At 67.0% G+C, this 56,396-nt stretch carries 54 protein-coding genes (2 of these 54 cut by a window edge); 22 read left to right on the forward strand and 32 right to left on the reverse strand.

Annotated features, from left to right (window positions below):
- Nucleotides 1-43, forward strand: the final stretch of a protein-coding gene (gene glpX, locus AC5Y39_RS12030; RefSeq protein WP_500018601.1) for a class II fructose-bisphosphatase. It extends 989 nt beyond the left edge of the window; only the last 43 of its 1,032 coding nucleotides appear in the window; its start codon lies beyond the left edge, outside the window; the stop codon is at nucleotides 41-43.
- A 22-nt stretch (nucleotides 44-65) separates the two neighbouring features.
- Nucleotides 66-1,487, forward strand: a complete 1,422-nt coding sequence (locus tag AC5Y39_RS12035) for a class II fumarate hydratase (RefSeq protein ID WP_500018599.1) — start codon at nucleotides 66-68, stop codon at nucleotides 1,485-1,487.
- Nucleotides 1,488-1,532: 45 nt separating this feature from the next.
- On the opposite strand, the gene AC5Y39_RS12040 is transcribed toward AC5Y39_RS12035, so the two are convergent.
- The 5 genes from AC5Y39_RS12040 to AC5Y39_RS12060 all read right to left on the reverse strand — a co-directional run bounded on the left by AC5Y39_RS12040 (nucleotide 1,533) and on the right by AC5Y39_RS12060 (nucleotide 7,517).
- Entirely contained in the window at nucleotides 1,533-2,369 is an 837-nt protein-coding gene (locus tag AC5Y39_RS12040; RefSeq protein WP_500018834.1) for a polysaccharide deacetylase family protein, read from the reverse strand.
- 74 nt (nucleotides 2,370-2,443) lie between these two features.
- A complete protein-coding gene (phoH2, locus tag AC5Y39_RS12045; protein WP_500018832.1) occupies nucleotides 2,444-3,742 on the reverse strand; it encodes an RNA 5'-3' helicase PhoH2 in 1,299 nt (432 codons plus the stop codon).
- A gap of 187 nt (nucleotides 3,743-3,929) precedes the next feature.
- On the reverse strand, nucleotides 3,930-4,754 hold the full coding sequence (locus AC5Y39_RS12050; RefSeq protein WP_500018597.1) for an acyl-ACP desaturase: 825 nt from the start codon (nucleotides 4,752-4,754) through the stop codon (nucleotides 3,930-3,932).
- Nucleotides 4,755-4,823: 69 nt separating this feature from the next.
- Nucleotides 4,824-6,272, reverse strand: coding sequence for a glycine hydroxymethyltransferase (locus AC5Y39_RS12055; protein WP_500018595.1), 1,449 nt, complete (start codon nucleotides 6,270-6,272; stop codon nucleotides 4,824-4,826).
- Nucleotides 6,273-6,320: 48 nt separating this feature from the next.
- Nucleotides 6,321-7,517: a DUF885 domain-containing protein gene (locus AC5Y39_RS12060; protein ID WP_500018593.1), complete on the reverse strand. Its 1,197-nt coding sequence runs from the start codon at nucleotides 7,515-7,517 to the stop codon at nucleotides 6,321-6,323.
- A gap of 58 nt (nucleotides 7,518-7,575) precedes the next feature.
- Here AC5Y39_RS12060 and coaA point away from each other — a divergent pair, with 58 nt between their 5' ends.
- Entirely contained in the window at nucleotides 7,576-8,511 is a 936-nt protein-coding gene (gene coaA, locus AC5Y39_RS12065) for a type I pantothenate kinase (RefSeq protein ID WP_500018591.1), read from the forward strand.
- A gap of 71 nt (nucleotides 8,512-8,582) precedes the next feature.
- Here the strand turns inward: coaA and AC5Y39_RS12070 are convergent, their stop codons facing one another.
- The 3 genes from AC5Y39_RS12070 to AC5Y39_RS12080 all read right to left on the reverse strand — a co-directional run bounded on the left by AC5Y39_RS12070 (nucleotide 8,583) and on the right by AC5Y39_RS12080 (nucleotide 10,954).
- On the reverse strand, nucleotides 8,583-8,993 hold the full coding sequence (locus tag AC5Y39_RS12070; RefSeq protein ID WP_500018589.1) for a hypothetical protein: 411 nt from the start codon (nucleotides 8,991-8,993) through the stop codon (nucleotides 8,583-8,585).
- A 97-nt stretch (nucleotides 8,994-9,090) separates the two neighbouring features.
- Nucleotides 9,091-9,909: an enoyl-CoA hydratase/isomerase family protein gene (locus AC5Y39_RS12075; protein WP_500018587.1), complete on the reverse strand. Its 819-nt coding sequence runs from the start codon at nucleotides 9,907-9,909 to the stop codon at nucleotides 9,091-9,093.
- Entirely contained in the window at nucleotides 9,902-10,954 is a 1,053-nt protein-coding gene (locus AC5Y39_RS12080) for an LLM class F420-dependent oxidoreductase (RefSeq protein ID WP_500018585.1), read from the reverse strand. The genes AC5Y39_RS12075 and AC5Y39_RS12080 overlap by 8 nt, the downstream gene beginning before the upstream one ends.
- A gap of 64 nt (nucleotides 10,955-11,018) precedes the next feature.
- Here AC5Y39_RS12080 and AC5Y39_RS12085 point away from each other — a divergent pair, with 64 nt between their 5' ends.
- The gene (locus AC5Y39_RS12085) at nucleotides 11,019-12,509 is read left to right on the forward strand and encodes an acyl-CoA carboxylase subunit beta (RefSeq protein WP_500018583.1); all 1,491 of its coding nucleotides are present in this window, start codon (nucleotides 11,019-11,021) and stop codon (nucleotides 12,507-12,509) included.
- Here AC5Y39_RS12085 and AC5Y39_RS12090 read toward each other — a convergent pair.
- Nucleotides 12,499-13,584 carry an alpha/beta hydrolase gene (locus tag AC5Y39_RS12090; RefSeq protein ID WP_500018581.1) on the reverse strand — a complete coding sequence of 362 codons (1,086 nt, stop codon included), beginning with the start codon at nucleotides 13,582-13,584 and terminating at the stop codon, nucleotides 12,499-12,501. The two genes, AC5Y39_RS12085 and AC5Y39_RS12090, sit on opposite strands and share 11 nt — an antisense overlap.
- 71 nt (nucleotides 13,585-13,655) lie before the next feature.
- On the opposite strand from AC5Y39_RS12090, the gene AC5Y39_RS12095 reads away from it, so the two are divergent.
- Entirely contained in the window at nucleotides 13,656-15,050 is a 1,395-nt protein-coding gene (locus tag AC5Y39_RS12095) for a WS/DGAT/MGAT family O-acyltransferase (RefSeq protein WP_500018579.1), read from the forward strand.
- On the opposite strand, the gene AC5Y39_RS12100 is transcribed toward AC5Y39_RS12095, so the two are convergent.
- Nucleotides 15,047-16,108: a TIGR03857 family LLM class F420-dependent oxidoreductase gene (locus tag AC5Y39_RS12100; RefSeq protein WP_500018578.1), complete on the reverse strand. Its 1,062-nt coding sequence runs from the start codon at nucleotides 16,106-16,108 to the stop codon at nucleotides 15,047-15,049. The genes AC5Y39_RS12095 and AC5Y39_RS12100 overlap by 4 nt on opposite strands.
- Nucleotides 16,109-16,184: 76 nt before the next feature.
- Here AC5Y39_RS12100 and AC5Y39_RS12105 point away from each other — a divergent pair, with 76 nt between their 5' ends.
- Together AC5Y39_RS12105 and AC5Y39_RS12110 are read left to right on the forward strand one after the other, a co-directional pair.
- Complete coding sequence (locus AC5Y39_RS12105) at nucleotides 16,185-17,039, forward strand: hypothetical protein (protein WP_500018576.1); 855 nt, start codon at nucleotides 16,185-16,187, stop codon at nucleotides 17,037-17,039.
- Between the two features lies 1 nt (nucleotide 17,040).
- Entirely contained in the window at nucleotides 17,041-17,457 is a 417-nt protein-coding gene (locus AC5Y39_RS12110) for a nuclear transport factor 2 family protein (RefSeq protein WP_500018574.1), read from the forward strand.
- Between the two features lie 4 nt (nucleotides 17,458-17,461).
- Here AC5Y39_RS12110 and AC5Y39_RS12115 read toward each other — a convergent pair whose 3' ends face one another.
- Nucleotides 17,462-18,478: an NAD-dependent epimerase/dehydratase family protein gene (locus AC5Y39_RS12115; protein WP_500018572.1), complete on the reverse strand. Its 1,017-nt coding sequence runs from the start codon at nucleotides 18,476-18,478 to the stop codon at nucleotides 17,462-17,464.
- Between the two features lie 88 nt (nucleotides 18,479-18,566).
- On the opposite strand from AC5Y39_RS12115, the gene AC5Y39_RS12120 reads away from it, so the two are divergent.
- The 3 genes from AC5Y39_RS12120 to AC5Y39_RS12130 are packed head-to-tail and all read left to right on the forward strand — an operon-like array spanning nucleotide 18,567 to nucleotide 21,813.
- Nucleotides 18,567-19,559 (forward strand): aromatic ring-hydroxylating oxygenase subunit alpha, encoded by a 993-nt coding sequence (locus tag AC5Y39_RS12120; protein ID WP_500018570.1) that lies wholly within the window; start codon nucleotides 18,567-18,569, stop codon nucleotides 19,557-19,559.
- Nucleotides 19,556-20,176, forward strand: a complete 621-nt coding sequence (locus AC5Y39_RS12125; protein ID WP_500018568.1) for a cysteine hydrolase family protein — start codon at nucleotides 19,556-19,558, stop codon at nucleotides 20,174-20,176. The genes AC5Y39_RS12120 and AC5Y39_RS12125 overlap by 4 nt, the downstream gene beginning before the upstream one ends.
- The gene (locus AC5Y39_RS12130) at nucleotides 20,161-21,813 is read left to right on the forward strand and encodes an acyl-CoA synthetase (RefSeq protein ID WP_500018567.1); all 1,653 of its coding nucleotides are present in this window, start codon (nucleotides 20,161-20,163) and stop codon (nucleotides 21,811-21,813) included. Before AC5Y39_RS12125 ends, AC5Y39_RS12130 begins: the two co-directional genes overlap by 16 nt.
- A gap of 31 nt (nucleotides 21,814-21,844) precedes the next feature.
- On the opposite strand, the gene AC5Y39_RS12135 is transcribed toward AC5Y39_RS12130, so the two are convergent.
- Entirely contained in the window at nucleotides 21,845-22,990 is a 1,146-nt protein-coding gene (locus AC5Y39_RS12135; protein WP_500018565.1) for a thiolase family protein, read from the reverse strand.
- A 102-nt stretch (nucleotides 22,991-23,092) separates the two neighbouring features.
- Here AC5Y39_RS12135 and AC5Y39_RS12140 point away from each other — a divergent pair, with 102 nt between their 5' ends.
- On the forward strand, nucleotides 23,093-24,304 hold the full coding sequence (locus AC5Y39_RS12140) for a cytochrome P450 (RefSeq protein ID WP_500018563.1): 1,212 nt from the start codon (nucleotides 23,093-23,095) through the stop codon (nucleotides 24,302-24,304).
- A gap of 35 nt (nucleotides 24,305-24,339) precedes the next feature.
- Nucleotides 24,340-25,554 (forward strand): CaiB/BaiF CoA transferase family protein, encoded by a 1,215-nt coding sequence (locus AC5Y39_RS12145; RefSeq protein WP_500018830.1) that lies wholly within the window; start codon nucleotides 24,340-24,342, stop codon nucleotides 25,552-25,554.
- Nucleotides 25,555-25,627: 73 nt separating this feature from the next.
- Here AC5Y39_RS12145 and AC5Y39_RS12150 read toward each other — a convergent pair whose 3' ends face one another.
- The 8 genes from AC5Y39_RS12150 to AC5Y39_RS12185 all read right to left on the reverse strand — a co-directional run bounded on the left by AC5Y39_RS12150 (nucleotide 25,628) and on the right by AC5Y39_RS12185 (nucleotide 34,229).
- Complete coding sequence (locus tag AC5Y39_RS12150; RefSeq protein ID WP_500018561.1) at nucleotides 25,628-26,815, reverse strand: acyl-CoA dehydrogenase family protein; 1,188 nt, start codon at nucleotides 26,813-26,815, stop codon at nucleotides 25,628-25,630.
- Complete coding sequence (locus AC5Y39_RS12155) at nucleotides 26,815-27,855, reverse strand: acyl-CoA dehydrogenase family protein (RefSeq protein WP_500018559.1); 1,041 nt, start codon at nucleotides 27,853-27,855, stop codon at nucleotides 26,815-26,817. Before AC5Y39_RS12155 ends, AC5Y39_RS12150 begins: the two co-directional genes overlap by 1 nt.
- Nucleotides 27,856-27,857: 2 nt before the next feature.
- Entirely contained in the window at nucleotides 27,858-28,694 is an 837-nt protein-coding gene (locus AC5Y39_RS12160; protein ID WP_500018557.1) for an amidohydrolase family protein, read from the reverse strand.
- Entirely contained in the window at nucleotides 28,691-30,304 is a 1,614-nt protein-coding gene (locus AC5Y39_RS12165) for an acyl-CoA synthetase (protein WP_500018555.1), read from the reverse strand. Before AC5Y39_RS12165 ends, AC5Y39_RS12160 begins: the two co-directional genes overlap by 4 nt.
- A 13-nt stretch (nucleotides 30,305-30,317) precedes the next feature.
- Nucleotides 30,318-31,517, reverse strand: a complete 1,200-nt coding sequence (locus AC5Y39_RS12170) for an amidohydrolase family protein (protein ID WP_500018553.1) — start codon at nucleotides 31,515-31,517, stop codon at nucleotides 30,318-30,320.
- Nucleotides 31,518-31,530: 13 nt separating this feature from the next.
- Nucleotides 31,531-32,337 (reverse strand): enoyl-CoA hydratase, encoded by an 807-nt coding sequence (locus AC5Y39_RS12175; RefSeq protein WP_500018551.1) that lies wholly within the window; start codon nucleotides 32,335-32,337, stop codon nucleotides 31,531-31,533.
- An 85-nt stretch (nucleotides 32,338-32,422) separates the two neighbouring features.
- Nucleotides 32,423-33,430 carry a dihydrodipicolinate synthase family protein gene (locus tag AC5Y39_RS12180; protein ID WP_500018549.1) on the reverse strand — a complete coding sequence of 336 codons (1,008 nt, stop codon included), beginning with the start codon at nucleotides 33,428-33,430 and terminating at the stop codon, nucleotides 32,423-32,425.
- 1 nt (nucleotide 33,431) lies between these two features.
- On the reverse strand, nucleotides 33,432-34,229 hold the full coding sequence (locus AC5Y39_RS12185; protein ID WP_500018547.1) for an SDR family NAD(P)-dependent oxidoreductase: 798 nt from the start codon (nucleotides 34,227-34,229) through the stop codon (nucleotides 33,432-33,434).
- A gap of 106 nt (nucleotides 34,230-34,335) precedes the next feature.
- Here AC5Y39_RS12185 and AC5Y39_RS12190 point away from each other — a divergent pair, with 106 nt between their 5' ends.
- Nucleotides 34,336-35,088, forward strand: coding sequence for a TetR/AcrR family transcriptional regulator (locus AC5Y39_RS12190; protein ID WP_500018545.1), 753 nt, complete (start codon nucleotides 34,336-34,338; stop codon nucleotides 35,086-35,088).
- Here the strand turns inward: AC5Y39_RS12190 and AC5Y39_RS12195 are convergent.
- From AC5Y39_RS12195 to AC5Y39_RS12210, 4 genes are all read right to left on the reverse strand, one after another.
- Nucleotides 35,085-36,260 carry a thiolase family protein gene (locus tag AC5Y39_RS12195; protein WP_500018543.1) on the reverse strand — a complete coding sequence of 392 codons (1,176 nt, stop codon included), beginning with the start codon at nucleotides 36,258-36,260 and terminating at the stop codon, nucleotides 35,085-35,087. The two genes, AC5Y39_RS12190 and AC5Y39_RS12195, sit on opposite strands and share 4 nt — an antisense overlap.
- Nucleotides 36,261-36,430: 170 nt before the next feature.
- Entirely contained in the window at nucleotides 36,431-37,300 is an 870-nt protein-coding gene (locus AC5Y39_RS12200; RefSeq protein WP_500018541.1) for an enoyl-CoA hydratase/isomerase family protein, read from the reverse strand.
- Nucleotides 37,301-37,328: 28 nt separating this feature from the next.
- Nucleotides 37,329-38,126, reverse strand: a complete 798-nt coding sequence (locus tag AC5Y39_RS12205) for a FadR/GntR family transcriptional regulator (RefSeq protein ID WP_500018539.1) — start codon at nucleotides 38,124-38,126, stop codon at nucleotides 37,329-37,331.
- Nucleotides 38,123-38,776, reverse strand: coding sequence for a hypothetical protein (locus AC5Y39_RS12210; protein WP_500018537.1), 654 nt, complete (start codon nucleotides 38,774-38,776; stop codon nucleotides 38,123-38,125). The genes AC5Y39_RS12205 and AC5Y39_RS12210 overlap by 4 nt, the downstream gene beginning before the upstream one ends.
- Nucleotides 38,777-38,852: 76 nt before the next feature.
- On the opposite strand from AC5Y39_RS12210, the gene AC5Y39_RS12215 reads away from it, so the two are divergent.
- From AC5Y39_RS12215 to AC5Y39_RS12240, 6 genes are read left to right on the forward strand one after another with little or no spacing between them, the layout of a single operon-like run.
- A complete protein-coding gene (locus tag AC5Y39_RS12215; protein ID WP_500018535.1) occupies nucleotides 38,853-39,689 on the forward strand; it encodes an enoyl-CoA hydratase/isomerase family protein in 837 nt (278 codons plus the stop codon).
- A 15-nt stretch (nucleotides 39,690-39,704) separates the two neighbouring features.
- Entirely contained in the window at nucleotides 39,705-40,511 is an 807-nt protein-coding gene (locus AC5Y39_RS12220) for an enoyl-CoA hydratase/isomerase family protein (RefSeq protein WP_500018533.1), read from the forward strand.
- Nucleotides 40,508-41,287, forward strand: a complete 780-nt coding sequence (locus tag AC5Y39_RS12225; protein ID WP_500018531.1) for an enoyl-CoA hydratase/isomerase family protein — start codon at nucleotides 40,508-40,510, stop codon at nucleotides 41,285-41,287. The genes AC5Y39_RS12220 and AC5Y39_RS12225 overlap by 4 nt, the downstream gene beginning before the upstream one ends.
- Nucleotides 41,284-42,729: a class I adenylate-forming enzyme family protein gene (locus AC5Y39_RS12230; protein WP_500018529.1), complete on the forward strand. Its 1,446-nt coding sequence runs from the start codon at nucleotides 41,284-41,286 to the stop codon at nucleotides 42,727-42,729. Before AC5Y39_RS12225 ends, AC5Y39_RS12230 begins: the two co-directional genes overlap by 4 nt.
- Entirely contained in the window at nucleotides 42,719-44,287 is a 1,569-nt protein-coding gene (locus tag AC5Y39_RS12235; protein WP_500018527.1) for a class I adenylate-forming enzyme family protein, read from the forward strand. Before AC5Y39_RS12230 ends, AC5Y39_RS12235 begins: the two co-directional genes overlap by 11 nt.
- Nucleotides 44,280-45,827 carry a class I adenylate-forming enzyme family protein gene (locus AC5Y39_RS12240; RefSeq protein WP_500018525.1) on the forward strand — a complete coding sequence of 516 codons (1,548 nt, stop codon included), beginning with the start codon at nucleotides 44,280-44,282 and terminating at the stop codon, nucleotides 45,825-45,827. The genes AC5Y39_RS12235 and AC5Y39_RS12240 overlap by 8 nt, the downstream gene beginning before the upstream one ends.
- Here the strand turns inward: AC5Y39_RS12240 and AC5Y39_RS12245 are convergent.
- The 5 genes from AC5Y39_RS12245 to fabG are packed head-to-tail and all read right to left on the reverse strand — an operon-like array spanning nucleotide 45,817 to nucleotide 50,825.
- The gene (locus tag AC5Y39_RS12245; RefSeq protein ID WP_500018523.1) at nucleotides 45,817-46,488 is read right to left on the reverse strand and encodes a GntR family transcriptional regulator; all 672 of its coding nucleotides are present in this window, start codon (nucleotides 46,486-46,488) and stop codon (nucleotides 45,817-45,819) included. The two genes, AC5Y39_RS12240 and AC5Y39_RS12245, sit on opposite strands and share 11 nt — an antisense overlap.
- On the reverse strand, nucleotides 46,485-47,678 hold the full coding sequence (locus AC5Y39_RS12250) for an acyl-CoA dehydrogenase family protein (protein ID WP_500018521.1): 1,194 nt from the start codon (nucleotides 47,676-47,678) through the stop codon (nucleotides 46,485-46,487). Before AC5Y39_RS12250 ends, AC5Y39_RS12245 begins: the two co-directional genes overlap by 4 nt.
- Nucleotides 47,675-48,865, reverse strand: coding sequence for a CoA transferase (locus tag AC5Y39_RS12255; RefSeq protein WP_500018519.1), 1,191 nt, complete (start codon nucleotides 48,863-48,865; stop codon nucleotides 47,675-47,677). Before AC5Y39_RS12255 ends, AC5Y39_RS12250 begins: the two co-directional genes overlap by 4 nt.
- Entirely contained in the window at nucleotides 48,862-50,076 is a 1,215-nt protein-coding gene (locus AC5Y39_RS12260; RefSeq protein ID WP_500018517.1) for an acetyl-CoA C-acetyltransferase, read from the reverse strand. The genes AC5Y39_RS12255 and AC5Y39_RS12260 overlap by 4 nt, the downstream gene beginning before the upstream one ends.
- Nucleotides 50,076-50,825 carry a 3-oxoacyl-ACP reductase FabG gene (gene fabG, locus AC5Y39_RS12265; protein WP_500048220.1) on the reverse strand — a complete coding sequence of 250 codons (750 nt, stop codon included), beginning with the start codon at nucleotides 50,823-50,825 and terminating at the stop codon, nucleotides 50,076-50,078. Before fabG ends, AC5Y39_RS12260 begins: the two co-directional genes overlap by 1 nt.
- A gap of 95 nt (nucleotides 50,826-50,920) precedes the next feature.
- On the opposite strand from fabG, the gene AC5Y39_RS12270 reads away from it, so the two are divergent.
- Nucleotides 50,921-52,090, forward strand: a complete 1,170-nt coding sequence (locus AC5Y39_RS12270) for an acyl-CoA dehydrogenase family protein (protein ID WP_500018514.1) — start codon at nucleotides 50,921-50,923, stop codon at nucleotides 52,088-52,090.
- Entirely contained in the window at nucleotides 52,087-53,562 is a 1,476-nt protein-coding gene (locus AC5Y39_RS12275; protein WP_500018512.1) for a class I adenylate-forming enzyme family protein, read from the forward strand. Before AC5Y39_RS12270 ends, AC5Y39_RS12275 begins: the two co-directional genes overlap by 4 nt.
- Here AC5Y39_RS12275 and AC5Y39_RS12280 read toward each other — a convergent pair.
- From AC5Y39_RS12280 to AC5Y39_RS12290, 3 genes are read right to left on the reverse strand one after another with little or no spacing between them, the layout of a single operon-like run.
- Nucleotides 53,547-54,644, reverse strand: a complete 1,098-nt coding sequence (locus AC5Y39_RS12280; protein ID WP_500018510.1) for a phosphotransferase family protein — start codon at nucleotides 54,642-54,644, stop codon at nucleotides 53,547-53,549. The genes AC5Y39_RS12275 and AC5Y39_RS12280 overlap by 16 nt on opposite strands.
- A complete protein-coding gene (locus tag AC5Y39_RS12285) occupies nucleotides 54,641-55,456 on the reverse strand; it encodes an SDR family NAD(P)-dependent oxidoreductase (protein WP_500018508.1) in 816 nt (271 codons plus the stop codon). The genes AC5Y39_RS12280 and AC5Y39_RS12285 overlap by 4 nt, the downstream gene beginning before the upstream one ends.
- A complete protein-coding gene (locus tag AC5Y39_RS12290; protein ID WP_500018506.1) occupies nucleotides 55,453-56,241 on the reverse strand; it encodes an SDR family NAD(P)-dependent oxidoreductase in 789 nt (262 codons plus the stop codon). Before AC5Y39_RS12290 ends, AC5Y39_RS12285 begins: the two co-directional genes overlap by 4 nt.
- Before the next feature lie 129 nt (nucleotides 56,242-56,370).
- Here AC5Y39_RS12290 and AC5Y39_RS12295 point away from each other — a divergent pair, with 129 nt between their 5' ends.
- Nucleotides 56,371-56,396, forward strand: partial view of a (2Fe-2S)-binding protein gene (locus tag AC5Y39_RS12295; RefSeq protein WP_499909511.1) — the 5' portion only. 187 nt of this gene lie beyond the right edge of the window; 26 of the gene's 213 nt are visible here — the first part of the coding sequence; it begins with the start codon at nucleotides 56,371-56,373; the stop codon falls past the right edge of the window.

Consider the following 56,396-nt stretch of genomic DNA (forward strand, 5'->3'; position numbering starts at 1 on the left):
CGACTTCACCGGCGACACCAACGCCATTCAGCCGCTGCCCTAACAACACACGAGTAAGGAACTTCATGACCGACGCTGCCGTCGAAAAGGCAACTGACGCGGACGAATACCGCATCGAGCACGACACCATGGGCGAAGTTCGGGTGCCCAAGGATGCGCTGTGGCGCGCGCAGACCCAGCGCGCGGTGGAGAACTTCCCGATCTCCGGCCGCGGCCTGGAGCGCGCCCAGATCCGCGCCCTCGGCCTGCTCAAAGGCGCATGCGCCCAGGTGAATAAGGACCTCGGGCTGCTCGCCGCGGAAAAGGCCGACGCGATCATCGCCGCGGCCGCAGAGATCGCCGACGGCCAGCACGACGACCAGTTCCCCATCGACGTCTTCCAGACCGGTTCGGGCACCAGCTCCAACATGAACACCAACGAGGTGATCGCAAGCATCGCCGCCCGCAACGGCGTCACCGTCCACCCCAACGACGACGTCAACATGTCGCAGTCGTCGAACGACACCTTCCCCACCGCCACGCACATCGCGGCCACGGAAGCCGCTGTGCGACAACTCATTCCAGCGCTCGAGGTGCTGCACGAGTCGCTGGCGAACAAGTCGCGCCAGTGGCGCACGGTGGTCAAGTCGGGACGCACGCACCTGATGGATGCGGTGCCGGTGACGCTTGGGCAGGAGTTCAGCGGATATGCCCGCCAGATCGAAGCCGGCATCGAGCGGGTGCGCGCCGCGCTGCCGCGGCTCGGTGAACTGGCGATCGGCGGCACCGCCGTCGGCACCGGACTGAACGCACCGGACGGCTTCGGCGAGAAGGTTGTCGAAGTGCTACGGGAGCAGACGGGTTTGGCCGAATTGCGCAGGGCGGTCAATCCTTTCGAGGCGCAGGCCGCACGCGACGGGCTCGTCGAAATCTCAGGTGCGCTGCGCACCATCGCAGTGTCGCTGACGAAGATCGCCAACGACATCCGATGGATGGGGTCGGGCCCGTTGACCGGCTTGGCCGAAATTCAGCTGCCCGATCTGCAGCCAGGCAGCTCGATCATGCCGGGCAAGGTGAATCCTGTTATCCCCGAGGCGGTTACGCAGGTGGCCGCGCAGGTGGTGGGCAACGACGCGGCAATCGCCTGGGGCGGCGCCAACGGCGCGTTCGAGCTGAACGTGTACATCCCGATGATGGCGCGCAATGTGCTGGAGTCGCTCAAGCTGCTGGCGAACGCATCGCGGCTGTTCGCAGCGCGTTGCATCGACGGGCTCGTCGCCAATGAGGAGCGGCTGCGCACGCTGGCCGAGTCGTCGCCGTCGATCGTGACGCCGCTGAACTCCGCGATCGGCTACGAAGAGGCGGCCGCCGTGGCGAAAGAAGCGCTCAAGGAGCACAAGACGATTCGCCAAGCGGTCATCGACCGTGGGTTGATCGGCGACAAGCTCTCCGAGGAAGAGCTGGACAGGCGGCTCGACGTCCTCGCAATGGCCAAGGTCAAGGAGTGATTTCGGTGCGCTAACGTGCGCTGCGCGCCGGAAAGCGCACCGAAATCACTGGGTTGGGCCGCCCGGGTTCTGGTCCGGCAGGTCGGTGATCGGGAAGTTCGGCATCGGCTTGGGCGACGGCGTATTCGGCAGCGCCGGGATCTCCGCGGCCGGGATGTCGTGAAGATCGTTGGCGGGCGGCCCGTTCTCCCGTCCGCCGTAGACGCTGCCCGGCGTTCTCGGGCCCAGCAGCTGGCTCACCGTGACCATGTGGTAGCCGTTGGCCTCCAGCACCGGAAGAAATTGGTACACCAAGTCGACTGTGCTCGAGTAGGTGTCGTGGAACAACACCACCGCACCTGGCCTGATCTGGGTCATCAGCATGTACCGCGTTGCCGCGGTGTTGGAGTCGTTCATCCAGTCGAACGGAATCACGTCCCACAGGATCGCCGCCAGCCCCTGCTGGGCGGCCACCTGGTTCACGGCGTCGTTGGTCAATCCGCCGGCGGGCCGCCAGAGCTTAGGCCGCTGACCGGTCGCCGCGGCGATCGCGTCGCTGGCCTTCGACAGTTGCGGGCCGATCGCGTCGGGCGGGATGGTCGTCATGTTGGGGTGTTCCCAGGTATGGCTGCCCACTTCCATGCCGGCGTCGACGATCCGCTTGACGCCCGCGGGGTTGGCCGCCACTTTGTTGCCGATCAGGAAGAACGTCGCCTTCGCGTCGTTGTCCTTCAGGATCTGCAGCAGCCGGTCGGTGTACGGGCTCGGTCCGTCGTCGAACGTCAGCGCCACGCACTTGACCTTCGAACAATCGACGTCGTCGGCGCTGGTCAGCCTCACGTGGCCGGTCACGCTGCCGATCACCAACACCGCCACTGCCCCAGCCGCTGCGCACAGCGTCAGCCAGTACGGCTTGACGCGGCTGGCGGGTCGTCTCGGCACGCGGGGCAGCTTACCGGCCGAAGCTAGCAGCGCCGCTACGGCAACGCGCCGGGGCTGATCTCCTCGAGCATTTCGGTGACCAGCGCCGCGATCGGCGACCGTTCGCTGCGCACCAGCGTGATGTGGGCAAACAGCGGATGGCCCTTGAGTTTTTCGATGACGGCCGCGACGCCGTCGTGGCGGCCCACCCGCAAGTTGTCGCGCTGGGCGACGTCGTGAGTGAGCACCACGCGCGAGCCCGCGCCCAGCCGTGACAGCACAGTCAGCAGCACGTTGCGTTCCAACGACTGTGCCTCGTCGACGATCACGAACGAGTCGTGCAGCGACCGGCCCCGAATGTGGGTCAGCGGCAGCACTTCGAGCATTCCCCGCGACAGCACCTCGTCGAGCACCGCGGGACTGGCCAGGCCCTCCAAAGTGTCGAAGACCGCCTGCGCCCAGGGGCCCATCTTGTCGCTCTCGCTGCCCGGCAGATAGCCCAGATCCTGGCCGCCGACCGCGTACAGCGGCCGGAACACCACGACCTTGCGATGCGTGCGCCGCTCGAGCACGGCCTCCAGGCCCGCACACAGTGCCAGCGCCGACTTCCCGGTGCCTGCCTTGCCGCCCAGCGACACGATGCCCACGGATTCGTCGAGCAGAAGATCCAGCGCCACCCGCTGCTCGGCGGAGCGGCCGCGCAACCCGAACACCTCACGGTCGCCGCGCACCAGCTGCACCCGCTTGCCGGCATTGACGCGCCCTAGTGCATGCGAGGCACCGCCGAGCAACCGAATCCCGGTGTGGCACGGCAGATCTCGGGCCGCCTGCAGGTCGATCTCGCCGTCGGCGAACAGCGCGTTGATGTCGGCCACGGACGCGTCGAGTTCGGCCATGCCGGTCCAGCCTGACACGATCACGTCCTGGGCGTGGTACTCGTCGGCGCGCAGGCCAACCGCGCCGGCCTTGACGCGAAGCGGAATGTCCTTGCTCACCAACGTGACTCGCTTGCCCTCGGCAGCAAGGTTGGCCGCACAGGTCAGGATGCGCGCGTCGTTGGTGTCGGTGCGAAAACCGGCGGGCAGCACTGCCGGGTCGCTGTGGTTGAGTTCGACGTGAAGCGTGCCGCCTTGTGTCCCAACGGGAATCGGCTGATCCAGCCGCCCGTACTCCAGTCGCAGATCGTCGAACAGCCGCAGCGCCTGCCGGGCGAACCAGCCCAGCTCGTGATGGTGGCGCTTGGCCTCGAGCTCACTGATCACCACCAACGGAACCACCACTTCGTGTTCGGCGAACCGGGTGGTCGCCCACGGGTCGGACAGCAGCACCGAGGTGTCGAGCACGTAGGTCCGCAGAGGCGATGGCGCTTCGGTCACGTAGAGCTCCTGGAGCCCGCGCGGCCCCGCGGGTCGGCATCGTAGGGCCGGGGGCCGCCCGGATAGCAGAGCGTGTCGCTAGCCATCAGAGGCGACGCTACCCCCGCCGCTGCGTCACCGCCTCGCAGGCGCGCCGGTGCGGCTCAGCCGCTGCCCGCCGTACCGCTCAGCGAACGAAATCGGCGAGCTCTGCCCGGTCGGTCAGACCCCACGACGCGATCGATTCGGCAATGCCTTGGCGCATCAGGTTCTCGTCGTAGATGCCGGCTTCGGCGACCGCGGCGACCTTGTCCTTGTAAGCATCGATGTCGGCGCCGACGACCTGTAGTTCGGCCGCCCGCGCGGCGACCGCGGCAACCGTCTCGTCGGGTTCCATCCGCAGGCATTCGCGCACCAGGTTCTCGAAGAACAGCAGGTGACGCTCCTCGTCGCCGGCGATCCGCTCGATCAGGCCGCGCAGCGTCGGGTCCTCGATACGCTCGGCCAGCCGCCGGCAGAACACCGCGTGCTGACGCTCACGCAGCGCCATGAAAACCAGCGTCTCGATACGGCTGAAGTGGTCGGCACGGTAGCCCTTCATCACGTGCTGCACACGCACCGCTTCGTTGGCCACCGGGTCGATCTCCCGCGTGACGATCAGGTACTCACGCAACGCGATCTGGTGCAAAGTCTCTTCGGCGGTCCACCGGCCGATCCACATGCCCCACCAGTCCTCGAGGATGAAGTGCTCGACGAACTCGCGGTGATAGCCGGACAGGTTGTCCTTGGTGACCAGGAAAATCTCCAGTGCATCGGTGATCGGCCTGGGCAGCGTCGCCTGCGACGGATCCCAGTCACGTCCGCCGAGGAACGCGAAGTTCTCGCCACGGTCGAACGGCACGAAATCATGTGCGTACCACGGCACGGCGGTGTCGATGTGCCGGCGATAGTTCTCTCCGACAACGGGTTCCAGCGCCGCCATGAATGGCGTCATGACAGGTTTCTGTGCCATGCGGTTACAGTAACCCAAGTCTGTGGGAATCGTAAAATTCCGGCGCCGCGCGCCGTATCACGAGTTGGTCTACAGCGTCAATCCCGGATAGAGCGGATTGGCGGCCAGCAACTCGGCCGCAGCGGCGTGCACGCGGGCGGCGGTGCCGTCGGCCAGCGTGTACTTCGCCTTCGACGACCCCTGCGCGGAGGTGTTGGTCAGCACGTCGACCACCAGCTCGGCGACCCGGTCGAACTCGTCGGCGCCGAAGCCGCGGGTGGTCAGGGCCGGGGTGCCGAAGCGAATGCCGCTGGTGTACCAGGCGCCGTTCGGGTCGGCGGGGATCGCATTGCGGTTGGTGACGACGCCGGAGTCCAGCAGCGCCGACTCAGCCTGCCGCCCGGTCAGCCCGAAGGAAGTGACGTCCAGCAGCACGATGTGGTTGTCGGTGCCCCCGGTGACCAGCCGGGCGCCACGCCGCAGGAAGCCGTCGGCCAGCGCCTTGGCGTTGTCGGCGACCCGCTGCGCGTAGTCGGCGAACGCGGGCTGGCGGGCTTCGGCCAGCGCAATCGCTTTGGCGGCCATGACATGTGACAGCGGCCCGCCCAGCACCATCGGGCAGCCCTTGTCCACCGCGTCGGAGTACTCAGGTGCGGCCAGCACCAGGCCGCCGCGCGGACCGCGCAGGGACTTGTGCGTGGTCGTCGTCGTCACGTGCGCGTGCGGCACCGGGTTCTCGTCGCCGGTGAACACCTTGCCCGCCACCAGCCCGGCGAAGTGCGCCATGTCGACCATCAGCGTCGCGCCGACCTCGTCGGCGATCTCGCGCATCTTGGCGAAGTCGATCCGGCGCGGATACGCCGAGTAACCGGCGACCAGGATCAGCGGCTTGAATTCGCGCGCGGCGGCTGCAACCGCGTCGTAGTCCAGCAGTCCCGTCTGCGGATCGGTGCCGTAGCTGCGCTGGTGAAACATCTTTCCGGAGATGTTGGGCCGGAAGCCGTGGGTCAGATGGCCGCCGGCATCCAGCGACATCCCGAGCAGTCGCTGATTGCCCAGCTTCGCACGCAGCTGCTCCCAATCCGCCTCCGACAGGTCGTTGACGTGCTTGGCGCCCAGGTCCGCCAGGCCCGGCGCCTCGACGCGGGTGGCCAGGATCGCCCAGTACGCCACCAGGTTCGCGTCGATGCCGGAGTGCGGCTGCACATAGGCGTAGGGCGCGCCGAACAGTTCGCGGGCGTGCTCGGCGGCCACCGACTCCACGGTGTCGACGTTCTGGCAGCCCGCATAGAACCGGTGCCCGATAGTGCCCTCGGCGTACTTGTCGGACAGCCAGTTGCCCATGGCCAGCAGCACCGCCGGGGAGGCGTAGTTCTCGCTGGCAATCAGCTTCAGCGAATCCCGTTGATCGGCAAGCTCTTTGCGGGTCGCGGCGGCGATGCGGGGTTCGACGGACTCCATCACCTCGAGAGCGGCTCGAAACGCCGCAGTCGCGGTCTCGACGTAGTCGGGGGCTGTGGTGGCGGAGTCAGCTGTCACGCCAGCCAGCCTATCGCCCGCTGCTGCCCAGCCTCGCGGGTCCGCAAGTCAGCGCAGCGCTGACGGAATCAGCGGCTCGTCGAGCAGCCGCGTGAACCGCTCGACGAGGCCCACGCCCGCCGGCCTGGCGTCCAGCCAGCCGCGCAGCAGTCGGTATCCCTCGACGTAGGTGCTGATGTAGGCCCGCCACAGTGGCGACGACAAGAACCGCAACATCTGGCGCGCTCGCACATCGTCCACCAGCAGCCACCGCTGCAGGTATGCGGCCACGTCGTCGGCGTCGCGGTGTTCGTCGTGCAGCATCAGCGCCGCATCCTGGCGCACCGAGATCAACTCGGCCGCCGCGTCGGAAATCGCCTCGGCGCGCGGCCCGTCGAACCGCAGGCCCAGGTCTGCGTAGATCTCAGCCGCCCAGGTGCCCCATCCGGGGCCGACGGCCGCGTACAGCGCCAGGTCGGCGAGGCCTTCGGCCATCAGGCACTGCGGGGTGTTGACCAGGAAGATCGTCTGCTCCTGCTGGCCGCGGCCCTTCACCAGCCCGGCCTCCTTGCGGCAGTGCTCGGTGTGGTGACCGGGATAGGACTCGTGGGCCACCAGCCGCGGCAGGTTTGCCATCTGCTGCTTGAGGTCGGCGTTGACCGCAACCCGCGAGCGGTAGTCACCCAGGTAGTAGTTGAAACCCGACCACGGCTTGTCGGTGACGACTTCGTACTCGACGACCTCGCCGGCCGGCAGCGGAAAGACCGCCCGGACCCGGTCGCGCAGCGCGCTGGAGAAGGCGTCGATGCACTCGCGCAGCCGCTGCGGCGGGATCTCGTCGGCGCTGCGGTAGGCCTGCATGCGGTCGGCGAGCGGACCACTGCCGCCCAGCGCTTCGTCCAGCCGCGCATGGGCCTCGCGGTACCGGTCGGGGTCGCCCTTAGCGATCGACACGTCGAAGTAGGCGCGCACTTCGTCGACGAAGCCGACGGGCTCGCCGGCGTACTTGCGGCCGGCGCAGGCCAGCGCACGCAGGTGGGCGGCCACGAAGTCGGCCCGCTCGGGTTCCAGAGTTGCGGGGATCAGGCCCAGCAGCTCGTCGGCGCGCCGCGCCAGCTGCGACGGCTCCGGGGGCGGCTCGTTGTCCACGATCCTGCGCAGTGCCGGGTCGCCGGTGAAGGCGTCGACGTAGCCGGTCTCTATCCGGTCGAACCGCAGGCCCAGCAAGAGGTATTCACGGATGAAGATGTCAGCGTCGAGGTCCACTGACCACAATCTAGAGGCCCCGGTGGAGCCGGCGACGGCCCCTTGCAAGGATGAGGCCATGGCGCGGCCAAGCGAGCCAAGCCCGTATGTCGAGTTCGACCGGGCTCAATGGCGCGAACTTCGCAAGTCGACGCCGCTGCCGCTCACCGAGGAGGAGCTGTTCCGGCTGCGCGGCCTGGGCGAGCAGCTCGACCTCAACGAGGTGGCCGAGGTGTACCTGCCGCTGGCCCGGTTGATCCACTTGCAGGTCGCCGCGCGGCAGGGGCTGTTCGCCGCGACCGCGGAGTTCCTCGGCGAGCAACGCCAGCGCGAGCGGCCGGTGCCGTTCGTGATCGGCGTGGCCGGCAGCGTGGCCGTCGGCAAGTCCACCACCGCGCGCGTGCTGCAGGCGCTGCTGGCCCGCTGGGAGCACCACCCGCGCGTCGACCTGGTGACCACAGACGGGTTCCTCTATCCCAACGCCGAACTGAATCGGCGAAACCTGATGCACCGCAAGGGTTTTCCGGAAAGCTACGACCGCAGGGCGCTGCTGCGGTTCGTCACGGCGGTCAAGTCGGGCGCCGACAAGGTGTGCGCACCGGTGTATTCGCACCTGCTCTATGACATCGTTCCCGGCCAGATGCACGCCGTGCGTCATCCGGACATCCTCATTCTCGAGGGCCTCAACGTGCTGCAGACGGGGCCCACGCTGATGGTGTCTGACCTGTTCGACTTCTCGATCTACGTCGACGCCCGGATCGAGGACATCGAACAGTGGTACATCTCGCGGTTCCTGACCATGCGCTCGACCGCGTTCGCCGACCCGGCGTCGCACTTTCACCACTACGCCGCGCTCAACGACCAGCAGGCCGTCGCAGCGGCTCGGGAGATCTGGCGATCGATCAACAGGCCGAACCTGATCGAGAACATCCTGCCCACCCGCCCACGCGCGACGCTGGTGCTGCGCAAGGACGCCGACCACTCGATCAACCGGCTGAGGCTGCGCAAGCTCTGACCGCGCAGGCGCCGGTGCGGGGCGGCTCGCTGACGTACCACCCGCGAGGCCCCGCACCGGCTATGGCGGAGTCACGCCCGAAGACGGCGCACCCCGAGGTACTGCAGGTAGGCGAAGAACGCGGTGTAGATGCTCGTCGCCAGGGCCAAGGCCATCCCGGCCTCGGTCAGCGGCGCGGCGTCGGTCAGCACGACCGCCAGGGTGGCCAGCGTGCACACGACGTTGGCGAGGCAGACGCCGATCCCCGCGCCGCGCAACGACGGCAGCGCGGCCAGGGAGTACACCGCGACGCCGTAGAACACGAATGCTGCGCCGAGCAGGTACTCGGTCGTGGGCGACAGGCCGCTGACCGCCGACAGCGGGTTGGCGAACGCCGCGACGGCCAGGCCGGCCAGCCCGGTGAGCGTCGCGTCGGCGCGCAGCGCGAACCGCAGCAGCGCGTCGGTGGAGGCGGACAGTGGGCGGGTGGTGATGGCGGTCATCGGTGCTCCTTGCAGCTGGTGGGTTCGAACACCTCCGATGCTGCTCAGCAGCCACTGCCAGGCCCACGCCCCGCACTGCCAAACACTGCCAGTCGGGTCAGAGACGCCCGCCGGTGCGCAGATCCGGGTGCACCCAGTCCGGTGAGCGACGCTCTTTGAACGCCCGAACCCCCTCCACCGCCTCCGGAGAGGACAGGCTGGTGGTCATCCCGATCCGGTCGTAGAGGCCGAGGTAGGAATCGAGGCTGGACTTGATCACCGCGCGGGCACCCGGTGCGGTGCGGCAGCACTGCGTCAGCACCTCGCGGGCCGTCGTCGACAAGTCGTCGTGCGCCACCACCCGGGCGACCATGCCCCAGTCCAACGCCTCCTGGGCGGTCAGCACCCGGCCGGTGAACATCAGATCCCGGGTGCGCACGGGACCGATCAGACGCGCCAGCATCTGGCTGTAGTAGGTGTCGGCGTAGCCACGGAACAACTCCGGCACGCGAAATGTCGCCCGCTCGCTGACCACCGCTACGTCGCTGCACAACGCGATCTGCAGTCCGCCGCCCTGACACAGGCCGTTGACCGCTGACACCACGGGCTTGACCGACGTGCGCAGCGAGTCGAACGGGGTGATGTCCATCTGCAGCGCCGCGCCGAACGTGATCCAGTCGTCGGCGCCGCCGCCGCCCATGTCGCCGCCCGGGGCGAACACGTCGCCGGTGCCGGTGATCAGCAGCCCGGCCAGTTCGGGGTCTGCGTTGACCCGCCCCACCGCATAACGGATGCCGAAGTACATCGCCGGGGTCAGCGCGTTGCGCGCCTCGGGGCGGTCGATCGTGACGACCGCGAACGGCCCCTCCCGCCGAAACGATAGGAACGGCGTTCCCAGCCAGTCGCCCTCGGGCGGCCGCGGAGTGCTGTCAGCCATGCAAACTCCTTGTCGGTGTGCGTACTTCGCTGAGGACCTCGACGGCTTTGGCCTCGGGGAGGGTCTTCGGCAGGCCGATCAGCACGCGGTCGATCACCCCGTCGCAGCGGCTGCGCAGTTGGGCCGCCAGCCCGTCGATCGGCGCGACGACGGCGAACGCGTCGAGGATGTCGTCGTCGATCAGCGATCCCATCGCGTCCCACTCGCCACGAAGCGACAGCCGGTGAAGCTCGTCGTGCAGCTCGCCCCAGCCGTGCAGGTCGAGCACTTTGCGGTAGGCCGGCGTGGACCCGTAGAACGCGATCTGCTTGCGCGTCGCGGCCGCAGCGGCGGCGATGTCGGCGTCTGATTCGCCGGTGACGACGAACACCGGGGACATCAATTCGACGTCTGTGCGGCTGCGTCCGGAGCGTTCGATGCCGCGCAGCAGCGTCGGGATCGTCACCTCGTCGAGGTAGCGCTTGGTGGTGAACGCGTGCCCGATCATGCCGTCGGCGACCTCCCCGCACATCTCGGTCATCGCCTCGCCGACCGCCGCAACGAACACCTTGGGGAACGCGTGCGCCATCGGCTCCGGCACGAACATCGGCGTCATCAGCTTGTGGGTGTAGAAGTCGCCGTCGAACCGCAGCGGTGTGCCGTCTCGCCAGCTCGACCAGATGGCCCGCAGGGCGACGATGAATTCCCGCATGCGCGCCACCGGCCGGCTCCACGGCATGCTGAAGCGTTTTTCGATGTGCGGCTTGATCTGTGAGCCCAGCCCGAGGATGAACCTGCCGTGCGAATAGGCCTGGAGATCCCAGCCGATGTTCGCGACGGTCATCGGGTTGCGTGCGAATGCCACTGCGATGCTGGTGCCCAGCTCTACGCGACAGGTGTGCTCGGCAGCCAGCGCCAGCGGCAGGAACGGGTCGTGGTTGATTTCCGCCGACCAGCACCCGTCGTAGCCGTGCCGTTCAGTCTCGGACGCCGCGGCGGCGACGCGGTCGAGTTGGCTCGGGAGACCCCGGTCGATCTTGAGGCGCGGCGCGGTCCCGGCAGTCATGCGAGATACAGTAAGCCATTCGGTACAACGCGGCGCCGGTGCCCGACGCGGGTGAAGGAGAGGCATGACGAACGCGCACGGCTGGCAGGAGACGCTCGACGACCTCGACCGCCGCCGTCGGCATGCGCGGGCGATGGGCGGTGAGGAGCGGCTGGCCAAGCACCGCGGCCAAGGCAAGCTCGACGCCCGGGCGAGGGTGGACCATCTCCTCGACGAGGGCAGTTTCGCCGAGTTCGGCACGCTCGTCGGCGGCGACGTCGCAGCCGACGGAATCGTCGCCGGTTCCGGCTGTGTCGACGGACGGCCGGTGATGATCGGCGCAGAGGACTTCACCACGTTGGCCGGCACCATCGCGCCGGGCAGCAATTCGAAGCGCTACCGGCTCGCAGAGTTGGCGCTGCGCAACAAGATTCCGCTCGTCATGCTGCTAGAAGGCGCGGGCTTTCGGCCCGGCGGCCACTACGGACGCTCACCTACCGACCTGCTGGCCCAGGCGAAGTGCTCGGGCAAGGTGCCGACGGTCGCGGCGGTGCTCGGCGCGTCGGCCGGGCACGGCGCGCTGGTGGCCCCGGTGTGCGACTTCACGATCATGAGCCGCCAGGGCGCGATCTTCACCGCCGGCCCGCCAGTGGTGAAAGAGTCCACCGGAGAGGACATTTCAAAAGAGGAACTGGGCGGCCCGAACGTCGCGCTGGCCAGTGGCGTCATCCACAATGTCGCCGACGACGACGCGGCGGTGCTCGACGACATCCGCCGCTACCTGTCGTACTTCCCGTCGAGCGCGTGGTCGTATCCACCGTCGCAAGCCTTTGACACCAGCGGGCCGCGGGAAACGCCAGAGCTGCTCGATATCGTGTCCCGCGACAACCGCCGGGTCTACGACATCCGTGACGTGCTCGACGTCGTGTTCGACCGCTCAGACTGGTTCGAGGTGCAACCGCTTTTCGGACGGGCGATCATCTGCGCGCTCGCGCATCTGGGCGGACACCCGGTTGCGGTGGTGGCCAATCAGCCCAAGGTGCTCGCCGGGTCGATCGACGCCGACGCCGCCGACAAGGCAGCGCATTTCATCACCGTAGCCGATTCGTTCCACCTGCCGATCGTCTTCCTCGCCGACAATCCGGGAATGCTGCCGGGCAGCCAATCCGAGCGCAGCGGCGTATTACGAAGCGGCGCAAGGATGTTCGCTGCGCAAACAGCAGCCACCACATTGAAGCTGCACGTAACGTTGCGTAAGGCGTACGGGTTCGGGTCGATGGTGATGTCGCTGCTCGGTTTCGACGACCAGCTGGCCACGTTCGCGTACCCGGGCGCCACGATGGGTGCGATGAGCGCCGCTGCGCTGAGCCGCGCGTCGCACGCCGAGCAAGACGTCGCGGCCGCGCTGCGGGAGGCCGAGCTGCAGGCGTCGTACCGGTCGGCAACACACATGGGTTTCGACGAGCTCATCGACCCGCGCGAGACTCGCAACGCGCTTCTCACCGCCCTGCAGCGGGGGATCTACAGCCGCCAGGCCGCCGCAGAACCGGTGAGCCGCACGGTGATTACGCCGTGAGCGCCTCGGCGAGAAACTTCTCGGTGACCGCCTGAATCCGGCGAGAGAAGATGTGTCCCACGTGGCTGCCGTCGTACCAGTACAGCCGTCCCCGCCACCGCTGATGTAATGCGATCGCTGGTTCGCGCAGCGCCATCTGGTCATTCCAGGCGCCGACGACGAGCCGCCGGTGCGGTGGCGGCGTGGGTTCGACGGCCAGAGGGTCGACCACGGACGCCAGCGCTCGAGCTTCGTCGGACTGCAGCAGCGGGCGGAAACGCTCGCTCGACGGGCCACCGCGGGCCAGGTGATGTGCGATCATCGCGTTGAGTCCCAGAATCGGCGTGTATACCGCGACCGCGTCGAGCGGCTCGAGCTGCGACACCAGCGCGGCCACCGGGCTCCCCATCGAAACACCGAACACCGCAATCGATTTGGCCTGCGGTCTGAGCCATCGCACGATCGCGCGGACCTCCGATACCGCCCGCATCATGCCGGCGACGTTGGCCAGCGCCTCCCGGGCGGGGTAGGCCGGGGCGGCAGTGCGGCGAAATCCGTGTCCGGGCTGCACCGGCAACGCGACGTTGAACCCGAGCTGGTGCAGACGCCCGGCGCGGGAGAAGAACAGGTCGACGGGCTGGCCCTGGCCGGCGCCGTGCACCCACACCACCCACGGTCGCGGACCGTCGGTGTGGCGGCACAGGTACATGCCCGCGATCGCCGGTTCGCCAAGGCCTTCTGCGCGCAGCGACGGCGGCAGTACCGGTTTGTGCTCGAAGGTCAGTTTCTCGTACGACAGCCGCCCGATCCTCTGCCGGCGCACTGCGCTCACCCGCAATGGTGGCGGCTCGCCGTGCGCCGTGGCGACGTCGAGCGACGAAAGCTCCTGTGCCACAGCGCTGTATCCGCTCGACCGAACCGGCGGCTCCGGGAGTCCGCTGAGCAGTGACATGCCGGTCAGCGCCGCCTGATCCAGCACCACCTCCGCCAGCTGGCGAATACCGCGCGGCGAGGGTGACCAGTCGGAGGTGTCCAGTCCGGCGATCGCACGCGGGACCACGCCGCTGACTTCCTTGACGATCGAGGCGACATCCATCAGTGCAATCTATTACGCGCTGATGCGCCGACCGGCCACCTGATCGGGCAGAAGCTGCGTAAGGTCACAGCATGAACCGGTTGTCGAGTGCAGATGCAGCGTTCTGGTTCGCCGAGTCCCCGTCGTGGCACATGCATGTGGGCGCTTCGGCGATCTGCGACCCGTCGGACGCACCGGATTTCAGCTTCGAGTCGGTGCGCAAGCTGATCGCCGCGCGGCTGCCCGAACTTCCGCAGCTGCGTTGGCGCGTGGCCGGCGCGCCGCTCGGGCTGGACCGCCCGTGGTTCGTCGAAGACCACGATCTCGACATCGACTTCCACATCCGCCACATCGCGGTCCCCTCGCCCGGTGGGCGGCGGGAGTTCAACGAACTCGTGGGCCGATTGATGTCCTACAAGCTGGACCGCTCCAAGCCGCTGTGGGAGCTGTGGTTCATCGAGGGTCTCGAGAACGGCCGCGCCGCAATCGTCACCAAGATGCACCATGCCGTGATCGACGGGGTGTCGGGCGCGGGGCTCAGCGAGATCTTGCTGGACGTCACGCCCGAGCCGCGCCCACCCGCGCTCGACGTGGACCGGTCACTGGTCGGGGTGCGAATGCCCCGGCCGGAGATGCGCGCCCTGGGCGGGCTGGTCAATGTCGGCGTCAAGACCCCCTACCGCATCGCGCGGCTGCTGGAGCAGACCGTGCGCCAGCAGCTGGCCGTTCGGGGCATCGCGAACAAGCCGCCGCGCTACTTCGACGCTCCGACAACACGATTCAACGCGCCGATCTCACCGCACCGGCGCGTCACCGGGGCCAGCGTGCCGCTGGATCGGGTGAAGGCGGTCAAGGACGCCTACGGCGTGAAGGTCAACGACGTGGTGCTCGCGTTGGTGTCCGGTGCGATGCGCCGCTACCTCGACGACCGCGGCGAGCTTCCCGACAAGTCGCTGGTGACCCAGATTCCGGTGTCCACCCGTCCCGATGGGAACAATGACATCGGCACCAAGGTCAGCACGATGACGATCTCGCTCGCCACCGATATCGCCGACCCCGCCGAACGGATCCGGGCCATCTACGCCAATTCACAAGGCGCCAAAGAGATGGCGAAGGCGTTGACCGCACATCAGATTATGGGCCTGACAGAGACGACGCCGCCCGGGCTGCTGTCGCTGGCCGCGCGCGCGTACACCGCGAGCGGAATCGGTCGGTCCTTGGCGCCGGTGAACGTCGTGATCTCCAACGTGCCCGGACCGGACTTTCCGCTCTATTTGTCCGGGGCAATGCTGGAGCGGCTGATGCCGGTCGGACCACTGGTTCTCGACATCGGCCTCAACATCACCTGCTTCTCGTACCGCGGCGCGATGGACTTCGGATTCGTCACCACCCCGGAGATCGCCCGCGACATCGACGACATGGCCGACGCCATCGAGCCGGCGCTGAAAGACCTCGAAGTCGGTGCGGGTCTGGCCAGCCGGCGCTAGGCCGGCTGGCGGTACGCCTCGACGATCGGCGCCAGTTCGTCGGGTGTGGCGCCGTGCATGATCACACAGTCGGCGCCGTAGTCGAATTCTTCGCGCACCCGCTCGACGCACTGCTGCGCCGACCCGGTGGCCGACACCTGCAGCCATTCGTCGGGGATCAGCGTCGCGATGTGCTCGATCTGTTCCGGGGTGGCCTTGTGGTCGATTCCGCCGGCGATCGACGTCACCACGGGATCCTGCAGAAACTGTTGCAGCACAGCAGGATCCCAGCCGTTGGTCTTCACCAGAAGATCGCCGTAGCCCTGCAGGTAGGTGGCGAGCCGGGCGACGGTCTTCTTCAGCCGCAGCTCCTCGGGAAGGTGATCGCCGACGGTCGCCAAACACGACCACACCCGCACGCTGGCCGGATCGCGGCCTGCCTTCTCGGCGGCGTCCTTGACGGTCTTGACGCAGCGTTGCAGCGTTTCGGGCGTGAAGTACGTGTGCAGGATGACGTCGTCGAAAGCCCGACCACCCAACGCCAGCGTGGCCGGTCCGAATGCGACGATCGCGAGCCGGATGTCCTCGCGGAAATCGGGATCGAGGAACAAGATCGGATACTTGCCCATCGGCCCGTCGTGATTGAAAATCACCTCCCCATGCCAGAGCCGGCGCATCACGTTGGCGAAGTCCTCCATCTGCGCTGTGGTGACCGCGGGAATGCCGAATGCCCCGTAGATCGCGGCGATGCCCCGGCCGATGCCGAGCGTGAACCGGCCACCGGAGAGCCGGTGCATGGTGGTGGCCCACGATCCGGTGATCAGCGGATGGCGGGTGTTGTGATTGGTTGCGGCCGTGGCGATTTGCATCCGGCTGGTGACTGCACACGCCGCGCCCACAAGCGACAACGCCTCCTTGACGTTCCAACGCTCGGAGATGAACGCCGTGCCGAACCCCAACTCTTCGCCGCGGCGGGCCTCCTCGGTCAAAGTCGCAGGGCCTTCCCCGCCGGCGCCGGCCAGCAGGTAGTAGCCGAGCTCGTCGAGGACGCGAGCACTCCCGGTGTCCAGTTGCGTCATTCGAAAACCTCCGGCGCGCCGGCGTGCAGCCGCGGGTGAGCGGAAGGGTCATCATATATGGGCGTTAGGAGGTCGAATGCCACGCGACATTCGTGAACTGGTCGATCAGCCGGAGGCGTACGCGGCCGAGCTGCGGCGGCGCTGGGGCGGGCTGTTGAGCTACCGCTACATCGGCCGCAGGTACTCGCAGATGGACCTCGGGCCGGTCGACAACACCGTCACGCTGCGCCGCGACATGCGCAACGCGACGGGCGGGCTGCTGCTTGCGGTGCTGGGTATCGCCTCGCCCGAGGGCGGCCACATGTCGGACCTCGAGGCGGTGCCCAACCCGGTCATCCACTCCTGCCAGGTACTCGATGCCGGCCGCGACGTGCGCCGCATCGAGATCGTCTCCGAGGAGCTCAAGCGAGGCCGGCAGATGGGATACAGCCGGTCGAAGATCGTCGACGCCGACAATCCGCAGCGCGTGCTGGCGCTGACCCAGGGCCAGGGCATCAGCATCGGCACACCTCCGGACGGTCTGAAGAAGATGACGGTCGAGCCGATCGAGGTGACCGACTCGGCTGAATTGCCGCCGCTGTGGCAGGTTTTCGGCGGTCACCGCTGCGCCGACGGCCGGTGGACACTTCCCGAACTGGAGGACAGGGTCGCTTCGCCCGACGCTGCGCTCCATATCGGCCCGCAGTTCGTGATCTTGGAAACAGCGGCGCTGGAACTTGCCGCCGATGCTGTCGGAACGCCGCTCCTGCAGGGTATTTCGTCGCATGTGATGTTCGTGGCACGAGGCAAGGCCGGACCGTTCCGCGTCGACGGTGAGGCCTTCCCCGGCGCCGACGGCACCGTCGCGGTTCGGGTGGTCATGCACGACGAAGGCGCCGACGACCGTCTGACGACCGTGGGCTCCTACATGTTCAGCGCAGACGAGGCCTGACGTGGAGTGGTGGGAGCTGGCGGCGCGCGAACGCATCCGGGACACTCTCGCCGGTTACAACTGGTCGGGTGATTCGGGGCGGCTGCACGACATGGCCGAAACGTTCTGTGAGGACGGCGAATTGCAGCTGCGGGGCGAGGAGCCGCTGTGCGGGCGCGCCGCAATCGTCGAATTTCTCAGCGGCATAACGTCATCGGCACGCATTGTCCGGCACAATCTCACGAACGTCCGGTTCGTCGAGCTCACCACGGAGCACGCCCGAGTCGCGTCGTACTTCACGGTCGTCACCGACATCGGCCTGGACCACTACGGCCGCTACCGCGACAGACTGGAGCCGGTGGGTGACCAGTGGCTGATCCGGCACCGGTTCGTCTCGACAGACTGGGTGGCACCGAACTCGACCATGGTGCCGCGGTGAATCGTCACGTTCGCTGAGCGGCGGCACGCTGTCGGCGGCGCTCCTGGTAAAAGCGTGCGGCCGCAGCAATCGCCTCAGGCGTGGGCCGCGGTTTCCAGCCGAGTTCGCGCACGGCCTTGCTGTGGTCCATCGGCGACATGATGTGGGCCAGCCGTGCGCTGACGCGGTTGATCGGCACATCACGACGCAGCACCCGCGACGCAACCTCGCCGACGAACCCGGCCACGGGAAACGCCCAGAACGGCACACCGAACTTCGGCCGCGGTGCGCCGACCGCGTCGGCGGCGGTGTTGAAGATGTCGCGCCAGGACATGAACCGCTCGGAGATGATGTAGCGCTCGCCGACCCGGCCGTTGGCGGCGGCCAGCACCAGCGCGGCCGCGGCATCCTCGATGCCGACCACCTCGTACGACAGCCCCTTGACGTAGACCGGCATCTTGCCGGCCGCGACCGCCGCGACCAGACCCCCGTGCGGGGTAGGCGCCCAGTCACGCGGGCCGTAGGTGTTGGACACGTTCAGCACCACTGCGGGCAAGCCTCGCTTGCGCGCGTATTCGAGCACCAGGTTCTCGGCCTGTACGCGCGACTGGATGTAGCCACCACCCTTGTCGTACCAGTTGAACGGTGTGTCCTCGTCGGCAAGCCCGCTGTCGCTGATGCCTATGGTGCCGATCGTGCTGGTGAACACGAACCGCTCGAGGTTCGCGTCGACCGCGGCGTCGAGCACGTGCCGCAGACCCTCGACATTGGTTTTGAACAGCGGCGCGGGGTCGCGCAGCCACGCCCGGGTGTCCACCACGCAATAGAAGACCACGTCGCAGCCGGTCATCGCTGCGCGCAGCGCGTCGTCGTCGAAGATGTCGCCGTAGCGGTATTCGACGTCGAGGTCCGAAATGCCCTGAGTATTACTGGTTTTGCGGACCAGCACACGCACGTCGTCACCGCGATCCACGAGCTGCCGGGTGACATGCGAACCGACGAATCCGCTCGCACCGATGACGAGTTTCTTGTTCCCCGCCACCTCGCTCCTCTCAATGTGGGTCGACGACCGTGGCTGCCCGATGTCGATACTGTAACCTCTTCGGTATCGATTGAGCGGAGGGATTCGCGTGAAGGTTCCGTTCACCTGGAAGGTCACCGGCTGGTTCATGATCGGCTGGTCAGCGGAATTTCCCGTCGGCGAGGTCCGGCCGCTGCATTACTTCGGCGACGACTTGGTGGCCTACCGCGACCAGTCCGGCGAACTGCATGTGCTGCAGGCGCACTGCCGTCACCTCGGGGCCCACATCGGCCACGGCGGCAAAGTCGTCGGCGACTGCGTCGAGTGTCCGTTTCACGGCTGGCGCTGGGGTCCCGACGGCACCAACCGCTACATCCCCTACCAGCCAGACCGGCCCAACCGTGCGCTGAAGCTGCGCGTGTACCCCGTGATAGAGCAGTACGACTGCGTGTTCGTCTGGCACCAGCCGCAAGGCAAGGAGCCGCAGTGGCAGATGCCGGACATCTTCACGTCGTTTCCACAATTCGAGACTGACCCGTCCGCGTACTACCGGCCGTATCCGGAGTTTTCGCGCCGCACCGAGAACGAGCCGGTGCATCCGCAGATCGTCGCTGAGAACGGACCGGACAGCGCGCATTTCCGCTACGTGCACAAGGCGACGGTGACGCCGGTGTGCCTGGACTGGCGCATCGTCGACCACGAGTGGCAATTCCTCACCGGCTGGCCCGACGCCCGCGCCGACGACCCCGACACCATGGCGTTGCGCATCCACAGCCACATGTTCGGGCTCGGCGGAGCGATCAGCGCGTTCGAGGGCTCGTCGAACCACCGGCTGATTTTCGCGGTCACTCCGGTCGACGACGGCTTGTCGACGATGTTCTACTCGATCTGGTGGCCGAAGCTCCCCGGTGAGCGCTCCGACGTTCCGCCCGCCGCGGTTCGGGAGCAGGTGGAGAAGCAGTTCTTGCGCACGGTCTGGGAGGACCTGGACATCTGGCGCTACCAGGAGTACATCGAGCGCCCACCGCTGTCGAAGACCGACGCGAAACCCTATATGGCACTGCGTAAGTGGGCCACGCAGTTCTACGAGACCCCGGCATGACGGTGCCGCTCGCCGATCTGGTCGCCGCCGAGCACACCGCCGTCGTCACACAGGAGTGCCAAGGCGCGGTGATGGGACCCAACGCCGGTCTGGCGGTGCTCGCGGAGGAGGCTCGCCGCGAGGCGCTGCCAAACATTGTGCGGCTGTTGCCGGCCGCGCGCGCCGCCGGCGTGCAGGTGGTGCACTGCCTGGTACAGCGACGCCCCGACGGGCGCGGGTCCAACCGCAACGCGAAGATCTTCGCAGCCGGCCGCGGCAGTGTCGACATTGCGCCCGGCAGTGACGGCGCGACCCTGCTGCCCGAACTAGGGCCCGAGCCGACGGACATCGTGCTGCACCGCTGGCATGGCGTCGGCCCGATGGGCGGCACGGACCTCGACGCGATCCTGCGCAATCTCGGGGTGTCGACGATCGTCGGCGTCGGCGTCTCGCTCAACATCGCGATCCCGAACCTGGTGATGGACGCGGTCAACGCGGCGTACCGGGTGGTGCTGCCACGCGACGCGGTCGCCGGGTTTCCCGCCGAGTACGGGACTGCCGTCATCGACTACACCCTGTCCCTGCTCGCGACCATCACCACCACGGATGATCTACTCCGAGCATGGACGACATCGTGAGCTTCACCGTGCCCGCGGTCGCCGACGCCGTCGCAGCCGTGATCGGCGACCGGCCGCTGATCACCCAGGGCGACAAGCAGTACACGTATGCGCAGATCGTCGACCGGTCGACGCGGCTCGCGTCCTACCTGCACTCGCGCGGCCTGGGCTGTCACACCGAGCGGTCCGCGTTGGCCGGCCACGAGGTGGGCCAGGACCTCGTCGGCATCTACGCCTACAACGGCAACGAGTATGTCGAGGCGATGCTCGGCGCGTGGCGGGCGCGGGTGGCCCCGTTCAACGTGAACTACCGCTACGTCAAGGCCGAACTGCAGTACCTGCTGGCCGATGCCGGCGCTACCGCGTTGATCTACCACGCCGCGTTCGCGCCGCGGGTCGCCGAAGTGCTGCCCGACCTGCCGAACCTGAAGGTGCTCATCCAGATCGCCGACGGCTCCGGCAACGAATTGCTCGACGGCGCAGTGGATTACGGGACCGTGATCGCATCGAGCTCACCAGAGCCGCCGCCCGTCGAGCCGTCGCCGGACGACCTGTACGTGCTGTACACCGGCGGCACCACGGGGATGCCCAAGGGTGTGCTGTGGCGCCAGCACGACATCTTCGTGACGTCGTTCGGCGGCCGCAATCTGGTCACCGGCGAGGTGATGACCTCTTACGACGAAATCGCCTCGCGCGCAGCGGAAAACCCGGGTACCAAGATCATGATCCTGCCGCCGCTGATGCACGGCGCCGCGCAGTGGGGTGTCATGACGGCGATCACGACGGGACAGTCGCTGGTGTTCGCGTCGACGGTCGACCGGCTGGACGCCGATGAGGTGGTCCGCACCATCGAGCGGGAAAAAGTGGCGGTGGTGACCGTGGTGGGCGACGCGATCGCGCGGCCGCTTCTGGCTGCGATCGAAAAGGGTGTGGCCGACGTGTCGTCGCTGGCCGTGGTGGCCAACGGCGGCGCGATGCTGACGCCCTCGGTCAAGGAACGGCTGATCGAAGCGCTCCCCCACGCGGTGGTGGTGGACGGCGTGGGCTCTTCGGAGACCGGCGCGCAGATGCATCACATGTCGCTGACCGGTGCGGTGTCGACCGGAACGTTCAACCCCGGGCCGGACACGTGCGTCGCCGCCGAAGATTTGAGCGCCATCCTGTCGCCGGGACATGACGGCATCGGCTGGCTGGCGCAGAGAGGCTATGTCCCGCTTGGCTACAAGGGCGATGCGGCCAAAACCGCGGCCACCTTCCCGGTGATCGACGGCGTACGCTACGCGGTGCCAGGCGACCGGGCACGCCACCTCCACAGCGGCGCCATCGAACTGCTGGGCCGCGATTCGGTGACCATCAACTCCGGCGGCGAGAAGATCTTCGCCGAGGAGGTGGAGCTTTCGATCGCATCACATCCGGCGGTCGCCGACGTCGTCGTTGCCGGGCGGCCGAGCGAACGCTGGGGCCAAGAGGTGGTGGCGATCGTCGCGCTTGCCGACGGGGCAAGCGTCGAGGAGGACGAGCTGATCGCGCACGCAGCGAAATCCATTGCCCGCTACAAGCTTCCGAAGGCCGTGGTGTTCCGTCCGGTCATCGAACGCAGCCCTGCCGGTAAGGCCGACTACCGCTGGGCCCGCGAACAAGCGATTTCGGTGCGTTAAACGGCGGTCAGCGCCGGAAAACGCACCGAAATCACCGGGAGACGATCGTCGCGGCGGCGGTTCCCGGTGCGCCGTACAGCTGCGCGAAGCCGACCCGCGGCTCGCCGGGCACCTGGCGCTCGCCCGCCTGCCCGCGTAGCTGGCGCACCAGTTCATGGAGCTGCCGCAGCCCCGACGCGCCGATCGGCTCGCCGTTGGCGATCAGCCCGCCGTCGGTGTTGACCGGCATCGCACCACCGATTTCGGTTGCGCCGTCGGCCAAGAGCCTCTCCTGCTCGCCGTCCACGCAGAACCCGCACTCGGCCATGTGGATGATCTCTGCACCGGCGTCGGTGTCCTGCAGCTGGATCACGTCGACGTCGCCCGGGTCCACGCCGGCCTTCTCGAAGGCCGCCCGCGCCGCATACACCGTCGGTGACGCATCCTCCTCGACCGGGGCGAAGGTCGTGTTCACTTCGTAAGCGCCGTAGCGGCGGGTGCGTACTTCGACGGCCCGCAGATACACCGGCGTCGAGGTGTAGCGGTGCGCGATGTCGGCGCGGCACATGACCACGGCCGCCGCTCCTTCGTCGGGCGCGCAGAACATGTACTGCGTCAACGGATAGTTCAGCATCGGCGAGTTCAAAATCTCATCCTCGGGAATCGGCTTGCGCCGAAACGCATTCGGGTTCAGCGCGCCATTGCGGAAGTTCTTGGCCGCCACCCGCGCCAACGTCCGCTGCGAGATGCCGTGCTCGTGCAGATAGCGGTTGGCCTTCATGCCGAAGAACTTGGTGGTGAGGTATTGCCCGTTCTGGGCGTACCAGCTCGGCATGCCGACAAGCGCCGGATCTTCGGTGAACGCGCCGCGCGGATGCTTGTCCATGCCGACGGCGATGCCGATGTCGTAGTCGCCCAACCGGATACCGTCAGCACACGCCTTCGCCGCACTGGCCGCTGTCGCACACGCGTTGAACACGTCGGTGAACGGGATGCCGGTGAGGCCCACCAGCCCGACGATCGCGTCCGGGTTCGCAACGGTCCAGCTGCCGCCCACACCGAACTGGATGTCGCGCCACTGCACCCCGGCGTCGTCGACCGCGGCGAAGATCGCGTCAGCTCCCATCTGCATCGCAGTCTTGGCCCCGAACCGCCCGAACGGATGCAACCCGACCCCGATGATCGCCACGTCAACCATCTCGGCACCCACCTCCTCCTGTGGCCTGATACTGTAACATTTACAGTACGTACCTGCGGCAGCGCTTGCCGACCGCACGACACCGAACGCTGGAGACCAGCTGTGGAAACGCACGCCCCGGAGATCCTGCCGGCCGACCGGGCCGCTGAGTGGAAGCGTGATCCCTATCCGTTCTTCGCCGAATGGCGGCGTCGCCGCGGCGTCTTCGCGGGGCCCGTCGTCGACTACTCCAGGCTGCCCGAGTCGATGAGACCCCGGCATATTTTCTCGGCGTTGTCGTTCGACGCGGTCAACACCGTGCTGCGGGACGGCCGGGTGTTCAGCTCGGCCGGCTACGACACGTCGATCGGGCTGTTCATGGGCAAGACCATTCTCGCGATGCAGGGCAAGCAACACCGCGACCACCGCAGCCTGGTCTCGGCCGCGTTCAAGACCAAATCGCTGGCGCGGTGGGAGCCCGAAATCGTCCGACCGGTCTGTCAGGAATTGGTCGACGAATTCGCCGACGCCGGTGAAGCGGACCTTGTCCGCAACTTCACGTTCGAGTTCCCGACGCGCGTGATCACGCGGCTGCTAGGCCTGCCTGAAGCCGACCTGCCCGACTTCCGGCGCCGCGCAATCCAATTGATCAGCTACAACGTCGACTACAAGCGGGCATTCGAGGCGTCGGCAGCCCTCAAGGACTACTTCCTGCAGCAAATCGACAAGCGCAAGCGGACACCGACGGACGACATCATCGGCGACCTCGTCGCTGCCGAGATCGACGGCGAGAAGCTCAGCGACGAAGCGATCTACTCGTTTCTGCGGCTACTACTGCCGGCGGGCCTGGAAACGACGTACCGCTCGTCGGGCAATCTGCTCTACAACCTGCTTACCCGGCCGGAGCAGTTCGCCGCGGTGCAATCCGACCGCACGTTGCTGGGCAAGGCGATCGAAGAAAACCTGCGCTACGAAACGCCGCTGACGTCCGTGCAACGTTTCGCCACCGAGGACACGGAGCTCGACGGTGTCGAGATTCCCGCCGGCGCCATGATCGACGTGTGCATCGGCTCGGCGAACCGCGACGAACGCCGCTGGGAGCGGTCTGAGGAGTTCGACATCTTCCGCAAACCCATCCCGCACATCTCGTTTGCCGCGGGTGAACACACCTGTCTGGGTTTGCATTTGGCGCGGCTGGAAACCCGCGTCGCGATGGAGTGCCTGCTCGACCGGCTGACCGACATCACCCTGCTCACCGACGGCGATCCGCATATCCGCGGCAATCCGTTCCGCTCGCCCACCGCGCTGCCGGTGACGTTCGACGTCGTGCGCTAGCCTCGTCGCCACAGGAGGTTCACGTGGTCAAGGTCATGGAGGGCGTCCGCGTCCTGGAGGTCGCTCAGTTCACGTTCGTACCGGCGGCCGGGGCCATTCTCGCCGACTGGGGTGCAGACGTCATCAAGGTCGAGCATCCGGTCCGTGGCGACACCCAGCGCGGCTTTGTGAACATGGGCGGCCATCAACTCAACCCGGACCGGCACCCGCTGATCGAGCACCCCAACCGCGGCAAGCGCAGCGTCGGGATCGACGTGTCCACGCCCGGCGGCCAGGAGGTGCTCTACGAACTCGCCCGAACCTCAGATGTGTTCTTGACCAACTACCTGCCCGCGGCGCGCCGGAAGAACAAATTCGACATCGAGCACATCCGCGCGGTCAACCCGAACATCATCTACGCCCGCGGCAGCGCCTACGGCGACAAGGGCCCCGAACGCGACGTCGGCGGCTACGACGGCACCGCATTCTGGACGCGCAGCGGCGTCGGCCATGCCCTATCGCCGCCTGAGCTGGGTGGCTTTCTCGCACAGGGCATTCCGGCATTCGGCGACTCGATCGGCGGCATGGCCATCGCCGGCGGCATATCGGCGGCACTGCTGCACCGCGAACGCACTGGAGAAGCCGTCGAGCTGGACGTGTCGCTGCTGAGCACAGCGTGGTGGGCGGCGGGCGCCAGCGTGACGCACGGCATGGAAACCGGCGAGACCATGCGCGCGGAGATGCCGCACAGCGGCGGCTCGGCGGTGAACCCGTTCCTGGGCAACTACCAGACGTCGGACGGCGGAACCATCAACCTGTGCATCGTCAGCCCTACCGGCTACATCCGAGATACGTTCGAACACCTCGGCATTCCGGAGGCGGCGGACGATCCCCGGTTCTCCGACGTGCTGCCGCTGATGGAAAACGCCGACGCGGCAAGCGAACTCATCGCGAAGGCGTTCGCCGCCAAGCCGTTCGAGTACTGGCGCGAACACCTGAAGACCATGCGCGGTCAGTGGGCGCCGTTTCAGAGCTTCCTCGACCTGGCCACCGACGAGCAGGCCCTTGCCAACGACATGGTGGTCGAAGTGGAGGCGGCCGACGGCGGGCCGCCGTTGCGAATCGTGCGGGGACCCGTTCAGTTCAACCACGAGCCGCTGCAGACCACCCGCGCACCGCAGGCATCCGAGCACACCGAGCTGGTGCTGATGGAGCTCGGCATGGACTGGGACCGCATCGCCGAGCTCAAGGAATCCGGCGCAATCGCCTAGGCCTCGTTTGCGCAAGCGTGCGTGTCAGCGCAGCGACACGCCGATACGCGCCGTACCGCAGCGCACGCTCAGGCTAACGGGCCACCGGTGCCGCGTACGCGGGCTTGCCCAAACCGAGAACATGCTGGGCGATCATGTTCCGGAAGACTTCCAGCGTGCCGCCGTAGATGCCGACCAGCGGCGCGAACCTATAGATGTATTCCGACGCGCCATCGTCGACGGCTCCGTCGGTGCCGAACGGCAGCGACGACGCCGCGCCGAGGATGTCCATCAGCTCCGGCGAGATGTCGCGCATGGTCTGCGCCAGCGCGACCCGGCCGAAAATGCTCGGCGCACTCAGCGCGGCTTCCATTCGAGCGACGCTGCGGCCCAACCGATATGCCACCGACCCGTCGGCGACGTTCGCCTTAGCCGCCGCCTTGTCGGCGGCGTCGGCCATGAAGCCGGCCTGATGCATCATGATCGACACGTCGGCCAGCCCGTCGGGGGCCGCGGCGACGGCGCCGTGCTCGACGTTGAGCGGCTCGCGCAGCACGGTCCAGCCGCCGTTCACCTCCCCCAGCCGATACTTGTCGTCGACCCGGACGTCGCTGTAGTAGACGATGTTCGTCCGGTCGCCGTCGATGGTGCGCACGCCCTGGATCTCGATACCCGGCGAGTTCAACGGCACCAGAAACATGGTCAGGCTCTTGTGTTTTGGCGCTTCGGGGTCGGTATTGGTGATCAGGAAGACGTACTGGCAGTTGTGCGCGCCGGTAGTGAACATCTTCGACCCGTTGATCACCCAGCTCCCGCCATTTGTGCTCCTCGCGTCCGCGCCGCCGTCGCGCACCGCGCGCGTCTTGCACGTCGCGATGTCCGAACCGCCCTCGGGTTCGGTGTAGCCGAGGCACAACCGGACGTGACCGCTGAACACGCCAGGCAGCACTTCGTCTTTCAGCTCCTGCGAGCCGAACGTCGCCACCGACCGCGCCACCATCGCGGTGGTTCCCCACGTCACCCACGGCACGTGCGCACGCCGCTTCTCCAGCTCCCAGATGCGCCGCCGCACGCGGGAGAACCCGCCCTCGGACTCCGGTTTCCATTCGCGCTCGAGATACCCGGCGGCACCGAGCGCGAGATGCACGCCCTCGTCGAAGTTGTCGCCGGTCTCGCGGTCGCGCCGCCGGACCTCGTCGGTCACGTGCGTGCGCAGGAAGCTGCGCACCTCGTGAAGGAACGCCTTGTCGTCGTCAGACAGCTCGACGAGCGAAAAGTCCATCACTGACCGCTTTCTCGCGCCGCGACGATCTGCGCGACGTACTTTGCGCTGGCCCCCGGATCCCCGCCCGCCAGCGGCCACCCGCGGGCCCGCACCAAGTAGGCGCTCGCGGCGGCCTCCGCCGAGACACCCAGGCCGCCCTGCACGTGCACGGCCATCGTCGCGGCCTTGGCCGCTTCTTCGGCCATGAACACGAAGACCGACGGCGCCAGCTCGGGCCGCTCGTCGGGCTCATTGTCGAGGAACCACGCCGCGCGCCGCGCCAGGTTGCGCCCGGCCTGCACCGTGATCGCGATGTTGGCCAGCGGATGTGAGATTGCCTGCAGCGTCGAGATCGGCACACCGAGCGTGTAGCGGGTCTTGGCGAACTCCGCTGCGATCGTCATCGTCTCCTCGACGAGCCCCACCAGCGCCGCGCCCGTCAGCAGCCGCCACTCGTCTAGTGCGCGTTGATATTCCGCGAGCGCGTCAGGACCGGTGGCAACGACCGTGCGGCTGTCGGCCGCGGACGGGTCGACCCACGCCATCGGCAGCCGGCCGATGTTGTCCACGCGCGCCGGGCGGGTGTCGAACGTGAGGCGCACGACGTCTTCACCGTCGCGGACGAGGATGTGGTCGGCGATCGAGCCCGTGCCGATCAGCCGCACGCCGGCGGTGTCGTCGTGCCGGGTGTCGAGTCCCGCCACTTGCTTGCCGCTGAGCACGTGGTCGTCCAGCGCGCCCAGCCGGCCGAGCAGCCGGGCCGCGCACACGTGGTCGATCCACGGCACCGGCGCCAGCGACCGGCCGATCTCCTCGGCGACCAATGTCAGATCGACCAGCGTCGCGCCGTCTCCGCCGTACGACTCCGGCAGCGCCATCGTCGACGCGCCCATCGCGCACAGCCTCTCCCACAGGTTCTTGTCGAAACCCGATTCCTCGGCAGCGCGGACGGTTTCGATCGGGCAGTGGGTCTTGAAGAACCGCCGATACACCTCCTGCAGCGCCTTATGGTCGTCGGTCAGGCTGTAGTCCAGCCGGCGCAGCTCGTAACGGTCCATCGTCATTGCTCCTGGGTCTCGCCGAAGAAGAACTCTCGGGCGTTGCGATAGAGGTAGTTGTCCAGCACGTCGGCCGGCAGCTCGAGGGCCAGGGCTTCGGGCACCACCCGGCGCATGCGCAGCACCGGCCAGTCCGAGGCGAAGATCACCTTGTCGGAACCTCGGGTGCGCATGAAATGCAGCAGGGTCTCCGGCAGCCGCTTCGGTGACCACGCCGACGTCATCAGCCGCAGATTGCGGTACTTGATCAGCAGCCGAATCGCGATGTCCCACCAGGGATCCGCACCGTGGATCATGCACAGTTTCAGCTCGGGGAAGCGCACGCAAACCCGGTCCAGGTGGATCGGGTTCTGCACCTCGCCGGGGATCGGGGGGCCCGGGATGCCGGTGTTGACGCACAGCGGCAACTCCAGTTCGGCGCATTTCGCGTACAGCGGGTAGTAGACCGCGTCGCTGGGTGGGTACTGGCCGTCACCCCAGAAGCTCGGCCCCACCACTGCGTACGCCACCGGCATATCCCTGGCGACGGCGGTCAGCTCGCGCAGCGGCTGCACCGGACGCAGCAAGTTGACGCCGCCCATCGCCAGCGCGAAGCGATCCGGCTTGGCCTCCACGAACTTTCGCGCCGTCAGCGACGGTTTCGCGAGGTTGTCCATCAGGATCGCCTTCCGCACGCCCTGCTCGTCCATCTCGTCGAGGAGTTCGGCCAACTCGACAGGGGCGAACATGGACTTCGGACCCTTGAAGTAGTCGTCGCGGACCTTCACCATCCAGGCGGGCTGGACTTCGGTTTCACCGAAGTGCACGTTCACGAGACAATCGATCACTTTGTGCGTCATGCCACCGGAGCCTGTTGTCGCGCAACACTTTTCGCCCAGCGGTAGTCGGCCTTACCGTTACCGAGTCGCCGCACCTTGTCGACGACGACGAACTGTTTGGGAACCTTGAACCGCGCCAGCGACGACGCGCAGTGCGCGGCAAAAGCATCGGTGGCCTCGACGCAGTCGGCACGCAGCGCGACAACGGCCACCAACTCCTCGCCCCAGCGGTCACTGGGCCGCCCGACCACCAGAGCGTCGTGGACGCCGGGGCACGCACGCAGCACCTCCTCGACTTCCTCGACGAACACCTTCTCGCCGCCGGTGTTGACCACCAGCGAGTCGCGACCGAACAGACGCAGCGTGCCGTCGGGCTCGACGCTTGCCCGGTCACCGGAGATCACCACCCGCACACCGTCGACCTCAGGGAACGTTTCGCGGGTGGCCTGCTCATCGTCGAAGTAGCCCAAAGGGATTCGGCCCGTACGCGCGACCCAGCCGATCTCCGGATCACCGGGCTCGAGGAAGCGAGTGTAGTCGTCGGAGAGCACGAGGCCGCCGTCGCGAAACTGGAACGTGTCGCTGCGATGCCCGCGCTGGCTATGTCCGAACGCCATGTTTCCGGTTTCCGACGAGCCGTAGCCGTTGATCAACGTGATCTGCGGGATCGCCTCGAGCAGCGCGCGCTGGTACTTCGGATTGGTCGCGGCGCCGCCGGTGCCGATCGCGTACAGCGAGGACAGGTCGTAGGCGTTGCGCTGCAGCTCGTCGACCAACGGTCCGGCGTAGGCGTCACCGACCATCGTCATCAGGCCGACCTTCTCACGTTCGACGGTCTGCAGCACGCTGCGCGGGTCGAACGTGCCGCGGTTGTCGTAGAGGATCACCGGGATGCCGTTCATGATCGCCGCGAACGCGGTCCACATGCCGGCCGCGTGCATCAACGGCGACACCGCAAACCACGGCGCCCCGCCGGCCTGCACCTTGGCACGGATCTCCTCGACCGAGTCATGCGCCGCGCCGTTCATCGACACCACGTACATGTCGCACTGCCGCCAGAGCACTCCCTTGGGACGGCCGGTGGTGCCGCCGGTGCAGATCATGATCAGGTCGTCGGGTGACGGCGAGACGCCCCGGTCGGTATCGCCCTGCGCGAGCGCATCTTTCAGGGTCACGGCACCAGGTAGCTCTGGGATGGCGCTGCCGTCGTCGATCGACAACAGCACGGCGCCGGAAGGAAGCACATCGGCGAACTTCGCGCCGAGCGACCGGTGGTAGACGACTGCGCTCGGCTTGACGTAGTCGAGCAGCTCTCCGACTTCGCGAGGCGTGTAGTAGTGGTTGACGTTCACTGGCACGGTGCGCGCCTTGAGGCAGGCGATCACCATGTCGGGGTACAGGTCGTTGTGCATGACGAGCGCGACCCGGTCCTGGCCGCACTCCCAACGCTCGAGTGTGTCGCGTTCGCGGTGCGCACCAAGTCCTCTGCCGGCGAGGTAGTTCGCCAGCCGACGGGTTCGCTCCGCCGATTCGGCGTACGTGCTGCGCCGCTCGCCGCAGACTGTCATCACACGGTCCGGAACGGCTTGCGCGATGGTGTCCAGCACCGCCCCCAGCGTCCACTCGCTCATCGTTACGGTGCGACTAGGCGGCGGACGACACGTTGACGCCGAGAAGATCTAATGCATTGTCACGCATGACCTTTCGAATATCACGCTCACTGAATCCCTTGAGCTCCGCGGTGAACGACAGCGGCGATTCCAGCCCTTCACCGTGCGGCCAGTCCGACCCGAACAGGATTTTGTCGACGCCGATGACCTCGGCGAGCTGGGTCAGGTCGTCTTCGTAGTACGGGGCGATCCACACATTGTTGCGCAGCTGCTCCACCGGATCCTCCGGGAACAGCTTCGGGTGGTTGTTGGCCGCCTTCTTGAGGCGTTTGATCAACCGGTACACGAAATACGACCCGTTCTCGATGCTCGCCACGCGTAGCTTCGGATGACGAGTGAAGACGCCATGCACGATCATCGAGGCCATCGAGTCGTGAATCGCTCGATCGTCGACCAGCACCTGGTCAAGCGGATTCGAGCCGCCGAATGCCTCGAACGTCGACTTGCCGCCCCACATCCCGGCGATCTGCAAATAACCGCTGTCGCTGAGATGGAACCCGACCGGAACCCCGGCCTCGGCCAGCTGCGCCCACACCGGATCGTGGAGCGGGTCACCCAGCGACCGCGGCTTGACCACACCGGGCACCGGCGCCGGTCGCACCAACACCATCTTCGCCCCTCGCGACAGCACGAAATCGACCTCCTGGAGCGCCTTTTCGGGGTCGGCCAGCGAGATGATCGGCGCGGCGACGATTCGGTGATCGGGCCGGTCGAACCCCCAATCTTCGTCGAGCCACAGGTTGAACGCGTGCACCGACGCCATCGTCGCCTCGATGTCATGCTTGAGCGCTTCTTCGACCCCGCACGCGAACGTCGGCAACATGAACACCGTTTCGAGGTCCTGAGTGTCCATCACCGCAACACGGGCGTCGCGGTTCTGATACTCCGGATGCTCCGAGAGCCGCTCCACTTTCATCAGCGATGCCGGATCCACGCCCTCGGGAATCTCCCCGCGGAACAGCAAATCCAGGCAGCCCGGCACGATGATCGGGTCGAACGTCGGATTCGGGATGAAGCGATTGACCTTGTCGCCGATCAGCGCGAGCGTGTGCTTGCCGTCGCTGACCATCTGCACGCCGCGCCGTTTGAACTTTTTGTCCAAGTGCCGGGTGAACGCATCCAGCGGCTCGTAGTAATGGTTGTCGACGTCGATGGCCTTGTAGTCCAGCGTCATTGTGAGAGTCCTTTCAGTCGCTCAGAGCCGGGAAGTTCGGCGGCCGCTTCTCGAAGAAGCTGGTGATGCCCTCGATGAAGTCGGGGCGAAGCATCGACTCGTGCATGAGCTTCTCTGCCACCGCGCTCGCCTCGGATACGTCGCGCATAGTGTCTGCGTACACCTGCTGCTTGATCACCGCCAGAGAACTGGGGGCGCAATTGGCGGCGATGTCCTCGGCGTAACCGATCGCCCGCGGCAGCAAGTGGTCGGCGGGCACCACTTCTTTGACCAGTCCCAGCGCGGCGGCCTCCTCGGCGTAGAAGACCCGACCGCTCAGCAGCAAGTCGAGCGCCGCTCCCCAGCCGACGATCCGGGGCAGGATCCACGAGATGCCGTATTCGGCGATGAGTCCCCGCCGCGAGAACGACGTGGTGAACTTGGCGCCGTCCGCGGCGAACCGCACGTCGCACATCAGCGCCTGGGTCAGCCCGATGCCCGCGCACGCCCCGTTGATCGCCGCGACGACCGGCTTGCGCAGCATGGCGACCGCATGCGGGTGGCGTTCCCCGACCAGCGCACTGACATCGGTGTCGCCCACGGTGGCGTCCCCGATGCTGGAGAGGTCGCCCATGTCGGCGCCCGCGCAGAACGCGCGCCCAGCGCCGGTGATCACGATCGCGCGGACATTCGCGTCGGCGTCAGCACGGTCCAGACATGTCCAGAACGCACTGGCCAGTCCGCCGCCCCACGCGTTCATGCGCTCCGGCCGGTTCAGCGTCAGGACTGTGACTCCGCTGTCGCGCACGTGGTAGCGCACCACATCGTCGGCGCTGTCCAAGCCGACCTCCTCTGACGCCCGCAAACTTGATGTATGCGCATACTGTACACCTATCGGTAGCGCCTTCCGCACCGGTCTGACCAGGTCACCGATCGATCAAACCGAGGCGGGTGTACGCCTCGCGGATCTGCCGCTTACCCGCCTCTGGGAGCGGCACCTGCGGCGGGCGGGAATGCGGGTAGTCCCCCACGGGAAGCCCGAGCAGCGAGGCCGCGTACTTGAACGCAGCACCCCAGTGCGTGAAGTAATCGGGGCGGCCGGGGTAGCTGGTGAACCACGACCCCATGTCGAGGCCAAACTGATCCAGCCCCGACTCGACCGCGAAATCCATTGCCTCGACGAGCTTGTCGTTCCACACCAGATCCCAGTAGCGGGACAGGATCCGCCGCTGCGGTGTCTCGTGGAGATAGCCGACAGTTCCTAGTTGTGCGGGCCCGACGATGCCGGCGCGCAGCCATCCCGCGCGGTACACGGTGGTGTCGCATTCCCAGATGACCAACTCGGGCGCCAACTCGTGCAGCAACCGGCTGTTCGCCGGCCGGAAGGCGCCCTCTTTCGTCGCGCACACGGCGGGAACCTCGTCGACGATGCGGGCGCTTTCGGCGGCGCTGAGCACATATCCCGACGACGGCGAGTTGAACATTCCCAGTGCGATGTCGGTGCGTTCGCTGATGTAGCGGAAGAAGGCCAACACGCCGTCGCCGCCGTGCAACTCCATCATCGGCGTCTGGATGTAGACGATGTCCGCACCGGCTTCCTGGGCGTGCAGCGTCAACTCCAGGCAGTCCTTCGCCGACAGCGCGGCGGTGCACGACTGGACGACGACGTCGGGGTCGACGGCACGCGCCTGCTCGATTGCCAACTCCAGCAATCGCTTTCGTTCGGCAAGGGTCAGCGACCAGAACTCGCCGACGCCGCTGGTCACCCACAGCATCGGGTGACCGAGATCGCCGACGCAGTAGCGCACGAGCGCGCGATAGGCGTCCCAGTCGATCTCGTCGCCGTCACGCCCGCAAAACGGGGTGTAGAGCGAGTCGCCGATACCCCGCAGCGCGGTGCGCGCCCATTCCCGAGCTTCTCGTGCGGTCGCCATGTCAGGTGAAATCGCTTCCGCCGTCGACGTTGACGTTGGCGCCGGTCATGTACGAGTTGCGCCGTGACGCCAAAAACGCTGCCACAGGCCCGATTTCGTCGGGGAGTCCCGCTCGCCGCAGATGAGCCGGATGCCCGAAATGCCTGGCAATGGCGTCCATCAACGCATACGGGTCGTTACCGTCCACACCGACCGACGCGGCCCAGCCGACCAGTGACTCCGACGCGATGCTGCCCGGCGATACCACGTTGACCAGAATCTCGTCTTTGGCCAACAGCAACGACAGGTTCTTCGAGATGCTGTTCACCATCGCCTTGGCCGCCGTGTAGGCCGCCAGCATCACGCTCTGCCGCTGGGTCGAATGGGCCGAGAAGTTGACGATCCGCGCCCACTCGGCACGCCGCAGCAGCGGCAGTGCCGCACGCACGCAGTGCACCATTCCCATCACGCCCTCGTCGACGGCCTGCTGCCACTGCTCGTCGGTCAAGTCCTCGAAGGTGCCGACCGCGCTCGGTCCGACCACGTTGATCAGCACATTGAGTTCGCCGCCCCAGCGGCGGCTCACCTCGGCGAACAGCTGCTCCACTGCGTGGGCGTCGCCGACATCGGCGACCAATCCGACGGCGTCGGGGCTGCCGCGGCGCCGCAGTTCGTCGGCCGCTTCATCGAGAACCTTCGGTGTGCGGCCGACCAGCGCGACCCGGCACCCGTCGTCGGCCAGGCACCGCGCCGTGGCCAGCCCCATCCCGCGGCCGCCGCCGACGACGACGGCGGTGGCGTCTGCGAATCCGAGATCCACGGCCCTGCAGCCTTCCTTCGTCCCGCTACGCGTGCAACGCGGCGGTAACGAGGAAGCTTACTATAGGGGTTACAGTAATCGGGAGATCGAACGGAGGTAGCCCACCGTGGCAGGAAAGGCAACCGCGCAGAAGCGCCAGCGGCGCGAGCGCGGTTCGATCAATCCCGAGGACATCATCGACGGCGCTTTCGAGCTCGCCGACCAGGTATCGATCGACAACCTCAGTATGCCGTTGCTGGGCAAGCATCTTGGCGTCGGTGTCACGAGCATCTACTGGTATTTCCGCAAGAAGGACGACCTCCTCAACGCGATGACGGACCGGGCGCTGCGAAAGTTCACGTTCTCGACGCCTTACGTCGAGGCGGGCAATTGGCGTGAGTCGCTGCGCAACCATGCCCGCATGATGCGCAAGACGTTTCTGAGCAGCCCGATCTTGACCGACCTGATTCTGATCCGGGGGGCGCTCAGCGCGAAGGCGCGGCAGTTGGGTGTGGAGCAGATGGAGAAGGCGATCGAAACTCTGGTCGACGCCGGCCTGTCACCGGAGGACGCGTTCGACACCTATTCGGCGGTGTCGCTGCATGTCCGCGGCACTGTCGTGCTCGAGCGACTGCAGCAGAAGACGCGCGAATTGGACGACGGCGAACCGACTTTCGAGCCGAAATCGCTTGATCCCGAGGCGACACCGTTGATCGCCAGGCTGGCTGCCAAAGGTCACCGACTGGCTGCGGCGGACGAAAAGAACTTCGAATACGGACTCAATTGCATCCTCGACCACGCCAGCCGACTCATCGAAGAAGGCCAGAAGCCGCGCAAGGCCGCGCCGCGCCGCGCGCGCAAAGCAGCCGCGAAGCGCTAGACCTCGATCACCACGGCGCCGCCCTGGCCGCCGCCCGCGCACATCGCTGCGACACCGATACCGCCGCCACGCCGCTGAAGTTCGTACACCAGCGTCGTCACCATCCGCGCACCGGAGGCGGCGATCGGATGGCCGAGGCTGCAGCCGCTGCCCGAGAAGTTCACGCGCTCCTCGTCGAGGCCGTACTCGCGACATGCCGCGATCGGCACCGACGCGAACGCTTCGTTGATCTCCCACAGCGCCACGTCGGCCGGTGACAATCCTGCTCGTTGCAGCACCTTGCCGATCACCTTGACGGCACCGAGTCCCGTATCCTTCGGCGGCACAGCCGAAGCCGCCCACGCCTTGACCGTCGCCATCACGCTCAGCTTCTCGGCGTCGGCATAGTCCTTGTCGACGAGCGCGACGGCCGCCGCGGCGTCGTTGGTGCCGCTGCTGTTGCCCGCGGTGATCGAGAAGCCCTCGATCTCCGGATGCAGCGGCTTGAGGGCGGCCAGCTTTTCGACCGTGGTGTCACGGCGCGGGTGCTCGTCGACGCTGAAATCCACCACCGAACCGTCGGGCAGTTGCACCTTGAGCGGCACGATCTCGTCGGCGAACTTGCCCGCGTCGATCGCTGCGATTGCCCGCTGATGCGAGCGCGCGGCCCACGCGTCCATTTCCTCGCGGCTGATGCCGACCGCCCTGGCGGTGTTCCACCCGACCGTGATCGACATGTCGCGCCCGGGCGCGTCGGGCGTTTCCGGATGCGTGGGCGGCAGCCACCGTTCCTCGAACTTCAGCTCGGGGCCGGGAATGCGCTGGTTCATCAGTGGCGTCATCGACAGCGACTGCACACCGCCGGCCACCACCACCCGCTCCATGCCCGAGCCGATTCCCGCCGCCGCGTTGCCGATCGCGGTGAGGCTACCGGCGCAGTGCCGGTTCACCGACTGGCCCGGCACGTCCTCCATGCCGCACGCCGCCGCCGCATATCGTGCGAGATCGCCTCCGCCATAATGGGATTCGGCGAAGATGACGTCATCGACCGCGGAGGGCTCGATGCCGGCCCGGCGAATCACCTCAGGCAACACGGTGGTGATCAGCGTTTCGGGCGGCGTGTTGGTCAGCGTTCCCTTGAAGGATCGTCCGATCGCTGTCCTGGTGGCGCCGACGATGACGGGTGTGGGCATGGTGTGGCCTCGAGGTCGGTGGGAAAGACTTTACAAAAATAGCAGATACTGTAGCGGCGGGTCGGTCCGGCCTCGCGCCTGCCAACGCCGAGCACCGAGCGTGAGGTGGTAGCGATATTTCGGCCGGAATTTCGCAGTGGACTCACGCTCGGCGCGCGGCGCCGTCCGGATCACGGCTCGGGGACGTGGAAATACTCGTCGCGGCGGCGGAACGCCTCCTTGGTGCCCACCTCGGCGCGGGTCTTGACGAAGTTGAACTCGCCCGGGGCGAACTGCAGGTTGGTGCCGAACGCGTGGAACAGGTAGCTGGCCACTTCCTCGCCCTGGTAGGCCTGGCTCTGCTCGACCAACCGGAACGCCTCCTTGGCGATCACGACCCCGTCGGCCGGCATCTTCGCAGCCTTCTCGGCCCAGTACCGGGCGCGCACCCCGACGCGCTCCGCGTCGCAGGTCTCGGTGAAGACGCCGAGATGTTCCACAGTGGCGGCCTCGACGATGTCGCCGGTGAGCAGCAGACGCCTCGCCAGCACTGGGCCGAGGCGGTGGAAGAACATGTGCAGGCTGCCGAGCGCGGGCCCGAGGAAGCGGGTGGCCGGCATGCCGATCTTGGTGTCGCGGGCGATCACCGAGATGTCGGTCACCAGCGCCATTTCGAAGCCGCCGCCCAGCGCGCAGCCGCTGATCTCCCCCACCGTGACCTTCGGGAAGCCCATCAGGTTGTGGTAGAAGCCAAAAGACTTGCGGTCCACGGCAAGTCGGCGGCGCTGACTGGGACGGCCCTTGGCCGGTTCGGAACTTCGGCCGTACCAGCCGTATGCGTTGTTCATGTCCGCCCCGGCCGAGAAGACTCCGTCCGCGCCGCGCAGCATCACCACCGTGACGTCGTCGTCCTCGGCGACCGCGTCCAGGCAGCGGGCCATCGCGTCGCGCATCGTGGCGTCGTAGGCATTGCGCTGCTTCGGGTTGTTCAGCGTGATCGTGGCGATGCGCTTGTCCCGATCGACGTCGAACAGGACGCGATCGTCGTCCGATGAAGTCATCCGCCGGACTCCTTCCTCTTGCCCGCTGCTATGGCTGGCCATTGCCCGAGATCCGTTTGGCTTCAATGGTTTTGTCGCTGCCGAAGGCGAGCGTGGTGCGCCGGGCTGCGGCCAGATGCGCCTGCGCGATGCGAATGGCCCGAGCCTGGTTGCCGTCGCGGATGGCCTCCAGCAGCAGCTGATGGTCGCGCAGCGCTGCCCGCCTGGTCCTGCGGGCCGCCGCCGCGTCCGCGGGCGCCCCGCCATGCCCGTCGTCGCTCCACACCGCCGACTCGTGGGCAGACCAGATGAGCGCCAGCGAACCGATCAACAGGATCATCGGCTCGTTGCCGCATCGAGCGACGATCGCTTCGTGGAAGCTGCGGGCGTTCGGGACGAACTGCGCGGCATCGTCGAATTCGGTTGTTTGCCTGTGTATCTCAGCTTCAAGATGCGGCACCACTTCGGTCATGCGGTCAGCGCGTGCCGCGCACATTCCCGCGCAGATGGGCTCCAGATGCAACAAAGCTTCGCTGACATCGGCCGGGGTGGCCGCGCGCGACTGCAGCACCATGCCGATCATGTGCGCTGTCCGCTCGGCGGACGGCAGATGCACGACCGCACCTCCCACGTTGCCGCGGCGCACCGAGATCAAGCCGTCGGATTCGAGGATGTGGATGGCCTCCCGCAACGCCGGCGGGCTGACGCCGAACTCGTGGAAGAGCGTCTCCTGCGAGGGCAGCACGTCGCCTTCCTTGAGGCGCCCCGACAAGATGTCGTCGCGCAACCGCGACGCCACGATCTCCGCCACTCGCGGCTGGCGGATGCGTTGCAGCGCTGGCCTCATCGCATCTCCCGCCGCCGGCCGAGCCGTGATCCCGATAGCTTCTCGGGTGGCAGCGCCACCGCCGCGATCTCGCCGGTGCACAACACCTCGTCGTCGAGCAACAGCCGGGCGGTCGACGTGACCGAGCCCTCGACTTGCGACCGGGTGATGTCGAACCGCAACTCGGTGAGAATCGGTGTGGGCCGACGGAACGTCACCGTGAGTGAGCGGGTGCGGCCCGACAGCGCGGCGGCGCAATTCTGGTGCTGGGTAACGCAATCGAAGAAGACTGCGAGGAATCCGCCGTGGACCAGCCCCGGCGGCCCCTCGTACACCACCGGGAACGTCACCGTTCCCGAGGCGGTCCGGCTGTCGAGGTCATCGAATCGGTATTCGGGGAAACAGGGGTTGAATGCGCCGATGTCGAACGCATGGCCGAGGTAGACGCGGCTCGACGCTGCGGTGTCGGAGCCGAGCCGCGGTGTGCTGTCGGGTGGGACTGCTGACTCGAGCTCGCGCTCCCAGGCCGCGAATTGGCTCAGCATGGCCTCCACAGTCGGGTGGTCATGCTCCAGCGACAGCAGCAGCCCGGTGAGCCGGCGGATGGCGGCCGCGGCGGCGACCGTCTGCGCCAAAGGCAGCTCGCCGAACCGGCGATCGTCGTCGGCCATTCCACTGACGGCCTTTCCTTGCTAACTTTTACAGGATAGTTCTGAAGTACCCTACTGTATGGGCAACCGTATCGCTATGGAAAGGGCGGTCCCCCTGGTGATTGACGACGCTGCGAGCACCGGCTCCGAGGGTTCGGTGACCGCGCAGCGCGACGGTGCGGTGTTGCGGGTGACGCTGCACCGCCCGGCCAGCCGTAATGCTCTGAGTCGCAGCATGATCGACACGCTCGTAGGCACGCTGACGCAGGCCGCCACCGACGATTCGCTGCGCGCGGTCCACCTCACCGGCGAGGGCGCCGACTTCTGCGCCGGCGCCGACTGGGTCGCCACCAACCAGGGCGGACGGCCGCGCACGGGCGATCTGGTGCGTCGCATCCCTCATACTGCGCACCGCGTGGTCGAACTCGTCTACAGCATTCAGTTGCCAGTGGTCTGCAGTGTGCGCGGCTATGCCGTGGGCCTGGGCTGCAACCTCGCGCTGGCCGCCGACTTCACCGTCGCCGCCACAACCGCCGTCTTCTGGGAACCGTTCGTCGCACGAGGATTCACCCCCGATTCGGGAGCCACCTGGCTGCTGCCCCGGCTGGTGGGACTGACCCGGGCCAGACAGATGCTGCTGCTCGGCGACAAGGTGTCCGCCGTCGACGCCGAGAACTGGGGATTGATCTATCGCTGTGTCGACGAGTCCGAACTCGACGCAGCCGCCGACAACCTGGTGGCACGCCTGGCCAGCGGTCCGACGGTGGCCATCGGGCTGGTGAAACAAGCAATTCAGGACAGCCAGCACGCCACGCTGAGCCAAGCGATGACCCGTGAGTTGTACAACCTCGAATTGTCCTGCCGCACCGCGGATTTCAAAGAGGGCCTGGCGGCGTTTGGGCAACGGCGCGAACCGGACTTCCAAGGCCGCTGACCCGAAGGGAACTCGATGTCGTTGTTCGACACCATCAAATACGAAGTCGACGGGCACACCGCCACCATCACTCTGAACCGGCCCGACGCGCTCAACGCGCTGAGCCCACACATGATCACAGAGTTGCGCTCCGCCTATCACGAAGCCGAAAACGACGACGACGTCTGGCTGTTGGTCGTCACGGGCACCGGCCGGGCCTTCTGTACCGGCGCGGACGTGAAGGCCATCCCGGGCGACGGCAAGGTGGTCAACGAGCGGCCCTACCTGTCCACTTACGAGCAGTGGGAGGCCCCGCAGGAAGGCACCCCACCGTTTCGGACCATGGCCAAGCCGGTGCTGGCTGCCATCAACGGACTATGCTGCGGCGCCGGCCTGGACTGGGTGACCACCGGCGACATCGTGATCGCATCGGAGAAGGCGACATTCTTCGACCCGCACGTCAGCATCGGGCTGGTCGCCGCTCGAGAGATGGTGCGGCTGGCCCGCGTGCTGCCCCGGTCGGTCGCACTGCGCATGGCGTTGACTGGCAAGCACGAGCGGATGAGCGCCCAGCGGGCCTGGGAACTCGGCATGATCTCCGAGATCGTCGAGCACGACCGCCTGCTGGAACGGGCTCACGAGATCGCCGGCATCGTGAATTCCAATGCGCCGCTGGCAGTTCGGGGAACCCGCCTGGCCATTCTGAAGGGTCTTGACCTTCCGCTGCACGAGGCCGAGATGCTCGCCGAATCGTTCCGCGAACGCAACCTGCACACCCAAGACTCGCTCGAGGGGCCCAAGGCGTTCGTCGACAAGCGCCAACCCAATTGGCAGTGCCGATGACCTTCGAGACCATCCTGCTCGACGTCGACGCCACCGATCGGGTCGCGACGATCACGCTGAACCGTCCGCAGTCGTTGAACGCGTTCAACCGGATGATGTGTGAGGAGATGGCCAAGGCGTGGCAACTGGTCAAGCACGACGACTCGGTCAATGCGGTGGTGCTACGCGCCGCGGGCGGGCGGGCGTTCAGTGCCGGGCTGGACGTCAAGACGCCGTATGGGCAGCCGGCCAGCGTCTGGCACCACGAAGATCCCGGGGAACCGCTGAGTCCGAAATGGCAGAAGATGTGGAAGCCGGTGGTATGCGCCGTCCAAGGGATGTGCACGGCGGGCGCGTTCTACTTCGTCAACGAGTCCGACATCGTCATCTGCTCTTCGGCTGCCACGTTTTTCGATTCGCATGTGAGCGCCGGACTGGTTTGTGCGCTGGAGCCGATCGGGTTGATGCGGCGCGTCGGCCTGGGCGAGACATTGCGAATGGCGCTGATGGGCAACGACGAACGCGTCAGCGCGCAGACCGCATTGCGGATCGGTCTGGTCTCAGAAGTTGTTGCGCCCGAACAGCTTTGGGAGCGCGCCCACGCGATCGCCGCGAAGATCGCTGCCAAGCCGCCCTCGGCGACCCAGGGCACCGTCAAGGCGATCTGGGAGTCGCTGGACAAACCGTACCGGGCGGCGCTGGAGCAGGGCCTGATCTACACCCGGCTCGGCAACCCGCTCGGGCAGGCCGAGCTGGCCGAAGGGCCACCACCGCGGACTGAACCGGAGATCAGGTGAGCGAGCACCGGCTCAGCCGGCGCATCGTCGACGTCCTCGACCTCGATCCGCAGGCGCCCGCGATCGAGTTCGAGGGACAGTGGGTTTCGTGGGGCGACGTTCGCGACGCGGCTCGGCGGCTGGCTGATCTCGCCGACGCCGGCATGCAGGTCGGGATGATGCTGCGCAACCGGCCGGCGCATGTGGCGGCCTTGCTCGGTGTGTTGTCGAGCGGCGGGTGCGTGGTCGTGGTCAACCCCTCCCGCGGCGACGACAGACTCAGAGCCGATGTCGCCGAGCTTGCCGTGCCGGTGCTCGTCGGTGAAGCCGCCGACTTGGCGAAGGTCACCACCGACGCCACGACAGTGGCGATCGGCGCCGTGGACGAGGTGCCGCGCGTAGCGGCTTCACGCTCTTCAGTTGGGTTCGATGCTCGGCGTGCCGGTGTCGCGGTGCGGATGCTGACCAGCGGAACAACGGGGCCGCCGAAGCGAATCGACCTCACCTACGACATGCTCGCGCACAGCGTGATCGGGGCGGCCCCGGTAACCGGGCGGCAGCGTCGGGTGGCGATTGTGAACTCGCCTCTGGTGCATATCGGCGGCGTGTTCCGGGTGCTGCAATGTGTCACCGAGGCGAGGTCGTTCGTGCTGCTGGAGCGTTTCGAGTTGCACCGCTGGGCCCAGGCCGTGCGCACACATCGCCCCGCAACCGTGTCACTTGTGCCCGCAGCGCTGCGAACGGTGCTGCACTCCGACCTCACCCGTGACGATCTGGCCGGTATTCGCGCTGTCACCTCCGGCACCGCGCCGCTGTCGGCCGACGATGCCGACGCGTTCACCGAGAAGTTCGGCATCCCGGTGCTCACTTCCTATGCGGCAACGGAATTGGGCGGTGGCGTGGCCGGCTGGTCCCTCGCCGACTATCAGGAATACTGGCCCATCAAGCGGGGCAGTGCCGGCCGGGCCATGCTCGGTGCACAACTGCGTGTGGTCGACGAGGCGGGCACGCCACTGCCGGCGGGCGAGGCTGGTCTGTTGGAAGTCAAACCCGGTCAGCTCGGACCCGACGCCGAGTGGATCCGGACCACCGACATCGCCCGCGTCGACTCCGACGGCTTCCTGTGGGTCCTCGGCCGCGCAGACCAGGCGATCATCCGCGGCGGTTTCAAGATCATTCCCGACGTCGTGCGTGCTGCTTTGGAACATCACCCGGCAGTGCACAGTGCTGCCGTGGTCGGACGACCCGACGAGCGTCTCGGCGAGACACCGGTCGCCATGGTGGAACTGAGACGCGGTTGCATTGCCGAGATCGACGATCTGATTGGATTTCTGCGTGATCGCCTGGCGCCGTACGAGATTCCGACCGCAGTCGCGATCGTCGACGCGATCCCGCGTACTCCGTCGGGCAAGCCCGACCTCGGCGCGGTTCGGCACTACTTCGCCAGCGAGCATGTCCGATAGTTCGGTGACCGTCGGCCAGGTGCTGGCCGCACAATCACGAGACCGCGGCGAGCACCTGCTCCTGGTGTGCGACGACGAGCGAATCACCTACGCAGAGGCAGACCAACGGTCAGCTCAGCTAGCCCGCGGACTGATCGCGCTCGGCGCCGGCAAGGGCACCCACGTCGGGCTGCTCTACCCGAACGGTGTGTCGTTCGTCGTCGCCATGCTCGCCGCGGCGCGCATCGGCGCCGTCGTGGTGCCGTTCTCCACCATGGCGACTGGCCCTGAGATCCACCAGCAGCTCCGTCACAGCGACGTCGAAATTCTGCTCGCCACTGCGTCATTCCGCGCCCACGATTTCCGCCAGCGGCTATCCGAAGTAGTGCCGCAGATCGAGTTCGATTCAGCCAGAAGACTCTTCCTTGGCGCCGCACCGCAGCTTCGGCACGTCGGCGTCACCTGCGAACACCTGATCCGGTCTGCCGGCGCCGTCGCCGAGTCACTGCTGTCGGCGACCGAGCGCGACGTCGACGGCTGCGACACACTGGCGATCGTCTACACCTCCGGCTCGACCGCCAGCCCGAAAGGCGTCATGCATACGCACGCCGCACTGCTGGGACATCAACGCAACCTCAACGGCATTCGCGGACTGACCGCAGTCGACCGGTTGTTCTGCAATTCGCCGTTCTTCTGGATCGGCGGGTTCGCCTTCGGGCTGCTGGCCACGCTGGTCGCCGGCTCGACCCTGGTGTGCTCGAATGCCGTCGACGCCGGCGCGACACTCGATCTTCTCGAAGCCGAGAAGCCCACGATGGCAAATGGATTCGCGGCTACCGTACAGCACCAGGCGCGGCATCCGAGCTTCCCCTCTCGCAACCTCTCGTCGATGCGGCGCGGCAACCTGTACCCGATCATGGCGCCTGACGTGCGTCCAGCCGACCCCGAACTGCGCCACAACATGCTGGGGCTGACGGAGGCGGGCAGCGTGGTGCTGATCAGCGGGGATGAGTCAGATCAGCCGGAGCATCGGCGCGGCTCGTTCGGTAAGCCCGCGCCCGGCTTCGAGGTCAAGGTCATAGATCCCGAGTCCTCGGTCGATGTGCGGCCCGGTGAGGTGGGCGAGCTGTGCATCCGCGGCCCCTATGTGATGCAGCGCTACTACAAACTCAGCCGTGAGGACTGCTTCGACGGCGACGGCTGGTTCCACACCGGCGACCTCGTGCGTGTCGACGACGAAGGCTTCTACTACTTCGTCGGCCGCCGCGGCGCGATGATCAAAACGTCCGGCGCAAACGTCGCTCCGGCCGAAGTCGAAAAGGCCATCGCCGAACTCACCGGCGCCACCGCCTATGTGGTCGGCATCCCCGATGCTCAGCGGGGTCAGGCGGTCGCGGCTGTGATGGTGGTCGCCGACCCCGACGACTTCGACGCGCCGGCGTTGCGCAACGCGTTGAAGGCCGAACTTTCGCCGTACAAGATCCCTACCCGGATCGTCGCGGTGCCCGCGTCGGAGCTACCGGTGCTGGCCAGCGGCAAGGTCGACACCCGAAGGCTCGTTGAGATGTTCGATGCCTGACGACACCCTGGACGCCCTGGTGCGGAGCCGCGCGGCCGAAACGCCCTGCGCCACCGCGGTGGTCGATACCACGACCCGTATCAGCTATGCCGAACTGCAAGCAACGACGCGCGAGATGGCTGCCGCGTTCGTCGAAGCAGGCGTGGCCAAGGGCACCCGGGTAGGGCTGATCATGCCGAACGGCGTGCGCTGGGTGCAGATCGCGGTGGCGTTGACGCGCATCGGTGCGGTGCTGGTGCCGTTGAGCACACTGCTGCAGGCGCGGGAGCTGATCGCCCAGCTGAAAGCGGCTTCGGTGCAGGTATTGATCAGCGTCGAGGAGTTCCGCGGTCACCGCTACCTCGACGAGATGCGGACGGAAATTGGGTCGTGTCTGACTGGCAATGCGACAATGCCCGCGCTGCAACGTGTTTGGGACGCAGACGGACTGCCGACTCCTGGACACGAGGCCATGCGGATCGTCGACGCGCTGACGGCGGCGGTGACTCCCAGCGATCCGTTGGTGGTGATCTTCACCTCCGGCAGCAGCGGGCCGCCGAAGGGAGTCATCCACTCCCACGGCAACGCGTTGGCCGCCGTACGATCCGGCCTCGACGCCCGCTGCATTGATGCCACCACCCGGCTGTACCTGCCGATGCCGTTCTTCTGGGTCGGGGGCTTCGGCGGTGGCATCCTGTCCGCGCTGAGTGCGGGTGCGACTCTGGTCACCGAGGCGATTCCTGAACCGGTCAGCACACTACGGCTGCTCGAGCGAGAGCGTGTCACGCTGTTTCGCGGGTGGCCCGAACAGGCTGAAGCGCTTGCGCGACAAGCGGTTTCGCGTGGCGCAGACCTTTCGTCGCTGCGTCCCGGCAGCCTCGAAGCGTTGCTGCCGCCCGCACAGCGCGCCCGGCCGGGAGCGCGGGCGAAGCTGTTCGGCATGACGGAGGCGTTCGGGCCGTACTGCGGCTACCGCGCCGACACCGACATGCCCCGGTCAGCCTGGGGCAGCTGCGGCAAGCCGTTCGCGGGAGTTCAGGTCCGCGTCGTCGATCCCGGAACAGGTGCGCCGGTGCCAGCCGGCACTGTCGGCGAGATCCAGATCCGCGGGCCGAACACGATGCGTGGCATCTACCGCCGTAGCCGCGAGGACGTCTTCACCGCCGACGGCTATTACGGCACCGGCGATCTGGGCCACCTCGACGACGACGGGTTCATGTTCTACCACGGCCGGTCCGACGACATGTTCAAAGTCTCCGGCGCCAGCGTCTACCCCAGCGAGGTGCAGGAGGCGCTGCAGTCGATCACCGGGGTGCGCAAGGCGTTCGTCACGAACGTCAGCGGGCCGCGTGGTGAGGAGGTCGGTGCTGTGGTCGTGTGCGACACCACGGCAACAGACGTGGGCCAGCTGAGGTCAGCTGCGCGAAAGCTGTTGAGTGCCTTCAAGATTCCGACAGTATGGGTGTTGCTCGACAGCGACGAGGCGATTCCCCGGGGGGCTACCGGCAAGGTCGACGTCGCTGCCCTGCGGCGCCTGCTGGCGGCACGAATCAGGGGCTGACCACGCCGTGCGCCATCAAGTGTTCCAGCAGCGGCGCCACCCCGGCGATGAAGTGCTCGGCCATCGCCGCGCGCGCCCGCTCCGGTTCGCGCTGCTCGAGCGCGGCCAGTACGCGCCGGTGGTCATCGACGGATTGGGCCGGCCAGCCTTCCACGGTGGGAAACACCGCTTCGGGGGCGTACCTGGTGATGTGGCCCATCAGCTGTGCGAGCTTCGGGGAGTCGGCCGCCACGTTGATCGCACGGTGGAATTCGTGGTTGAGCCGCACGGCGCGCTCGTGGTCCTGCTGTTCGTAGGCTTCTTCCAGCCGAGTTTGCAGGTCTTTGAGCGCCACCAATTGCTCGTCGGTGATGTTGGTAGCCGCCCGCGCCGTCAGTTCCCCTCCGACGTGCGCCTGAAGGCTTGCCACGTCGGCGATGTCGCGTCCGGTCACCGGCACCACCATGAAACCGCGGTGCGGCTGCTGCACCAGCAGGCCCTCGGCACGCAGTTCCAGCAGCGCCTCGCGCACCGGCGTGACGCTCACCCCCAACTCGGCAGCCAACTGCTCCAAACGGACGTACTCGCCGGCGCGGTAGCCGCCTTGAAAGATGCGCCGCCGGACATACCGTGCGACATCGCGCGACAACTGCGGACGCGCAACGAAATCTGGCGCACTCATATCCGGTATTCGTCGAGCAGCCGCTTGCTGATGATCTGCTTCTGGATCTCGCTGGTGCCCTCCCCGATGAGCAGGAACGGCGCGTCGCGCATCAGCCGCTCGATCTCGTACTCCTTGGAGTACCCGTAGCCGCCGTGGATGCGGAAGCTCTGCTGGGTGACCTCCGAGCAGTATTCGCTCGTCAGGTATTTGGCCATGCCGGCCGCCAGGTCGTTGCGCTCGCCGGAGTCCTTCAGTCGCGCCGCGTTCACCATCATCAGATGTGCCGCTTCGACTTTCGTCGCCATCTCCGCGAGCTGGAACGCGATCGCCTGGTGCTCGGCGATCGGCTTGCCGAACGTCGAGCGCTGCTGCGCATACCGGATGGCCAGTTCGAACGCCCGCAGGCCGACCCCGCAGGCCCGCGCGGACACGTTGACGCGGCCCACCTCGATGCCGTCCATCATCTGGAAGAATCCGCGGCCAGGTGTTCCGCCGAGGATGTCGTCGGCGCTCGCGGCGTAGCCGTCGAAGATCAGCTCCGTGGTGTCGATGCCCTTGTAGCCGAGCTTGTCGATCTTGCCCGGGATCACCAACCCGGGCACTACTTCACCGAAACCGACAGGCTTTTCGACCAGGAACGCGGTCAGGTTGCGGTGCGGCTTGTCCGCGCCTTCATCGGTGCGCACCAGCACCGCGACCAGCGTCGAGCTGCCGCCGTTGGTCAGCCACATCTTCTGGCCGTCGATCGTGTAGTTGCCGTCGGGGTTCCGTCTGGCCCTCGTGCGGATCGCCGCGACATCACTGCCGAGCTCCGGCTCGGACATCGAGAACGCGCCGCGCACTTCACCAGTCGCCATGCGCGGCAGGAAGCGCTGCTTCTGCGCATCGGTGCCGTGCTGACGCAACATGTACGCGACGATGAAGTGGGTGTTGATCACGCCCGAGATGCTCATCCAGCCACGCGCCAGCTCTTCGACGCACAGCGCGTACGTCAGCAACGATTCGCCCAGCCCGCCGTACTCCTGCGGGATCATCAGCCCGAACAGGCCCATCTCCCGCATCTGGTCGACGATCTCCTGCGGGTAGGTGTCGGTGCGCTCGAATTCCGGCGCGTTCGGGATGACCTCCTTCTCGACGAATTGCCTTACCGCCGCGATGATCTCGGTCTGGAACTCGGTGAGGCCCAACGTCTGGGCAAGTCTGGTCATGCGATCACTCCAGTGTCTTTGAGTCTGGTGATGTCGTCGGAACTCAGTCCGAGGCGCTCGGCGAGCACGTCGGCGGTGTGCGCGCCGAGCTCGGGGGCCGGCCCGGTGGCCGGATGCGTGCCGTTGAACGACGCCGGCATGCCGGGCGCGAAGTATTCGCCGACGCCGGGCTGGTCGAGGCGGCTGAACAGTGGGTTGCTGATGACCCGGTCATCGGCAGCCACCTCGGCGAATGTGCGGTACCGCTCGAACAAGACCGTGGTGGCCGACAATTCGGCGGTGATGTCGGCGGCCGGATGCTCGGCGAACCACGGCCTGAACAACCCCGACAGCACGTCGCGGTGACGGTAGCGGTCGCCCTCCGAGGTGAAGTCCGCGCCGAGCGCCTCGGCCACCGCCGACACTGCGGGCCCGGAGCCGGTCACCTCGACCAGGTCGCGAAAGTGTCTGGCCGTCAACAGCACAACCATGAATGACGCGCCGTCGCTGCTGGTGAAGTCCTGGCCGTACTGGCCGTAGATCGCATTGCCCAGCCGCGGCCGCTGCGTCCCGGTGATCTGCGGCTCGGTGAGGAAGCCCAGCGTTCCCCCTACAGCGAGTGCGACGTCCTCGAGCGCGAGCCTGACGTCGGCGCCGTCGCCGCTGTGGTCGCGCCGGCGCACCGCCGCAGTGACCGCGAGCGCCGCGTACAGGCCGCAACAGACATCCCAGGCGGGCAGCACGTGGTTGATCGGCGCGGCGTGCTCTGCCGGTCCGGTGACGTAGGGGAACCCGATCGCCGCGTTGACGGTGTAGTCGACGCCGGTGGAGCCGTCGCCGCGGCCGAGCAGCTGGACGGAGATGACGTCACCGCGCATGGCGGCGAGCCGGCTGTAGGACAACCAGGCCAGGCCTGCGGCATTGGTGACGACGATCCCGTCGCCCTCGACGATCAGCCGCTGCACCAGCTCCTGGCCGTCCGGGCTGCGCAAATCGACTGCGGCCGAACGCTTTCCCTTGTTCAGGCCGGTCCAGTAGATCGACGTACCGCTGTCGGCGAGAGGCCAACGGCGGTAATCGGCCGCACCGCCGATCGGATCCACGCGAATCACCTCAGCGCCCAGCTGCGCCAGCGTCACACCGCACAACGGCGCCGCGACGAAGCTCGACACTTCGACGACGGTGACACCGTCCAGCGGCAACGTCACCTCTCACACCGTTCGAAGATCGCCGCCAGGCCTTGGCCGCCGCCGATGCACATGGTTTCCAGCCCGTACCGAACTGCGCGGCGGTTCATTTCGCGCGCCAGCGTGGCCAGCATCCGCCCGCCCGTCGCGCCGACCGGATGCCCGAGCGAGATCCCCGAGCCGTGCACATTTGTTCGGTCACCATCGGCGGCGGTGAACTTCCATTCCCGCATCACGGCCAACGCCTGTGCCGCGAACGCTTCGTTGAGTTCGATGAGGTCGATGTCAGCCAGCTGTAGACCCGCTTTGGCCAGTGCGACCTCGCTGGCCGGCACCGGTCCGATGCCCATGACGTTCGGCGGTACACCCGCGACGCCCCACGACACCAGCCGCACCAGCGGCGTGAGGCCCAACTCGTCAGCCTTCTGCGGTGTGGTGACCACACACATCGACGCGGCATCGTTTTGGCCGCTGCTGTTGCCGGCGGTCACGGTGGCCTCTGAATCCTGTTTCAGCAGAACAGGTTTGAGTTTGCTCAACGCTTCCACGGAGGTGTCGGCGCGGGGATGTTCGTCGGTGTCGACGAGTTCCTCACCTTTGCGGGTTCGCACCGCGACAGGAATGATCTCCTCGGCGAAGATGCCGTCCTTCTGTGCGGCCACCGCCCGCTGATGCGAGGCCACCGCAAGCTCGTCCTGTTCCTCGCGTGAGATGCCGTACTCGCGCCGCAGGTTTTCAGCCGTTTCGAGCATCCCTCCCGGCACGGGGTAGTGGCGTCCGCCGGCTGTGGTCCGGCCGCGAACCAGCCCGTCGTGCACGGTGATTCCGGTCCGCGCACCACCCCAGCGCATGTCGGTGGAATAGAACGCGACGTTGCTCATGCTCTCGGCTCCACCGGCAACGACGATGTCGTGGTCGCCGCAGGCCACTTGCAGGCACGCTTGGATCACCGCTTGCAGACCCGAGCCGCAGCGGCGGTCGATCTGCATGCCCGGCACGGTGACCGGCAGACCCGCGTCCAGCGCAACGACTCGGCCGATCGCCGGTGCCTCACTGCTCGGATAGCAGTGGCCCAGGATGACGTCCTGCACGGCGTCGGGCGCGATCGCGGTGCGCTCGAGCAGACCCTTCAATGCGGCGACGGCGAGCTCAACGGCGCTGAGCGACTTGAACATTCCGCCGTACCGGCCGATCGGCGTCCGCACTGGCTCACAGATCACAGCCTCGCGCATCACATGAACCTTCCGCCGGTCACTTCCAGCACCGTGCCGGTCATGTACGACGACATATCGCTGGCCAGGAACAGGGCGACCGTCGCGACCTCACGCGGCTCGCCGGCCCGGCCCATCGGCACCTCGGCGACCTTCTGATCCCAAATGTGTTGCGGCATGGCCTCTGTCATCGCCGACCGGATGAGGCCCGGTGCGATCGCGTTCACCCGCACACCGAGGTGAGCGAGCTCCTTGGCCGCGGCCTTCGTCATCCCGACGATGCCCGCCTTCGCGGCCGAATAGTTGGTCTGGCCCACCAAGCCGACCTTGCCCGACAGCGACGACATGTTCACGATCGCGCCGCGCTTGTTCTCCCGCATGATCGCCGCAGCACTTCGCATACCGTTCCAGGTGCCCTTCAGATGTACGGCGATGACTTGGTCGAACTGCTCCTCGGTCATCTTGCGCATGGTCGCGTCGCGGGTGATCCCGGCGTTGTTCACCATGATGTCCAACCCGCCGAACCGTTCCACCGCCGCGGCCACCAGGGTTTCGACGTCGGCGGCTCGGGTGACGTCACACTGCACTGCGGCCGCGACACCATGGCCACCCAGCCGCTCCGTGGCCGATTCCGTGGCGTCGAGGTTGACGTCCCCGAGGACCACCCGAGCGCCCTCGGCGACAAATCGCTCCGCGATCGCGAAACCCAGACCCTGCGCGCCGCCCGTGATGACCGCAGTTTGACCGTCCAGCAACGCCACTCGTGCCACCTCTCCTCGCTCCGCCCCACTGGTCGCCGAGCATCATATTTCATATATGATTCGGCGCTGTTGCCACCTCGCTGCGCCGAGAGGAGCCTGCAGCCGTGACCACTGACGCGATCAGCGACGAGGACTTCCAAGACATCCTGGCGCAGACCCGCGACTTCGTCCGCACCGCCGTCGTGCCGCGGGAACAAGAGATCATGGCCGACAACCGTGTCCCGGACGACCTTCGCGACCAGGCGAAGAAGATGGGCCTGTTCGGCTACGCGATCCCGCAGGAGTGGGGTGGGCTGGGACTCGACATCGCGCAGGACGTCGAGCTGGCGATGGAGCTGGGGTACACGTCGCTGGCGCTGCGTTCGATGTTCGGCACCAACAACGGCATCGCGGGCCAGGTGCTGGTCGGCTTCGGCACCGACGAGCAGAAGGCGCGCTGGTTGGAAGGCATCGCCTCCGGCGAAGTCGTCGCCTCGTTCGCATTGACCGAACCCGGCGCCGGTTCGAACCCCTCGGGGTTGCGCACCAAAGCGATTCGCGACGGCAGCGATTGGGTGATCTCCGGACAGAAGCGGTTCATCACCAACGCGCCGGTGGCCCAGCTGTTCGTCGTGTTCGCCCGTACGCGCCCCGCCGACGACAAGGGCGCCGGGATCGCGGTGTTCTTGGTGCCGGCCGACGCTGACGGCGTCGAGGTGGGCGCCAAGGACGACAAGATGGGTCAGGAAGGCGCATGGACCGCCGACGTCAACTTCACCGATGTGCGCGTTCCGGATAGCGCGCTGGTGGGCGGCAGCGAGGACATCGGCTATCGTGCGGCGCTGACGTCGCTGGCGCGTGGCCGCATCCACATCGCGGCGCTGGCGGTCGGAGCCGCGCAGCGAGCGCTCGACGAGTCGATTTCTTACGCCGCCACCGCCACCCAAGGGGGCACCCCGATCGGTGAATTCCAGTTGGTGCAAGCCATGCTCGCCGACCAGCAGACCGCGGTGATGGCCGGACGTGCTCTGGTTCGTGACGCCGCTCGGCTGTGGCTGACCAATGCCGACCGCAGGATCGCACCGTCGGCTGCGAAGCTGTTCTGCACCGAAATGGCAGGGAAAGTGGCCGATCTCGCGGTGCAGATCCACGGCGGCAGCGGGTACATGCGTGGAGTGCCGGTCGAACGCATTTACCGCGACGTCCGGTTGTTGCGGCTGTACGAGGGCACCAGTGAAATTCAGCGCTTGATCATCGGCGGCGGGCTCGTTCGGGCTGCACAGCGCCAGCAATGACGGACGCGTCGGCCGACTTCGCCGCAGTGCTTGCGCAGCGGCTGGCCGGCTACGGCGAGCGGCCATTCATCGAGTTCGAGCGAACGTGGTACTCCGGCAACCACTTCACCGGTTACATCGACGCACTCGACTCTGCCTTGACGAAGGCCCATGTTCTGCCTGCCGACCCCGTGGGCGTCGTCGTCCGCAACCGCGTTCCGCACGCGGCAGCGATCCTCGGCTTCGTCGCAGCACGCCGGCCCGTCGTGATGATCTACTCGTACCAGTCCGCGCAATCAATCGCGCGGGACATCGAATCGCTGCGCCTGCCTGCGGTGGTGCTGGATCGCGACGACTGGAGTGATGCTGTCGCGCAAGCGGTTACCCGGACCGGCGCCGCGGCAGTGGTCATGTCGCTCGACGGTGTCGAGTTGGCGACGCCACGGCGCGGCGCGGTCGCGTACGACCCGGCACTGACGGCAGCTGGCGTCCATATTCTCACCAGCGGCACCACCGGCCCGCCCAAACGCATACCGGTGAAAACCCAAGTGCTGCATCACACGGTGCTGTCGATGACCGTCGGCCAGAATCCCCAGCCCGACGATCCGCCCGAACTGGTGTATTGGCCGTTCGGCAGCATCGGGGTATGCCAGCTGCTCACCGGACCGTCCGTCGGAAAGCGGACGGTACTTCTGGAGAAGTTCTCCGTTACCGAATGGGTGCGTGCCGTCAAGACCTACCGCATCCGGCGCAACGGGGTGCAGCCGGCGATCATCAGAATGCTGCTCGACGCGGACGTCGCGAGACAGGACCTGGCGTCGCTGGAATACCTCGCCGGCGGCTCGGCTCCGCTAGAACCGAGCTTGCGTGACGAGTTCGAACAGCGATACGGGATACCGCTGCTATGGGCCTACGGCGCAACGGAATTCGCCGGGTCGGCGTGCGCGTGGACGCCCGAGCTGTACCGGCAGTACGGCGCCAGCAAGCGGGACAGCGTCGGCAAGCCCCTGCCCGGGGTGCGGATCCGGATCGTCGACCCGGACTCGGGCGATGAACTCGGCGTGGACGAGCAGGGATTCCTGGAGGCCCGCATCGACGCGATCGGGCCGGACTGGATCCACACCACCGACCTGGCGTCGATCGACGCCGACGGCTTCGTGACGATCCACGGCCGCGGCGACGGCGCGATCATCCGCGGCGGGTTCAAGATCCTGCCCGAGACCGTGCGCCGGGTGCTGCTGAACCATCCCGCTGTCCGTGACGCCTGCGTCGTCGGCGTGCCGGACCGACGGCTTGGCCAAGTGCCGTTCGCCGCAGTCGAACTCAGGCCAGGCACCTCCGCACCGCCGGAAGCCGAGCTCAAAGACCGGGTGCGCGCGGAGCTGCCCAGCCACCACGTACCGGTGGCGGTAGCGATCGTCGACGAGCTACCGCGCAACGCCGCGATGAAGGTCAGGCCGGGTGATGTGGCAGCGCTCTACGTGGCACCGTGAGCCGCGATCCGATCGAGCAGTTCCAGCGTCTCGAGCTCACGGATGGCCTGACAACCGCGCTGCAGCATCACCACCATCATCGCGTTGCCTCGCTCTGTGTTGCTGGCGAACGCGCAGCCCAGACATGTCAGCAGCGGGGCCTGCAGCATGCCCAATCGGTAATCACGCCAACAGGTTTCGCGGTCGTAACCGCTGACTCCGTAGCTCACAAGTGCGTGGTGGTACGCGTCGACGAGCTGCTGCTCGATCTGCGCCCGCAGTTCGGGCACCAGGCTGGTCGCGGTGAAATAGGACAGGTCCCGCGCGGGCAGTCCGACGCCGAGGGTCTGCCAGTCGACGACCGTGACGCGGCTGCGGTCGGGATCGAACAGCAGGTTGTCCAGCCGGTAGTCGCCGTGCATCAGCGAGTACCTGCCAGGCTCCGCCATCAACCACGGCGTCACGAAATTCATTGCGGCCGTAGCTGTTTCGCGGTCCGCCGGATCGAGGTGCGCACCGAGCTTGTCCAGCGTCATGTCCACAGCCATCTTCGCGATGTCGCCCAGGCCTTTGATTGCCTGCTCGTCACCCGGCATCGGCATCGCCACCTCGGCCATGCTCAACCACGCCGGGTCACACCAACTCGGCCCGTGCAGACCGGCCAGTGCGGTCACCGCCAGCCGCGCCTCGTCGGCCGTCGCCCCGGCGATCTGGTCACCTTGGACCGCAGGCGACATGTCTTCGAGCAAAAGCACGAACTCCGCGCCCTCGTTGGCGATGTCGGAGTAGAAGCACTTCGGCGTCGGCACCCCCATCTTGTCGGCCACCCGGGCGTAGAACGCGACCTCGCTGAGATAACCGAGCGTGACGCCGCCCCGCACGGCCCCGTCCTGCACCGGCAGCTTGATCACGAAGCTCTCAGGGAGACCGGCAGGGTTGGCGGTGTAGGTGGCGGCCACGCGGTACGTCGCACCGGTCTGGCCGGTGCCCACCGCAGCGACGTCGACGTCGCGCGCCTGCACCGCCTGCCCCCCGGCGCTCAGCGCCGCCGACAGCCACGCGGCGGTGACATCGGTGGGCCGTTGCGGGATCGGAACACTCACCGTGACCGCCGCCGCTTCGCGATCATGCGCAGCGATGCGCGCTGCATCAGCGCGGGCGACAGCCGCACGAAAAGCCAACCGGCATAAGCGAGTTTGGGAACCACGACAATGCCTTTCTTCCGCTCGATACCACGCAGCACGTCGCGCGCCAACCGGTCGGGATCGTAACCAGTCGTCCTGCCGGTGCCCGTGAGAAAGAAGTTGCGGCCTTCGAAGTCTCCGACGGCCCCTTTGTCGAGGATCGGCGTCTCCACCGCTCCGGGACAGATCACGAGGACGTCGACACCGTGCGCAGCGGCTTCTGAACGCAGCGCCATGGACAGGCCGACCACGGCGTGCTTCGTCATCGCATAACTGGTGAGCCGGGCCGCCGGCACCAGGCCGGCCATCGACGCGGTGTTGACGATCGTGCCCTGTCCTTGCCGGATCATCACCGGATACGCCGCCGCGACCCCGTGCACGACGCCGCGGATGTTGACGTCGATGATCGCGTTCCATTGATCGAGCGTGAGCAGTTCGGTATCGCCGCCCCAGACGATGCCGGCGTTGTTGAACATCAGGTCGAGCCGGCCGGTGCGCGCGACGACGTCGTCGACGGCAGCCTGTACCGCGGCGGCGTCGGTGACGTCTAGGCGCGCGGAGATCGCGCTGCCCGGACCCGTCGCCTCTGACACTGTGCGCTCGGCCGCTTGCGCGTCGATGTCGGTGCAGAGCACGTCGGCACCGGCCGCCACCAAGGCCCGCGTCAGGGCGGCGCCGATCCCCGAGCCGCCGCCCGTGACGATGGCCTGCTTGCCGCGAAAGCCCGTCACTGTGGCCCCGACGCGGCCGACATCATCTTGTCCAAGTGCGCCAACACATCTGGGTAGCGCTTCAGATGCGCGCCGCCGTTGAGGTCCATCACCTCGCCGGTCAGCCACGAGGCCTTGTCTGACACCATGAACAGCACGGCGTCGGCCACGTCCTGCGGAGTGCCGATGCGACCGAGCGGAGTGTTCTCGACGTACTCCTCGAGCGTGCCGGGCACCAGCTTCACCCCTTCGGTCAGCGGGGTGTCCACGAAGCCAGGCGAGACTGCGTTGACCCGTATCCCACGCGGCGCCAATTCCAGTGCGGCCACCTGGGTCAGCATCGCCAGACCCGCCTTGGCCGCGCAATACGCGCTCATGCCAGGAGCGGCGAGCCGCGCGTTCAACGACGTCAGCGACACCAGCGACCCGCCGTCGCGCAGATGACGGCCGGCGTGCTTGATCACTAGGAAGCCACCGATCAGGCAGACGTCGACCACCGACCGGAACTGCTCGACCGGCAGTTCGGTGATGCGGCCGACTCCCCCGATGCCGGCGGTGTTGACGACGACGTCGAGCGGCCCCGTGCGCTCGAACAGCGTGGCCACCGAGTCTTCGTCGGTGACGTCGACGGCGGCACTCGTGTGTGGTGCGCCGAGTTCGTCGGCGCGGGCGGTCGCGCCGTCGGCGTCGAGGTCGGCGACCGTGACGCGATAGCCGTTCCCCGCCAAGCCTTTCGCGACCGCCCACCCGATGCCTGAGGCTCCGCCGATGACCAGCGCAGCGCGTTGGGTGTTGTTGTCGGGCATCTGCCTCCATCCGGACGAGGGACTCGGGTTCTGACTGTAACCGTAAGTCTTTCGGTAAGGTGGACGGACCCGTTCGGCGTGCGTTAACGTAGCCTTACCTACTCGCATCGACGGGAAGCGCGCACGACGATGTACGTCTGCCTGTGTCTGGGCGT

The sequence above is a fragment of the Mycobacterium sp. NGS39 genome (assembly GCF_059812765.1).

Coding starts and splice junctions, on each gene's coding strand:
- AC5Y39_RS12130 (WP_500018567.1), top strand. CDS start 20,161: ATGGACGACATCGTGAGCTTCACCGTGCCCGCGGTCGCCGACGCCGTC.
- AC5Y39_RS12180 (WP_500018549.1), bottom strand. CDS start 33,430: ATGGCGACCGCACGAGAAGCTCGGGAATGGGCGCGCACCGCGCTGCGG.
- AC5Y39_RS12200 (WP_500018541.1), bottom strand. CDS start 37,300: ATGACTTCATCGGACGACGATCGCGTCCTGTTCGACGTCGATCGGGAC.
- AC5Y39_RS12145 (WP_500018830.1), top strand. CDS start 24,340: ATGGAGGGCGTCCGCGTCCTGGAGGTCGCTCAGTTCACGTTCGTACCG.
- AC5Y39_RS12035 (WP_500018599.1), top strand. CDS start 66: ATGACCGACGCTGCCGTCGAAAAGGCAACTGACGCGGACGAATACCGC.
- AC5Y39_RS12085 (WP_500018583.1), top strand. CDS start 11,019: ATGACGAACGCGCACGGCTGGCAGGAGACGCTCGACGACCTCGACCGC.
- AC5Y39_RS12165 (WP_500018555.1), bottom strand. CDS start 30,304: ATGAGCGAGTGGACGCTGGGGGCGGTGCTGGACACCATCGCGCAAGCC.
- AC5Y39_RS12080 (WP_500018585.1), bottom strand. CDS start 10,954: ATGACTGCCGGGACCGCGCCGCGCCTCAAGATCGACCGGGGTCTCCCG.
- AC5Y39_RS12260 (WP_500018517.1), bottom strand. CDS start 50,076: ATGCGCGAGGCTGTGATCTGTGAGCCAGTGCGGACGCCGATCGGCCGG.
- AC5Y39_RS12225 (WP_500018531.1), top strand. CDS start 40,508: ATGACCTTCGAGACCATCCTGCTCGACGTCGACGCCACCGATCGGGTC.
- AC5Y39_RS12240 (WP_500018525.1), top strand. CDS start 44,280: ATGCCTGACGACACCCTGGACGCCCTGGTGCGGAGCCGCGCGGCCGAA.
- AC5Y39_RS12245 (WP_500018523.1), bottom strand. CDS start 46,488: ATGAGTGCGCCAGATTTCGTTGCGCGTCCGCAGTTGTCGCGCGATGTC.
- AC5Y39_RS12100 (WP_500018578.1), bottom strand. CDS start 16,108: ATGACGCAACTGGACACCGGGAGTGCTCGCGTCCTCGACGAGCTCGGC.
- AC5Y39_RS12155 (WP_500018559.1), bottom strand. CDS start 27,855: ATGGACCGTTACGAGCTGCGCCGGCTGGACTACAGCCTGACCGACGAC.
- AC5Y39_RS12170 (WP_500018553.1), bottom strand. CDS start 31,517: ATGACGCTGGACTACAAGGCCATCGACGTCGACAACCATTACTACGAG.
- AC5Y39_RS12210 (WP_500018537.1), bottom strand. CDS start 38,776: ATGGCCGACGACGATCGCCGGTTCGGCGAGCTGCCTTTGGCGCAGACG.
- AC5Y39_RS12125 (WP_500018568.1), top strand. CDS start 19,556: ATGACGGTGCCGCTCGCCGATCTGGTCGCCGCCGAGCACACCGCCGTC.
- AC5Y39_RS12235 (WP_500018527.1), top strand. CDS start 42,719: ATGTCCGATAGTTCGGTGACCGTCGGCCAGGTGCTGGCCGCACAATCA.
- AC5Y39_RS12075 (WP_500018587.1), bottom strand. CDS start 9,909: ATGGCTGACAGCACTCCGCGGCCGCCCGAGGGCGACTGGCTGGGAACG.
- AC5Y39_RS12275 (WP_500018512.1), top strand. CDS start 52,087: ATGACGGACGCGTCGGCCGACTTCGCCGCAGTGCTTGCGCAGCGGCTG.
- AC5Y39_RS12220 (WP_500018533.1), top strand. CDS start 39,705: ATGTCGTTGTTCGACACCATCAAATACGAAGTCGACGGGCACACCGCC.
- coaA (WP_500018591.1), top strand. CDS start 7,576: ATGGCGCGGCCAAGCGAGCCAAGCCCGTATGTCGAGTTCGACCGGGCT.
- AC5Y39_RS12090 (WP_500018581.1), bottom strand. CDS start 13,584: ATGGATGTCGCCTCGATCGTCAAGGAAGTCAGCGGCGTGGTCCCGCGT.
- AC5Y39_RS12135 (WP_500018565.1), bottom strand. CDS start 22,990: ATGGTTGACGTGGCGATCATCGGGGTCGGGTTGCATCCGTTCGGGCGG.
- AC5Y39_RS12215 (WP_500018535.1), top strand. CDS start 38,853: ATGGAAAGGGCGGTCCCCCTGGTGATTGACGACGCTGCGAGCACCGGC.
- AC5Y39_RS12050 (WP_500018597.1), bottom strand. CDS start 4,754: ATGGCACAGAAACCTGTCATGACGCCATTCATGGCGGCGCTGGAACCC.
- AC5Y39_RS12160 (WP_500018557.1), bottom strand. CDS start 28,694: ATGACGCACAAAGTGATCGATTGTCTCGTGAACGTGCACTTCGGTGAA.
- AC5Y39_RS12105 (WP_500018576.1), top strand. CDS start 16,185: ATGCCACGCGACATTCGTGAACTGGTCGATCAGCCGGAGGCGTACGCG.
- AC5Y39_RS12250 (WP_500018521.1), bottom strand. CDS start 47,678: ATGACCAGACTTGCCCAGACGTTGGGCCTCACCGAGTTCCAGACCGAG.
- AC5Y39_RS12150 (WP_500018561.1), bottom strand. CDS start 26,815: ATGGACTTTTCGCTCGTCGAGCTGTCTGACGACGACAAGGCGTTCCTT.
- AC5Y39_RS12095 (WP_500018579.1), top strand. CDS start 13,656: ATGAACCGGTTGTCGAGTGCAGATGCAGCGTTCTGGTTCGCCGAGTCC.
- AC5Y39_RS12205 (WP_500018539.1), bottom strand. CDS start 38,126: ATGAGGCCAGCGCTGCAACGCATCCGCCAGCCGCGAGTGGCGGAGATC.
- AC5Y39_RS12290 (WP_500018506.1), bottom strand. CDS start 56,241: ATGCCCGACAACAACACCCAACGCGCTGCGCTGGTCATCGGCGGAGCC.
- AC5Y39_RS12195 (WP_500018543.1), bottom strand. CDS start 36,260: ATGCCCACACCCGTCATCGTCGGCGCCACCAGGACAGCGATCGGACGA.
- AC5Y39_RS12070 (WP_500018589.1), bottom strand. CDS start 8,993: ATGACCGCCATCACCACCCGCCCACTGTCCGCCTCCACCGACGCGCTG.